The following is a 57,671-nucleotide window of genomic DNA, read 5'->3' on the forward strand; positions in this document are numbered from 1 at the left end:
TACATTCGATAGTTATGCCGTCTGACCCACCGTCATCGCGGGCAAGCCCGCTCCCACAGGGTTTAGGGTGATGCTGAGGGTTGTTCAGCCTAGGTTCAGGTAAATGTCAATGATTGGCATTTGGGAATGAGTGTCATTATGTTACAAATTAGCACCCTATCTAATCCCGCGACGGTGCTGAATGCTTGTTCCTTTTCTGATCATGCTGCGCGAAGGCATCGAGGCCGCATTGATCGTTGGCATCATCGCCAGCTACCTCAAGCAAACCGGTCGCGGCCAGTGGATGCCGGCCGTGTGGATCGGCGTGTTTCTCGCTGCGGCACTGGCTCTGCTGGTGGGCGGCGGTCTGGAACTGGTCAGCGCCGAATTCCCGCAGAAGCAACAGGAACTGTTTGAAGGCGTGGTCGGCGTGGTCGCGGTCGGCATTCTCAGTTCCATGGTGTTCTGGATGCGCAAGGTGGCGCGCTCGATCAAGCATTCGTTGCACGTCTCCCTCGATCACGCGTTGACCGGTTCCAGGCATCAGGTGACAGCGCTGATCGCCATGGTGTTTTTCGCCGTCGCCCGGGAAGGCCTGGAAACGGTGTTCTTCCTGCTCGCGGTGTTCCAGCAAAGCGAAGGCCCGGCGGCACCGATGGGCGCCCTGCTCGGCCTGATCCTGGCGATCATCGTTGGTTTCCTGATCTACACCGGCAGCCTGCGCCTGAACCTTGGCGCGTTTTTCCGCTGGACCGGCCTGTTCATCCTCGTCGTGGCCGCCGGCATTCTCGCCAACTCGGTGCAGGCGCTGCATGAAGCCGGGGTTTGGAATCAGCTGCAAACCGTGCTGTTCGACTTCAGCGCCACGCTGCCAATGGACGGCCCGCTGGGTTCTGTGTTGTCCGGGATGTTCGGCTATCAAGATGCGCCGACCGTCAGCACCCTCGGTGCTTATCTGATTTATCTGGTGGTGGCGCTGGTGATGTTTTTTCTCCCCGCGCCTGCTCCCGCTAAACAAGCTTCTTCCTTGTCCAGTCAATAAGGGCCTTCATGTCAACGCCTACTCCTCCTGTGGCCGCCCCTCCCCGCGCCTTGCGCTGGGCGGTGGCCGGTTCGGTGATCGTGATGATCGCCGCCGGTGGCCTGTTCTACTACGCCTCGAAAATGGCCGCGGCCAAACGCCAGAGCAACCATGACGAAGTATTGGTGACCATTCACCCGCACAGCTGCGAGCCGCATGCGCTGACGGTGCCGGCCGGTCGCGCCAGTTTCCGCATCGTCAACCGCTCGGACCGCGCCGTTGAATGGGAAATCCTCGACGGCGTGCTGGTGGTCGAAGAACGGGAAAACATCGCGCCCGGCCTGAGCCAGGTGATCAACGCCAACCTGCTGCCCGGCGATTACGCGATCACCTGCGGCCTACTGAGCAACCCGCGTGGCACGCTGCACGTGACACCGACCGCGGCGTCCGATGCCGCCGCCAAGGCCAAGCCGTCGATGGTCGCTTTCGTCGGACCGTTATCGGAATTCCGCGTTTACCTGAGCAGCCAAAGCACCGCGCTGATCAAAGCCGTCACCGCCCTTGAGCAAGCCATCGAGGCCGGCGACCTGAGCCAGGCACAAGCCTTGTACGTGCCGGCACGTAGCGCCTATCAACGCATTGCCCCAGCCGCACAGCGTCTTGCCGAACTGGACAATACCCTCAATGCCCGGGCCGATTACTTCGAGAAACGCGAGCAGGACCCAGGCTTCAGCGGCTTCCATCGCCTCGAATATGCGCTGTTCCAGCAACGCACCCTCGGCGGCCTGACACCGGTGGCCCAACAGCTGTTGACCGACGTCACCACGCTCAAGCAACAACTGCTCGCCCAATCGCTGCCGCCGGAACAATTGGTCAGCATTGTGGTGCGCAACCTCAACAACCTCGGCGACGTGCGCGCCAGCAGCGGTGAAGAAGAACGCTACAGCCACACCGACCTGAACGGTTTCGCCGGCAACCTCGAAGCGGCGCGCAAAGTCGTCGACCTGCTGCGTCCGCTGCTGACCAAGTCCGCCGCCGAACTGCTGCCAACCATTGACAACGCCGTCGCCAGCCTCGATGCCGAACTTAACGGCTTCAACGTCGAGAACGGCTACGCGAACTACGACACGGTGAATGCCGAGCAGCGCAAACAGATCGCCGACAAGGCCAAGGCCCTGGCCGCCGCACTCGATGGAATCGATCCCGCCCTTGGCCTTTCCGGCCTGTAAGCAGAAGACGACATTCAGATGAACGATTCAGAGCAATTCAACCTTCAGCGGCGCCGGGTATTGATGGGCATCGGCGCTGCCGGTGTGGCGTTGGCCGGTTCGGCATTGAGCTGCCCGGCCATGGCCGCCAGCCCCGCGCAAGTCACCGAAGCGCCAAGCAGCGACAAGACCGACGACCGCCACGACTTCCACGGCCAGCACCAAAGCGGCATCGTCACCCCGCGCCCGGCGTCGGGCATGTTGGTGTCGTTTGATGTGTTGGCGAGCGACCGCGAAGACCTCGAGCGGCTGTTCCGCACGCTCAATGAGCGCATTGCGTTCCTGATGAAGGGCGGCCCGGTGGCGCAGGTCGATCCGAAACTGCCGCCGGTGGACTCGGGGATTCTCGGCCCGGTAGTCACGCCGGATAACCTGACCATCACCGTCTCGGTGGGTGAATCGTTGTTCGACGAACGCTTTGGCCTGGCCCACGCCAAACCGAAACGCCTGAGCCGCATGGTCGGTTTCCCCAACGATGCACTGGAAGCCGATTGCTGCCACGGCGACCTGAGTTTGCAGTTTTGCGCCAACACCACCGACACCAACATCCACGCCCTGCGCGACATTGTGAAGAACCTGCCGGACTTGCTATGGGTGCGTTGGAAACAGGAAGGCAGCGTGCCGCCCCAGGCACCGGCGAAACCCGGTGTGCTGGCGCAGAGCGCACGTAACTTCCTGGGCTTTCGCGACGGCTCGGCCAACCCCGACTCCAACGACGCCAAGGCCATGGACCGCATCGTCTGGGTCCAGCCCGGCAACGACGAACCGGCGTGGGCCGTCAATGGCAGCTATCAAGCGGTGCGGATCATCCGCAACTTCGTTGAGCGCTGGGACCGCACGCCGTTGCAGGAACAGGAAAGCATTCTCGGCCGGATCAAAAGCTCCGGCGCACCCATGGGCGGTGCCCATGAAACCGAGGTGCCGGACTACGCGAAAGACCCGCAAGGCAAGCTGACCAAGCTCGATGCGCACATCCGTCTGGCCAACCCGCGTACCGCCGCAAGTCAGGCCAATCTGATCCTGCGCCGGCCGTTTAACTACTCCAACGGCGTCAACAAGAACGGTCAGCTGGACATGGGTTTGTTGTTCATCTGCTACCAGGCCGACCTGGAAAAAGGCTTCATCGCCGTACAAACCCGTCTCAACGGCGAACCGCTCGAGGAATACCTCAAGCCGGTCGGCGGTGGGTACTTCTTCACCCTGCCGGGTGTGACGGGCGACCAGGATTTCATTGGTCACTCACTGCTCAACGCGGCACAAACAAAAGCCACCACCTAACCAACCCCAACACGGAACCGCCCCATGAAAAAGTCGCCACTTGCGTTTTTGCTGACCCTTGGTTTGCTCAACTCCCCGCTTTCGGCTTTCGCGGCGACGGCGCCGCTGGAACTGGTGGGGCCGATTTCTGACTACAAGATTTACGTCACTGAACAACTGGACGAACTGGCCAGCCACACTCAGAAGTTCACCGACGCGGTGAAGAAAGGCGACCTCGCCACCGCGCAAAAACTCTACGCGCCGACCCGGGTTTACTACGAGTCGATTGAGCCGATTGCCGAACTGTTCAGTGACCTCGACGCGTCCATCGACTCCCGTGTCGACGACCACGAAAAAGGCGTGAAAGCCGAAGACTTCACCGGTTTCCACCGTATCGAGTATTCGCTGTTCTCCGAGAAGAGCACCAAGGGGCTGGGCGAACTGGCCGATGGTTTGAACAAAGACGTCAAAGACCTGCAAACCCGCGTGGCCGGCCTGACCTTCCCGCCTGAAAAAGTGGTCGGTGGCGCGGCTGCGCTGCTGGAAGAAGTCGCCGCGACCAAGATCTCCGGTGAAGAGGATCGTTACAGCCACACCGACCTGTATGACTTCCAGGGCAACATCGACGGCGCAAAGAAAATCGTCGACCTGTTCCGTCCGCAGATCGCGAAGCAAGACGCGGCGTTCATTGCCAAGGTCGACAAGAACTTTGCCACGGTGAACAAGACGCTGGCGAAGTACAAGACCAAGGAGGGTGGTTTCGAGACTTACGACAAAGTGAAGGAAAGCGACCGTAAGGCGCTGGTTGGGCCGGTGAATACGTTGGCTGAGGATTTGTCGACGTTGCGTGGGAAGCTGGGGTTGAACTGAGTTTTGTCGCGTCTGTACGGGCCTCATCGCGGGCAAGCCAGCTCTTACGGTTGATCGCGTTTCCCCTGTAGGAGCTGGCTTGCCAGCGATGGCATTTTCAGACCCGACACATTCCCCTCCTGCTAACATCCCCCACCAATAACAAAAGCTCACGGAAGACTCACCCATGTCCGCTTCAACCTTCGACCTGCGTCCGCTCATGGTCGCCAACATGGCCTGCAGCATGGCGATGATGGCGTTCGTCTCTTTGATCGGGCCGATTGCCCGGGTATTGGGGCTGGCCACCTGGCAGGCCGGTGCGGCGGTGACGGTGTCGGGGGTGATCTGGATGGTTTTGGCGCGCCCCTGGGGTCAGGCCAGCGACCGCTTCGGACGACGGCGCATTTTGTTGCTCGGCACAGCAGGCTTCACCCTCGCCTATTGGGCCTTGTGCCTGTTCATCGACACCTCTTTACGCTTCCTGCCTTCAGCGGCGCTGGCGTTTATCGGGCTGATGCTCGGACGCGGGCTGATCGGCGTGTTCTATGCGGCGATCCCGGTCGGTTGCAATGCGTTGATTGCCGACAACGTCGAACCGCAACACCGCGCCAAAGCCATGGCCGCGTTGGGCGCGGCCAACGCCTGCGGGCTGGTGATCGGCCCGGCAATCGCCGCCCTGTTGTCACGCTACAGCTTGAGCCTGCCGTTCTACGCCATGGCGGTTCTACCGTTGTTGGCGTTCCTTGTGCTGCGTTACAAACTCAAGGCTCAGGAGCTGCATCTGCGCCAGGCACCGCGCAAGGTTCACTTGAATGATCCACGGCTGCGCCGGCCCATGGCCGTGGCGTTCGTGGCGATGCTCTGTGTGTCCATCGCGCAGATCACCGTAGGGTTTTTTGCCCTCGACCGACTCGGCATGAGCCCGGCCGACGCCGCGCAAACCGCCGGGATCGCCCTGACCATGGTCGGGTTCGCGTTGATCTGTTCGCAGTTGGTGGTGCGGCGACTGGAATGGCCGCCGCTGCGGTTGATCCGGGTCGGCGCGGTGGTGGCTGCACTGGGCTTTTCCGGCAGCATCATTGCCGGCACCGCGTGGGCCTTGTGGTTGTGCTTCTTTGTCTCGGCGGGTGGCATGGGCCTGATTTTCCCGTCCTTCGCCGCGCTTGCCGCCAATGCGGTGGAGGCCTCGGAGCAAGGCGCAACCGCCGGCTCCATCGGTGCCGCCCAAGGGTTTGGCGTAGTGATCGGGCCGTTGACCGCCACGCTGATCTACGACATCGAGCCGCGCTTGCCGTATGTGGTGGCCGCAGCGTTGTTGCTGCTGGTGGCCCTGTGGCCAGGGCCCCGGCAGCATCAGGCTTTATAGAATGCGATAGAGCAAGCGCTCAATGCGCACGCGACTGACGCGTTTGAGGAACTTGGCCACGCCCGCCGGGTAATCCGGCAGGGTTTGCAGGTCCTGATATCGCTCGATGCGCGTGGTGTGCTGGAAGATTTCCGCCAGCTCGCTGCGACGCGGTGCCAACAACTCGCCTTTGGGGTCATCAATCAGCAGCGCGTTTTCCAGATCGAGACGGAATGCGCGCGGATTGAGGTTGTTGCCGGTCAGCAAGGTGTAACGCTGATCGACCCACATGCCTTTGAGGTGGTAGGTGTTGTCGCCGTCCTTCCACAGGTGCAGGTTCAGTTGACCGCTGTCGACGTTGCGATGATGACGCTTGGCGAAACGCCGCAGGCTGATTTCGTAGAGGTACGGCAACGCCGCGATCACTTTGAACGGCTCGCTCGGCGGGATGTAAAAGTCATTGGCGGTCTTGTCGCCGACCACAATGTCGATCTTCACGCCCCGAGCCAACGCCCGGTTGATCTCCCGGGTCACCGCCAACGGCAGGTTGAAGTACGGCGTGCAGATCGTCAGTTGGTGCTGGGCACTGGCGATCAACTCGCAAATTACCCGGCTCAACGGGTTGTTCTTGCCGACACCGAGCAAGGGGCTGACCGACAAACCGTCTTTCGCTGTGCTGCCCGTCGTAGTGTCGTATGCCGCGTGTTTCAGGCGGCTGCGCAGGTCACCGATGTCGTTGCGCAGGCTGCGCGTGGTCGGCAGGTTCGGCAAATCGAGACGATGCACCGCTTTCGAGGCAACCAGACCGTGCTGAACCAGGTGCTGCATCGAATCGGCCAGGGCACCGTTGTGCAGCAGGTGATAACGGTCGTAGCGGTATTTGTCGAACTTGTGCAAATAAACATTATTCAGACTCGCACCGCTGTAGATCACGCAGTCGTCGATCACAAAGCCCTTCAAATGCAGCACGCCGAACAGCTCGCGGGTCTGCACCGGCACGCCGTACACCGGGACCACGCTTTCGTGGGTTCGGGTGGTTTCCTGATACCACGCCGAATTCCCCGGCTGTTTGCCGGCACCGATCAAGCCACGTTGGGCGCGCAGCCAGTCGACGACGACCACGACATCCAGTTCCGGCCGCGCCAGTTTGGCGGCGTGCAAGGCATCGAGAATTTCCTGGCCGGCTTCATCCTGTTGCAGATACAGCGCGACGATGTAGATGCGCCGGGTCGCTGTGGCGATTTTTTCCAGCAGGCAACGACGGAACTCGGCAGCGCCAGAGAGGATGGTGACGGCATCGGCGGTCAGCGGAAAACTGCGCAGTTTGGGCAGCAGAGAGCGTTTGAAAAGCGACGGCATAGGGCTCGCAAATGGGTCGAATCCGAAGAGTTCAAGAGCTTACACCATGGAAGGGTTTGGGTCTTGTTGGTGTCTTTCCTGACGTCATCGCTGGCAAGCCAGCTCCTACAGTAAATCGTATTTAAACCTGTAGGCGCTGGCTTGCCAGCGATGGCGATTTCACATGCGCCGGAAAATAATATTTGACCAAGAAGAACGATCGTTCTACTGTTCGTCACATGAACGAAATCACTAGCAGCAAGACACGCGACATCATTCTGGATGTCACCGAAAAGTTGATCTACAAAAGTGGCATCGCTGCCACGGGCATGGATCTTCTGGTGAAAACCGCCGGCGTCTCCAGAAAAAGCATTTACCGCTACTTCGCCAACAAGGAGGAGTTGACCGTCGCCGCCCTGCAACGCCGCGACGTGCGCTGGATGCTCTGGTACAGAAATGCGGTCGACCAGGCCGAAACTCCGGCCGACCGGTTGCTCAACCTGTTTACCGTGCTCAAGGCCTGGTTTGCCTCCGAAGGCTTCCGTGGCTGCGCTTTCATCAACACCAGCGGCGAAACCGGAAACCCGCAGGATCCGGTTCGGATGGTCGCCAAAGAACACAAACAGAAATTGCTCGACTACCTGCACGAGCTCTGTACCGAACATGGCGCAAACGACCCGGAGACGCTGGCCAAACAGCTGCTGATCCTGATCGACGGCGCCACTACCGTGGCGCTTGTCATGGGTGATCACAGTGCCGCCGATAATGCGCAATGCATGGCGCGAAAGTTATTGGACCTGTAACACATTTACCAAGCCCGACAACTTGCTTGAACTTTTATTTGAGAGGGAGACTTTAAATGTCTAACGCAGAAGTTCGTCCGCCATTGCCGCCGTTTACCCGTGAATCGGCCATCGAAAAAATTCGCCTGGCCGAAGATGGCTGGAACTCCCGTGACCCGGAGCGCGTGTCGCTGGCCTACACGCTGGACACCCAATGGCGCAACCGCGCCGAATTCGCCTACAACCGCGAAGAAGCCAAAGGTTTCCTGACGCGCAAATGGGCCAAGGAACTGGACTATCGACTGATCAAGGAACTCTGGGCGTTCACCGGCAACCGCATCGCGGTGCGTTACGCCTATGAGTGGCACGACGACTCGGGCAACTGGTTCCGTTCCTACGGCAACGAAAACTGGGAGTTCGACGAGAATGGGTTGATGGCCAACCGGTTCGCCTGCATCAACGACCTGCCGATCAAGGAAAGCGAGCGCAAGTTCCACTGGCCGCTGGGTCGTCGCCCGGATGATCATCCGGGCCTGTCCGACTTAGGTCTATAAATACACATCGCACCCTGCAGGAGCTGGCTTGCCAGCGATGGCGTCATCACATTCAACAAATAATGTTGCCTGTGAAATCGCCATCGCCGGCAAGCCGGCTCCTATGCATTTTGTGGGGGTCAGGCGACTGCGGCTTGTTTCACGCCCGCCTCGGCTTCCAGCTCCCGCACCAACGGCAACACCCGCTTGCCGAAATACTCCACCTCTTCTTGAAAGTGCAGAAATCCCGCCAGCACCAGGTCCACGCCCACCGCCTTCAACGCCACAATCCGCTCGGCAATTTGCTGCGGCGTGCCGATCAGATTGGTCTTGAAGCCATCGTTGTACTGCACCAGATCCTCGAACGTCGATTTGGCCCAATTGCCCTCGCCTTCCGGTGACGCCCTGCCCGCCTGCTTGGCCGCATCGCCAAAGGCATTCACCGCCTCGGGGTCGGCCTGATCGATGATCTGCGCCAGCACCGCGCGAGCCTCTTCTTCGGTGTCGCGAGCGATCACAAACGCGTTCACCCCGACCTTCACCGAGTGATTGTTCGCGGCTGCCTTGGTACGGATATCGTCGACTTGCGCCTTGATACCTTCCGGCGTGTTGCCGTTGGTGAAGTACCTGTCCGATACCCGCGCCGCCATGTCCCGCGCCGCACGGGAGCTGCCGCCCTGGAAGACTTCCGGTTGGCCCAGCGGTTTCGGTTTGAGGCTGTAGTTGTCGAAGCGGTAGAAGTCACCACGGAAGGTGAAATTGTCCTGGCTCCAGATGCCTTTGAGCGAGCGGATGAATTCTTCGGAGCGGCGATAACGCTCGTCGTGCTCCAGCCAGTGTTCACCGATGGCCTGGAACTCGCCTTTGAACCAGCCGCTGACGATGTTTACGGCCACCCGGCCATTGGTCAGTTGATCGATCGTCGCCAGTTGCTTGGCGGCCAGCGCCGGCTGCCAGGGACCGGGCAAGATCGCGGCGATCACTTTCAACGTTGTCGTTGCAGCCAGAAGTGCGTGACTGAAGGCGACCGACTCATGCTGGTACTCGGCGCCGTAACCGGCGGTGAAGCGAATCTGCGTCAGGGCATATTCAAACCCCGCGTCCTCGGCCAGTTGCGCCAGTTTGCGGTTGTAGTCGATGCCCCAGTGGGTGCGTTGCTCGATCTTGCTGACCACCAGCCCGCCGCTGACGTTCGGCACCCAGTAGGCAAATTTGACGGCTTGCTGACTCATTGGCGTGTCCTCTGGACGTTAGGAAGTCCTTGGGTGAGAGCAGCAACCGTGCCAGCCGGGTGAAACGACTATCTTGAGCCCGGCGAGACCCCCTGTGGGAGCGGGCTTGCCCGCGATAGCGGAATGTCAGTCAATGGATGTGTTGAAAGTGACGCCGCCATCGCGGGCAAGCCTGCTCCTACAGGGTTCTGGGTGTGTCAGGGCAATTTGCTGTTGCGCTGTTGGTACGGCAACAGTTCAAACGGCATCTGAATCCAAGCCCCTAGCAAAACCCGGCTGTTTCTACCCGGCACGGACCCTGCAATCCCCCTCGGCACTAACTGCCGATCCAAGGAGCTGCCCCCATGACCGAACACCAGGTAATCAATCCACTGTCCATTGGCACTGACTATGAAGCGCTGGCCGCGAGATTCCGCCCGATTTTCCAGCGCATTGCCGCCGGAGCCGTCCAGCGCGAACAGTCGCGCAGCCTGCCCTACGAGCCCATTCAGTGGCTGAAGGAAGCCGGCTTTGGCGCCGTGCGCGTGCCAGTTGAGTACGGTGGCGGCGGCGCGTCCCTGCCGCAACTGTTTGAGTTGCTGATCGAACTGGCCGAAGCCGATTCCAACGTTCCGCAAGCCCTGCGCGGGCATTTCGCGTTTGCCGAGGACCGCTTGAACGCCACTGCGGGGCAGGCCCGGGACCTGTGGTTCAAACGTTTCGTCGACGGTGACATCGTCGGTTGCGCCTGGACGGAAATCGGCAGTGTGGCCATTGGCGATGTGATCACCAAAGTCTCGCCCCATGGCGAAAAGTGGCGCCTCAACGGTGAAAAGTTCTACAGCACCGGCAGCCTGTTTTCCGACTGGATCGACGTCTACGCCCAGCGCAGTGACAGCGGTGGCGACGTGATTGCCGCTGTACGCACACGCCAACCGGGGATCGTGCAAAGTGATGACTGGGACGGTTTCGGCCAGCGCACCACGGGCAGCGGCACGTCGCGGTTCATCGATGCCGAGGTGGACGCAGAAAACATCATCGATTTCGCCACCCGTTTCAAATACCAGACGGCGTTCTATCAGCTCGTGCTGTTGGCCACGCTGGCCGGGATCGGTCGCGCCGCGTTGCGTGATGTGGCGCATCAGGTGCGTGCGCGCAAACGTATTTACAGCCACGGCAATGCCCAGCGTGTCAGCGAGGACTCGCAGGTTCAACAAGTGGTCGGTGAAGTGGCGGCGTGGGTGTATGCCGCTGAAGCCAGTGCCTTGAAGGCGGCGCAACCGGCGCAGCGGGCGTATCTGGCGCGGTTTGCTGGTGATGACGTGCTGGAGCGGGCGGCAAATGTTGCGGCGGAGCTCGAATCGGCGAAAGCGCAGGTGGTGGTGTCGGAGCTGATTCAACGGGCGACCACCGAGCTGTTCAATGCGCTGGGGGCTTCGGATGTTCGTCAGGGAAAATCACTGGATCGGCATTGGCGTAATGCGCGGACCGTGTCTTCGCACAACCCAGTGATCTACAAGGCGCGGATTGTCGGGGATTGGGCGATTAACGGGACGGAGCCGCCGTTTGTGTGGCAGATCGGCAATGGGCCTGCCTCGAAGTGATGTAGCGCCTGAAAGTCAGTCTTCGCGGGCAAGCCCGCTCCCATAGGGGCCTGGGTGAACACAAATGATGTGAGTACCGCATTCCTTGTGGGAGCGCGCTTGCCCGCGAAGAGGCCAGGTGGGTCGCCGCAAAGTCTCGATATAGGTAAGATATCGGCCCTTCCCCGCAGCCACTGGCTGCACCCCGCCGAATAAGCCCAAGTCCATGCCTTTCGAACTCAGCGTTGACCTCACCACCCTGGCCATCCTCGCCGTCGTCGCCTTCATTGCCGGTTTCATCGACGCCATTGCCGGCGGCGGCGGTCTGTTGACCACTCCGGCGCTGCTGACCGCTGGCCTGCCGCCGCACCTGGTACTGGGCACCAACAAACTCAGTTCGACCTTCGGCTCGGCCACCGCCAGTTTCACCTTCTATCGACGCAAACTGTTCCATCCGCGGCAGTGGGTGCACGCCATTGTCGGCACCCTGGTCGGCGCGCTGACCGGTGCCGTGGTCGCGCATTACCTGCCCGCCGAGTGGCTGAACAAGATGCTGCCGGTGATCGTGTTCGCTTGCGGCCTCTACCTGTTGTTCGGTGGTACGCCGAAAGCACCGCTGGACAGCGACGCGCCGATCAAGAAAAAGTGGCAATCGACCCAAGGCTTCAGCCTCGGCTTCTACGATGGCGTGGCCGGCCCCGGCACCGGCGCGTTCTGGACCGTGAGCAGCCTGCTGATGTATCCCATCGACCTGGTGAAGGCCAGTGGCGTGGCGCGCAGTATGAACTTCGTCAGCAACATTGCGGCGCTGTCGGTGTTCATCTTTTCCGGGCAAGTGGACTGGATCATCGGCCTGAGCATGGGCCTGTCGGTGATGGTGGGTGCATTCTTTGGCGCCCGCTCTGCCATCAGCGGCGGCGCCAAATTCATTCGCCCGGTGTTCATCACCGTGGTGCTGGGCCTGACCGTGCGCCTAGCCTGGCAGCACTGGTTCAGCGTGGCCTAAACGCCGCGCCACATAGACGTCGATCAGGTAACGGGCAATCGAGCGTGACGCCGGCAACGGCGGCAGCTCGTGCACGTTGAACCACTGGGCGTCCTCGATCTCGTCTTCCTGGCAGACAATCTCGCCGCCGGCGTACTCGGCGTGGAAGCCGAGCATCATCGAGTGCGGGAACGGCCAGCACTGACTGCCCATGTACTGGATGTTCTTGACCTCGATCTGCACCTCTTCGCGCACTTCGCGAATCAGGCAGTCTTCAGCGGACTCGCCCGGCTCGGCAAACCCAGCCAGCGTGCTGTAGACCCCGGAGACAAACCGTGGCGAGCGCGCCAGCAAAACTTCATCGCCACGGGTGATCAGCACGATCATGCTCGGCGAAATGCGCGGGTAATAGCGCAAATTGCACGGCTCGCAATACATCGCCCGCTCACGCGGCACTTGCAAGGTCGCCTGCCCGCAGTTACCGCAAAAACGGTGCTCGCGGGCCCAGGTGCCGATCTGCGCGGCATAACCCAGCACCTTGTAAACGGCATGATCACCGTCGAGCATGAACGCCCGCAAGCCTTTCCAGTTGCACCCCGGCACGTCGCTGTGACTGCGCAGCTCCAGCAGATAGACCGGTTCGCCATCCAGATGACCGATGCCATGTTCGGCAAGAATCGGCAGGTCCTGGCGCTTGAGCCATTCACGCGGGAACAGCGCGCCATTGTCGTCGAACAGGAAACCTTCAGGGCTGCGCGCGACGGCCCAGCCGCCCGGTTGATCGGTGTCCAGTACTGCGGTGGTCCAGCGTGATGTCATTTTTCAATCAATCCAGAAATTCGGGTTTCTGTTTGCTCATATGGGCGACCATGGCCACGCGCAAGTCAGTGGATTGCAGCATGGCGGCGTTCCACGTGGCGACGTATTCGAGGCCGTCGTCGATGCGATGGTCGCGCATGTAACTGATCATCTCTTTGGTGCCGGCGATGGCAATCGGCGACTTGCTGGCAATCTCGCGCGCCAGGCCCATGACACCGTCGAGCAGGCTGGCGGTGTCGCTGTAGACGCGATTGACCAGGCCGATGCTGCGCGCTTCCTCGGCGCCAAACGAGCGACCAGTGTAAGCCAGTTCACGCAGCATGCCGTCACCGATGATCCGCGGCAAGCGTTGCAAGGTGCCGACGTCGGCCGCCATGCCGATGTCGATTTCCTTGATCGAGAATTGCGCACCTTCGGCGGCGTAACGCATGTCGCAAGCGGCAATCAGGTCGATCGCGCCGCCTAGGCAATAACCCTGAATCGCCGCCAGTACGGGCTTGCGGCAGTTGTCGACGGCGTTGAAGGACGCTTGCAGAGCGAGGATCTTGCGGCGCAGCAGGCGCGCATTGCGGCCAACGTCCTTGCCCAACTCATTGGCCACCCCGGCCAGCATCATAAGGTCGATACCGGAGGAAAAGTGTTTGCCGGCGCCACTGAGCACAACCACCCGCACTTCGTCGGTGTCATCGATCCACTGGAAGATCTCGATGATCTCGCTCCAGAACGCTGCATTCATCGAGTTGATCTTTTCCGGACGATTGATCTGCACGTGAGCAATTTTATCGGCCAGTTCGACGGTGAACGCGGTGTACTGAGACATGGCAGTGATCCTTTACCGGGCAAAAAATGAAGCCCGAACTATAACAAGGCAACCCTCGCCGCAGTAAGGCAGCGGTTCGGCCAAAAGCGGGACCTTCGAGCGCACCACAACAGTGCGCCGATGTAATCGGCTCTGCACATCCATGTGACTGCCACGTTACTTTTTGGGGCCAAATCACAAAAAAACATGCCCTTCGTCGGAGCATTCGACTCTCTATCCGGCACGTCCGTACCGCTTTGAACCGATTGTCTAACAATTTTGCCATCTAGCCTTCAACGCTCTAAGTTCTGGCCTAGACTCATTTTCGCGGGGCAAAACCGGCCGGTCACAAAGTGCCAAAAAAAACGAAACTTTTGCCATTCATGGTCGGTCCTCTGAAAGGTAGGTGCATTGCGACTGGTGCAATCCTTGCAAAGGCCTCTCCAGCCATTCTGCTTTAACGCACGGGCAGCGTTTGCTCACCGATGCGGAGCGCGTTTGCGCCCGGCCACAGGATTTGGCCACGAAATACCGTTTGCCAGACCTAGAATTAGATCAACAACACGGGAGATTCATATGATCAGTGCGGCTTTAGATATTCAGGGAGAACGTGCTCATCAGCAGGTCGGCGAAACGAGCGCTGTAAGCGCCGCAAGTGCCCAATCCATCAGCATCCCGGGCACGAAGACGCTGACACCGATGGCCAAGCAGAATCCCAATCGAAAGAAGGTGTTGTTCGTGACCTCGGAGATTGCCGACCTGGTGAAGACCGGCGGTCTGGGCGACGTTTCCGCAGCGCTGCCCCGGGCCATGGCTTTATTGCACGACGTACGTGTGTTGATCCCCGGTTACCCGCAAGTGCTGCACAGCGAAAACCCGATTCACATTATTGGTGAACTCGGCGGCCATGCCGCACTGCCTCCCTGCAAGATCGGGCGCATGGACATGCCTGACGGTCTGGTTATTTACGTGTTGATCTGCCCTGAACTCTACGAGCGCGAAGGTTCTCCCTACGGCGCCAATAACGGTCGCGACTGGCCGGACAACCATATACGTTTCGCCCGCCTGGGCCTGGCGGCTGCCGATATCGCCGCCAACCTCGCACAAATCCACTGGTGCCCGGACCTGGTGCACGCCCATGACTGGCCTGCCGGTCTGGCCCCAGCCTACATGCACTGGCGCGGTCAGCGCACGCCGACGCTGTTCACCATTCATAACCTCGCTTATCAAGGCGTGACCAGCCTGGGGTCGTGCCCGGAGCTGGGCATTCCCAATCATGCGCTGCAGCAGGAAGGCATGGAGTTTTACGGCAAGATGTCGTTCCTCAAGGCCGGCATGGCTTATTCGAGCCACATCACCACGGTCAGTGCCACCTACGCCCAGGAAATCACCACGCCGGCCTTCGGCTGTGGCCTCGACGGCTTTCTCGCCGCCAAGACCCAGCAAGGCCTGCTCAGCGGCATTCCCAACGGCATCGATGAGAGCTGGGACGCGGCCACCGATCCGCACCTGTTCTGCCCCTTCAGCATCGGTGACTGGGATGGCAAAGCGGTCAACGCGGCGCATGTGCGCGAACTGTTCGGGCTGGACGATTCCGAAGGGCCGCTGTTCGCCGTGGTCTCGCGCCTGGTCTATCAGAAAGGTCTGGACCTGACGGAAGCAGTGTCCGAATACATCGTCGAATCCGGTGGCCAGATCGCCATCATCGGACGCGGCGAGCCGGAAGAAGAACAAGCGATGCGTGAACTGGCCCTGCGGTTTCCGGGACAGATCGGTGTGCGCATCGGCTTCAACGAAACCGACGCCCGCCGCATGTTCGCCGGCAGCGATTTCCTGCTGATGCCCTCGCGTTATGAACCGTGCGGCTTGAGCCAGATGTACGCCCAGCGCTTTGGTTCGTTGCCGGTGGCACGTAATACCGGCGGCCTGGCCGACACCATCGAAAATGGCGTGACCGGTTTCCTGTTCGACGAATCCACGGTCGAGAGCTATCAGGAAGCCCTGAGCCGCGCCTTCAAGGTATTCGCCTTCCCCGGCCTGCTCAATGCCATGCGTTGCCGGGCCATGGCCGCACCGTTCAACTGGTGCAAAGCCGTCGAACCCTACGCCGAACTTTACGAACAACTGGTGGCTAAAGCGCTGGGGAAATCGAACAAACAGTAAGAGGTTTTTGAACAATGCCGTTACGGACCCTTGAGACCTGGCCCCACGGCGCAATCATGCTGGACGCAGAGCACACGCGTTTTGCCTTGTGGGCGCCAGATGCGTTTTTTGTCAGTGTCGAACTGGAAGATGGACAATCCTTGCCGCTGCTGCCTCAGGCCGATGGCTGGTTCGTGATCAACACGCGTTGCCCGGCGGGCACACGCTACCGCTACAACATAGATGGCGAACTTGAGGTGCCCGACCCGGCCTCCCGCGCGCAGGCCGGTGACATTCATCGGCACAGCGTGGTGGTCGATCCCCTCGCCTACACCTGGCGACACCGCGACTGGCTGGGGCGGCCATGGAACGAGGCGGTGATCTACGAGTTGCACGTCGGCGCGCTCGGCGGTTTCGTCGAAGTCGAGCAGCACCTGACGCGGCTCGCCGAGCTGGGTATTACCGCCATCGAACTGATGCCGCTGGCGCAGTTCCCTGGCGATCGCAATTGGGGCTACGACGGGGTTCTGCCCTACGCCCCCCAAGCTTCCTATGGCACGCCCGAACAACTCAAGCACCTGATCGACACTGCCCACGGCCATGGCCTGGCGGTGATGCTCGACGTGGTCTACAACCACTTCGGCCCGGACGGCAATTACCTGCACCGCTACGCCAAGGCGTTCTTCAATGAAGACAAGCACACGCCTTGGGGGGCGGCCATCGACTTCCGGCGGCGCGAGGTGCGCGACTTCTTTATCGACAATGCGTTGATGTGGTTGCTGGAATACCGCTTTGACGGGTTGCGCTTCGACGCGGTACACGCGATCAAAAGCCCGGACTTTCTACAGGAACTGGCGCAACGCATCCGGCAGCAGACCGACCCGTCGCGGCACGTGTGGTTGACGGTCGAAAACGAACACAACCAGGCCAGTTTGTTGCAGGAAGGGTATGACGCGCAGTGGAACGACGACGGCCACAACGCCTTGCACGTGCTGCTGACCGGTGAAACCGATGCCTATTACGCCGACTATGCCGACAATCCCACCGAACAATTGGCCCGCTGCCTGAGCCAGGGTTTCGTGTTCCAGGGCCACACCGATCGCCACGGCGAAGCCCGCGGTGAGCCCAGCGGTCACCTGCCGCCCACGGCGTTCGTGCTGTTCTTGCAGAATCATGACCAGATCGGCAATCGCGCCTTCGGCGAACGGCTGCACCAACTCACCCATCCCGATGCGTTGAAAGCCGCGACAGCGTTGTTGCTGTTGTCGCCGATGATTCCGTTGATGTTCATGGGTGACGAGTTTGCCGCCGAGCAACCGTTCCTGTTCTTCACCAGCCATCACGGCGAACTGGCGGAACTCGTTCGCGAAGGTCGACGCAACGAGTTTCGCGCGTTCGACGCCTTTGCCGATCCGGACAAGCGCGAACAGATTCCCGACCCCAACGCGCAGCGGACTTTCGAAGACTCCCGGCCAAACCTTACGGCGAGCGGGCAATCGGACATTTACGCGCTGTATCGGCAACTGTTGCAAATCCGCCATGAGCAGATCATCTCGCGCCTGCCCGGTGCGCACCCGTTGGGGGCCGAGGTATTGGCGCCGGGCGCGGTGACCGCGCGCTGGCAGTTGGGCGATGGCAGTCTGCTGCGCATTGACCTGAACCTCAGCGACACGCCGGTGGTCCACTCCCCACAGGCCGGCACTTCGTTGTTGTTCGAACACCCGCCGAAGTCCGCCGACCTGCTGAATCAGGGCACCCTTGCCCCGTATTGCGCGCTAGTCAGCCTCACGGCCGCAGCCCCTTTGCTACCCCCGGATGGAGAGCGCCAATGAGTGATGCGCAATTGGAAATACTGGCCAGCCGCGCTGGCTTGGCCGTCGACTGGATCGATGCCAACGGCCGCCCACAGAAAGTCACGCCATCGGTGTTACGCAATGTCCTGACCGGCCTCGGCCATCCGGCCGGCAGCGCCCAGGAAATCGATGCCAGCCTGCTCGAATTGCAGCAGGTGCAACAAACCCGGCATCTGCCGCCGCTGCTGACCGCGGACTTTGGCGTGGGCCTCAGCCTCGCGCATTATTTCCAGCCGCAAACACCCTGCGAGATCCATCTTGAAGACGGCTCGCGGCTCAACCTGAAACTGGATGCCGAAGCGATGTTGCCCGGCCTGATCCCGGTCGGTTATCAGCACGTCAGTATCGACGGCCAATCATTTACGCTGGCGGTGGCACCGACACGCTGCTACAGCGTCGGCGATGCGGTCGACAGCCCGATCCCCCGCGCCTGGGGGCTGAGCGTGCAGTTGTACTCGCTACGCCGTCCCGGCGATGGTGGTTTCGGCGACACTCAAGCGCTGGAAGATCTCGCCCGCGTGGCCGGTGAGCGCGGCGCCGAAGCACTGGCGATCAGCCCGTTGCATGCGATGTTCAGCAGCGACACCCAGCGCTACAGTCCGTATTCGCCCTCCAGCCGTCTGTTCCTCAACAGCCTGTACGCAGCGCCCGGTGCGATCCTTGGCGAACGCGCGATGCGCACGGCGATTGACGTCACCGGGCTCGCCGCCGAACTCAAGCATCTGGAACAACAGCCGCTGGTTGACTGGCCCGTTGCAGCCGAAGCCAAGCACCGTCTGTTGCAGGCGTTGTACGAAGGCTTTGTCCAGGGCGAACACCCGTTGCACGCCGACTTCAGCAGTTTTCGCCATGCGGCCGGCGAAGCGCTGGAAAATCACTGTCGTTTCGAAGCGATTCAGGAAGCCCGCGCCGCCAAGGGTGAGAACCTTAACTGGCGCGAATGGCCCGAACAATGGCGCGACCCACGTAGCGCTGCGCTGGCTGAATTCGCCGAAGAGAACGCCGGACGCATCGGCTTCTTCGCCTTCTGTCAGTGGCTGATCACCCGTTGCCTGGAGCGCGCGCAATCCGCCGCCCGCAGCAGCGGCATGAGCATTGGCCTGATCGCCGATCTGGCGGTCGGTGCCGACGGTGGTGGCAGTCAGGCCTGGAGTCGCCAGGACGAATTGCTCGCCTCGCTGACGGTGGGCGCGCCGCCGGACATTCTCAATCGCACCGGCCAGGGCTGGGGCATTTCCGCGTTCTCGCCCGAAGGCCTGGTGCGCCACGGCTTTCGTGCATTCATCGAGATGCTACGGGCCAACTTCGCCCATGCCGGCGGCCTGCGCATCGATCACGTCATGGGCCTGCAACGGCTGTGGGTGATCCCCAACGGCGCGTCACCCGCCGATGGCGCGTATCTGTATTACCCGGTGGACGATCTGCTGCGCCTGCTGACCCTGGAATCCCATCGGCATCAGGCCATCGTCCTCGGCGAAGACCTCGGCACGGTGCCGGACGGGCTGCGGGACAAACTCATCGCCCGCTCGATTCTCGGCATGCGCGTGTTGCTGTTCGAGCAGGACAATGCGCACTTCAAGCCGATCCTCGACTGGCCGGACAATGCGCTGGCCACCACCAGCACCCACGATTTACCGACGCTCAATGGCTGGTGGCATGGCCGCGATATCGACTGGAACGCCCGACTGGGCATGGTCGACGCCACTGGAGAAATCGAGTGGCGCCGTCACCGCGAGCGCGAGCGCGAAGGCCTGCGCCGGGTGTTGAGCGAGGACCCGCAGAACTTCCGCGAAGAGTCCCATGAGACCGATCAGATACTCGACGCAGCCATCCGTTTCCTCGGCCATACCCGTGCGCCGCTGGTGTTGCTGCCGCTCGAGGATGCCCTGGGTATCGAACAGCAGGCCAACCTGCCCGGCACCATCGACACCCATCCGAATTGGTCGCGCCGTTTGACCGTTGCCAGCGAAGCCTTGCTCGATGATCCGGACGCTGCCCGGCGCCTGGAGTTGCTTGCCTGCGCGCGGCTTCAGGCGGCCGAGCGTGACCGATGAATCAACCACCCATTCGCCCCCTGCGGGCAACCCTGCGCTTGCAGTTTCATAAAGACTTCACGCTCGACGATGCGGTGCCGCTGGTGGCGTATTTCGCCCGCCTCGGCATCAGCCATGTCTACGCCTCGCCGCTGCTGAGCGCCCGCGCCGGTTCGATGCACGGCTATGACGTGGTGGACCCGACCACGGTCAATCCGGAACTGGGCGGCGAAGCGGCATTGCGCCGTTTGGTCAGTGCGTTGCGCGAACAGAACATGGGGCTGATCCTCGACATTGTCTCCAACCACATGGCCGTGGGCGGCAGCGACAATCCCTGGTGGCTGGACTTGCTGGAATGGGGGCGCTTGAGCCCATACGGCGAATTTTTCGACATCCAATGGCATTCACCCGATCCGTTGATGGAGGGGCAGCTATTGCTGCCGTTTCTGGGCAGTGATTACGGGGTTGCGTTGCAGGACGGCACCCTGCCCTTGCGCTTCGATGCGCAGCACGGCGCTTTTTACGTCGAGCACTATGACCATCACTTCCCGATTTGCCCGATGAACTACGGCGAATTGCTCAAAAACGATACCGAGCGATTTAAATCACTGGCCGACCGTTTCAGCACCTTGAGTTACCAGACAGACGCGCACCGCCTGGCGAAGCCATTGAAAGACGAGCTGCGCGAGTTGGCCAGCGACCCGGCCCTGCTTCACATCATTGAGCAGAACCTGCAAGCCTACGATTCGCTCACGCCGGAAGGTTTTCAGCGCCTGCACCAGCTGCTGGAACGTCAAAGCTATCGCCTGGCCAGTTGGCGCACGGCGGCGGATGACATTAACTGGCGGCGCTTTTTCGATGTCAACGAATTGGGCGGCCTGCGCGTGGAGCGCCCGGCCGTGTTCGAAGCGACTCACGCAAAGATCTTTGAACTGATCGCTGAGGGCCTGATCGACGGCCTGCGTGTCGACCACATCGATGGCCTCGCCGATCCGCGCGGTTACTGCCGCAAACTGCGGCGTCGGGTCGATAGCCTGGCGCCGGGGCGACACCTGCCGATCTACGTCGAGAAAATTCTTGGTGAAGGTGAAACCCTGCACCGTGACTGGTCGGTGGATGGCACCACCGGTTATGAATTCATGAATCAGTTGTCGTTGCTGCAGCATGATCCCGCCGGCGCGCAAACCCTCGGCAAATTATGGAACCGCTACAGCGAACGGCCTGCCGACTTCCGTCAGGAAGCACAACTGGCCCGTCAGCAAATTCTCAACGGCTCGCTGGCCGGTGACTTCGAAAGTGTCGCCCAGGCGCTGCTGCAAGTGGCGCGGGATGATCTGATGACCCGCGACCTGACCCTCGGCGCGATTCGTCGGGCATTGCAGGAACTGATCGTGCACTTCCCGGTGTATCGCACCTATATCAGCCCTCAGGGGCGCTCCGCTGAAGACGATGTGTTTTTTCAGCAGGCCATGGACGGAGCGCGGCAAACCCTCGGCGAAGCGGATTGGCCGGTGCTTGATTGCCTGGCCCGCTGGCTCGGCGGCGAACCCTGGCGCAAACGCCCGGTGGGCCGCCCGCGCAAGATGCTCAAGCATGCTTGCGTGCGTTTTCAGCAATTGACCTCACCGGCAGCGGCGAAGGCGGTCGAGGACACCGCGTTTTATCGCTCGGCGGTTTTGCTGTCGCGCAATGACGTGGGGTTCAGCACCGAACAATTCAGCGCGCCGGTGGCCGACTTTCATGCGGCGTGCCTCAATCGGCGCGAAGAGTTCCCCGACAACCTGCTGGCCACCGCGACCCACGACCACAAACGCGGCGAAGACAGCCGCGCTCGGCTGGCAGTGTTGAGTGAGCGCAGTGCGTGGTTTGCGCAGCAGGTGCCACTCTGGCAGACGCTGGCCCGACCATTGCGCGACGACGACGTGATGCCGTCGGCGGGCGATGAATTGATTCTGTATCAGGCGATTCTCGGCAGTTGGCCGCTGGAGCTGCGTCACGACGATCAGCCCGCGCTCGAGGACTACGTCAAACGTCTCTGGCAGTGGCAGCAGAAAGCCTTGCGAGAAGCCAAGCTGCAAAGTAGCTGGAGCGCACCGAACGATGCGTATGAACGGGCGACCCAGACGTTTATCGAACGCCTGCTGTTGAGCCCTGACGGTGAATTGCTGCGCGCCGCACTGGGCAAAGCGGAGCAGGCCATTGCCGTTGCCGGCGCACTGAACGGATTGGCGCAAACCTTGCTGCGCATGACTGTGCCGGGCATTCCGGACCTTTACCAAGGCAACGAATACTGGGACTTCTCGCTGGTCGATCCGGACAACCGGCGACCGGTGGATTACGCGAGTCGCCAACACGCCCTGCAACGTCCGCCGGAACTGCCTGACCTGCTGGCCAACTGGCGTGACGGACGCATCAAACAAACCTTGATCGCACGCACATTGAACCTGCGTGCCGAACAGGCCGAGTTGTTTCAGCGCGGGACGTATCAAGCGCTGGAGGTGGTCGGCAGCGAGGCACATCGGGTGCTGGCATTTGCGCGCTCGTACAACCAAAAGCGGGCCATCGTGATCGTCCCGATACGCTGTGCAGACCTGCTGGAAAACAGTGCCCAACCCCATGTCGGCGCGCCGCAGTGGGGCGATACGCGAGTCAAATTACCGTTCACCACCCCTGCCGAACATCTGAAGGGACTTTTTTCCAGCGTCACAGTCACAGAACACAAGGAGCTGATGATTGGCGCCGCGCTGGGGGACTTCCCGGTCAATCTCTTTATCCAAAACTTTGAGTTCAGTTCAGGAGCATAGCGATGAGTACCGACGATAAACGCATCCGCGAATTTGCCTATCAGATCTGGGAATCGGAAGGAAAACCCGAGGGCCATGAAGCCCGGCACTGGGAGATGGCACGGAAACTGGCGGAAGCCGAAGCCTTGGCCCCCAGCAAATCGCCCAAGGCGGCCTGCAGTAAAACGGCTGCCACCAAACCTGCCGTCAGCAAAACCGCCAACGGCAAGGCTGGCGAACCGAAAACCAAAGCCAAGGCGAAACCCGCCGCTGCGGCAAAGGTGATCCCGCCTGGCGAGAAATCCACCGAGAAGAAGCCTCGCGCAGCGCGTAAACCGCCTGCGTCCTGACGCTTCCCGGCATTGTCCTGACTGACCTTGTGGCGATTCCTTTCTCGCCACCGTGGGTACGCTCGCCCACGATAATCTGCTCTTGTGGCAGCGAACCTGCTCGCGATGGACGCTTATGAAAACGCGATTTTTACTGAACGAACGCGTCGCTCTTGAGTCCATCCGAGCAGGCTCGCTCCCACAAAGTGCGACGCAGCTATCGCATGACTGACTGGCCTTGGCCAAGCAGTGTTCTCCCCTATTTGCAGGAGCATCTATGACCAGTGCAAAAAAAGCCGCGCCAGAACCTCACGTCGAGGCCTCGCGAATCCGTGAAGGTCTGCCCTTCCCGCTGGGCGCCACCTGGGATGGCCTGGGGGTCAACTTCGCTTTGTTTTCCGCCAACGCCACCAAGGTCGAACTGTGCATTTTCGACGATGCCGGCGAAGTCGAACTGGAACGCATCGAGCTTCCGGAATACACCGACGAGATCTACCACGGCTACCTGCCCGACGCCCATCCGGGGATGATTTACGGCTATCGCGTCTATGGCGCCTATGATCCAAAAAACGGACACCGCTTCAACCACAACAAGCTGCTGATCGACCCCTACGCCAAACAACTGGTCGGCCAGTTGAAATGGTCCGAAGCGCTGTTCGGCTACACCATCGGCCACCCCGACGCCGACCTCAGTTTCGACGAGCGCGACAGCGCGCCGTTCGTGCCCAAATGCAAAGTCATCGACCCGGCGCACACCTGGGGCCATGACCATCGCGTCAGCGTGCCGTGGGACAAGACGATCATTTACGAAACCCACGTGCGCGGCATTAGCATGCGTCACCCGTCCGTCCCCGAGAACGTGCGTGGCACCTTCGCCGGGTTGATGGTCGATGACGTGCTGGAACACATCCGCAAGCTCGGTGTGTCGAGCGTGGAGTTGCTGCCGATTCACGCCTTCGTCAACGACCAGCACTTGCTGCACAAAGGCATGACCAATTATTGGGGTTACAACAGCATCGCGTTTTTCGCCCCGGACCCGCGCTACCTGGCCAGCGGCAAGATCGCCGAGTTCAAGGAGATGGTCGCGCACCTGCACGAGGCCAATCTGGAGGTGATCCTCGACGTGGTCTACAACCACACCGCCGAGGGCAACGAGCAGGGCCCGACCCTGTCCATGCGTGGCATCGACAACGCCTCCTACTACCGCTTGATGCCCGACGACAAGCGCTTCTACATCAACGATTCCGGCACCGGCAACACCCTGGACCTGAGCCACCCGTGCGTGTTGCAAATGGTCACCGACTCCCTGCGCTACTGGGCGTCGGAAATGCACGTGGACGGTTTCCGCTTCGATCTGGCGACCATTCTCGGGCGCTACCACGACGGATTCGACGAACGTCACAGTTTCCTCGTCGCCTGCCGCCAGGACCCGGTGCTGCGCCAGGTGAAAATGATTGCCGAGCCGTGGGACTGCGGCCCCGGTGGTTATCAGGTCGGTGGCTTTCCGCCGGGTTGGGTCGAGTGGAACGACAAGTTCCGCGACACGGTGCGCGCGTTCTGGAAAGGCGATGACGGCCAACTCGCCGATTTCGCCAGCCGCATGACCGCTTCCGGCGAGATGTTCAACCAGCGCGGTCGGCGGCCTTATGCGTCGATGAACTTCATCACCGCCCACGACGGTTTCACCCTCAATGACCTGGTATCGTACAACGACAAACACAACGAAGCCAACGACGAGAACAACCAGGACGGCAGTAACAACAACCTGTCCTGGAACCACGGCGTCGAAGGCCCGACCGACGACCCTGAGATCAACGCGCTACGCCAGCGGCAGATGCGCAACTTCTTCGCCACGCTGCTGCTGTCCCAAGGCACGCCAATGCTGGTAGCCGGTGACGAGTTTGCCCGCACTCAGGAGGGCAACAACAACGCCTATTGCCAGGACAGCGAGATCGGCTGGGTCAATTGGGACCTGAGCGAGGACGGCAAGGCCTTGCTGAAGTTCGTCAAACGCCTGATCAAGTTGCGCCTGGCCTACCCGATCCTGCGTCGCGGACGCTTTCTGGTAGGCAATTACAACGAGGACATCGGGGTCAAGGACGTCACCTGGCTGGCGCCGGATGGCAGCGAAATGAGCACCGAACAATGGGAGGAAGCGCACGGCAAATGCCTTGGCATGTTGCTCGATGGCCGCGCCCAGGAAACCGGAATTCGCCGCAAGGGCGGTGACGCCACCTTGTTACTGGTGGTCAACGCGCACCACGACATCGTCAACTTTACCCTGCCGGAAGTACCGGACGGCGGATTCTGGACGTGCATGATCGACACCAATCAACCGTCGATCCGCGGCCAGGAACGTTTTGAGTTCGGCCACGAATATTCGGTCACAGGCCGGTCGCTGTTGCTGTTCGAACTGCAGCATGAGGAAGAAGAGTGAAATGGACCTCGAGGCGTTTCTTCATCACCAGGCACCGGACTACGCCGACACTCAGGCATTAGGTCGATGCCTGCGGGCGTTGGTTGAGGCAGGTCTCGATCAGCTGCCACTGCCTGGCAGCGGTCGGACGCTGGAACGGTTCCAGCGATTGGCCGACGTCGGCGGGCATGATCTGGGGTTATGCAAGTTGTACGAAGGGCATACCGATGCCTTGGCGATCATTCAGCAACTTGGCGGTTCGCCCACGCCTTCCAGCACGTGGGGGATGTGGGCCGCCGAACCGCCGGATGCGCGGGTGCGGGTCAGTTCTCAAGGTCAGAGGATTGAACTCAATGGCCGCAAGGCCTGGTGCTCCGGCGCGGCGGTGCTGAGCCACGCCTTGCTCACCGCATGGGATGACCGGGATCGTCAGCAATTGGTGGCAGTGGCGCTGGATCAGCCGGGCGTGATCGTCACTGGTCACGGTTGGCAAGCCGTGGGTATGGGCGCGACCGGCAGCGTCGAGGTGTTGTTTGAAGGCGCCAAAGCGCAGGCCATCGGCAATCCCGGCGACTACCTGCACCGCCCCGGTTTCTGGCAAGGCGGGATCGGCATTGCAGCGTGCTGGTATGGCGCCGCACAAAGCCTCGCGGAACGATTGCGCAGTCACTGCGCGCATCACCAGGAACCGCATGCCCTCGCCCACTTGGGCGCCGTTGACAGCGCGTTACAGGCCGCTGCGGCAGTTTTGCGCATCAGCGCGTTGACCCTTGATGCCGCGCCACTCGACGATGCCGAACTGCTGGCTCGCCGCGCCCGCGCGGTGGTCGAGAACAACGTCGAACAGGTGATTCAGCATGTGGGCCACGCTCTCGGTGCCGGCGCTTATTGCAAAGATCGGCAGTTCGCCCGACTGATCGCCGACCTGCCGGTGTTTCTGCGCCAGAGCCACGCCGAACGCGACCTCGCGGCCCTCGGCGAACAAGTCATCAACGGAACATGGACGTTATGAAAACCAACCCAATCGTCGGCCAGGGCACGCCGTTGCATCTGTGGCAAACCTCCAGGCATCTGGCGCAGTTACCGGCGATCGCCATTCTGGATCTGGTGCCTGAGGGCTCCCGTGCGGTGATCATCGCCCCTCACCCGGACGATGAAGTGCTCGGCTGCGGCGGTTTTCTGCAATTGCTCGCCGCTGCTGGCCGCCCGCTGCAACTGATCTCGGTCACCGACGGCAGCGCCAGCCATCCCGGCTCTCGACGCTGGCCGGTCGAGCGCCTGAGCGCGGTCCGTCCACAGGAGTCGGTCGAAGCGCTGCGTCGCCTCGGTATGCCCTTGCACAGCCTGAAATGGCTGCGCGGCGGGTTCGCCGACAGTCGCGTCGCGGCGCGGGAAAGCGCATTGATCGAATTCATAGAAAGTCATCTGCGCGCCAACGATGTGGTCTTCACCACCTGGCGCGAAGACGGTCATTGCGACCATGAGGCGGTCGGTCGTGCCAGCGCCGAGGCGGCGAAACGCGTCGGCGCGCGCGTGCATGAGCTACCGGTCTGGACGTGGCACTGGGCAACCCCTGAAGACAGTTTCGTGCCCTGGCACCGGGCGCGGAAGATTCTGTTGAGTCCGGCGCTGGTTGCGCGCAAGCGGCACGCGATTCACGCCTTCGCCAGCCAGTTGGAAGGCGACCCGCGCATTGGCTTGCCGCCGGTGCTGGCGCCGTATGTGCTGGAACGTTTGCTGCAACCCTTCGAAGTGGTGTTTCTATGAGTGTCGAGGATCGTTACTTCGACGGATTGTTTGCCGGGAATGATGACCCCTGGGCCTTTCGTCAGCGCTGGTACGAACAACGCAAACGCGCAATCACCCTCGCCGCGTTACCCCGGCCTCGCTATCGTGCGATCTTCGAGCCCGGTTGCGCCAACGGCGAGCTCAGCGCCGACCTGGCCACCCGCTGCGATCGTCTGTTGTGTTGCGACACCGCAATGGCTGCCGTATCGCTGGCGCGCACGCGCCTGAGCCTGTTCGAGCACGCAGAAGTCCGCCAAAGCCGCTTGCCGGACGATTGGCCAAACGAACAGTTCGACCTGATTGTGCTCAGCGAGGTCGGCTATTACCTGGATGCCGACGACCTCAAACACCTAATCGAGCACATCACACAATCACTGACCGCTGACGGCCAATTGCTCGCCTGCCACTGGCGCCCGCCGATCGAAGGCTGTCCGCTGAATGCCCGTCAGGTCCATGACTTGCTCCACGAGCATTTGCACCTGCCGCGCCTGGTCCTGCATCAGGAAGCCGATTTTCTGCTGGAACTGTGGAGCCGCGAACCGCGCTCCGTGGCGGCTCTAGAGGGTTTGCGATGATTGGCATTCTGATCCCGGCGCACAACGAAGAAGCCTTGCTCGAAGACTGCCTGCAATCCGCCCTGCGCGCCGCGCAACATGAGCTGTTGGGCGGTGAAACGGTCGAGGTGCTGGTGGTGCTCGACAGTTGCACCGATCGATCGTCAGACATCGTTGGCCGTTACCCGGTGCACTGTCTGCACATTGACGCGCGCAATGTCGGTCAGGCCCGTGCCGCCGGTGCGCGATTTCTGCTGGATCGCGGGGTGCGCTGGATATCCTGCTCCGACGCCGACAGCCGGGTGGCCCACGATTGGCTGGTGGCGCAACTGTCGCTCGATGCCGACGCGGTGTGCGGCACGGTCACCGTGGACGCGTGGCATGAGTCGTTCGATGAGTCGGCGCAGATCCGCTATCACCAACACTATCAGGCCCGTGACGGCCATCGGCATGTGCACGGCGCCAATCTGGGCATCAGCGCCGACGCTTATCGGCGTGCCGGTGGTTTTGAACCGTTGGCGTGCAATGAAGACGTGCAACTGGTGCGGCAACTGGAACGTTGCGGCGCGACGATCGCCTGGAGTCACCGACCACAGGTGCTGACCAGCGCCAGGCTCGACAGTCGGGCGCGAGGCGGTTTCGGTGACTATTTGCGCGATTTGGCTCAACCTGGATAAAAATGCGCACCGGTGGGAACATCGACGCGACGAATAGCGTGACTTGAGCAATACTTTGTTCGCGGCAATCCAGGGTTCGGAGAGCGGCACATTGCTATCAATCAGAACAAGGACGTAGCCCGATGAAACCTGTTTCCATCAGCGACAGCAGCCTGCCTGCACAGATCTGGAACAACGCGCCTCAGCTCGACAATATTCCCGTGATCAACACCCAGACCCTGGTCCCGCCCGGCGCGCGCGCCGTGGTGATCGCGCCGCATCCCGGCGATGAAGTCGTGACTTGCGGCGGACTCCTGCAATTACTCAGCACTCTGGGCCATCCCCTGCAATTGATTTCGATCACCGACGGCAGCGCCAGCCATCCGGGGTCGCAGCAGTGGTCGGAGAAACGTCTCAGCGTGTTTCGTCCCCAGGAAAGCGTCGAAGCCTTGCGCCGCCTCGGTTTGCCGATGCACAGCCTGAAATGGATTCGCGGTGGTTTCACCGACAACGCACTGGCCGAGCGCGAGTTGCAGTTGACTCAATTCATTGCGCGGTACTTGCGGCCCGGTGATGTGGTGTTCAGCACCTGGCGCGAGGACGGTAATGTCGACCACGACGCCGTCGGTCGCGCCAGTGCCAAAGCCGCCGCCTCGGTCGGCGTGGCGTTCAACGAAGTCCCCGTCTGGGCATGGCACTGGCTCGCGCGTGATAGAGGACTGATCCCGTGGCATCGCGCCCGCAAGGTCCGCCTCGACACCTGGACCGTCGCTCGCAAAAGCCACGCCACCCACGCCTACGCCAGCCAGCTCGACGGCGAACCGGCCATCGGACTCGCCCCGCTGCTGCCCCGGGTGCTGCTGGAGCGCATGCGGTTGCCGTATGAAATCGTCTTCGTCTGAACCAACACTCCCCTGCAAGAGCCCGGCTTGCCGGCGATGAGGCCATTGAACCTTGAGCTATGCTTGAGGACGCCATCGCTCCAACTGAACTGCCCGCCCCCGCATCAGTCGCATACATAAGCAAGCCTGATTCAGAGGAGTGAAAGTGACCAGTGATTCCAAGCACCAGACCGTCGAATCGACACCATTGGACCCACCGCCGGCGATTCATCGACTCAGAGTGCTGACGGTTAACACCCACAAGGGTTTCACCGCGCTCAACCGACGTTTCATTCTCCCGGAACTGCGTGAAGCGGTGCGCAGTACGTCCGCCGATCTGGTGTTCCTGCAGGAAGTCGTCGGCGAACACGACCGTCATTCTTCCCGCCTCAACAACTGGCCGCAGACTTCGCAATACGAATTTCTGGCCGACAGCATGTGGAGCGATTTTGCCTACGGCCGCAATGCGGTCTATCCCGACGGTCACCACGGTAACGCGCTGCTGTCGAAATACCCGATTCGCGAATACCGAAACCTTGACGTTTCGATTACCGGTCCTGAACGCCGCGGTCTGCTGCATTGCCTGCTGGACGTACCGGGCCACGCCGAAGTTCATGCAATCTGCGTGCACCTGAGCCTGCTGGAAAGTCATCGCCAGTTGCAGCTCCAGTTACTCGGCCAACTGCTCGAATCCCTGCCCGACGATGCACCGGTAATCATTGCCGGCGACTTCAACGACTGGCAGCTACTGGGCAACGCCGCCCTCGCCCGTCACGACTACCTGCACGAAGCCTTCGAGCGCCACCATGGTCGTCCCGCGAAAACTTATCCGGCACGGTTTCCGTTATTGCGTCTGGACCGGATTTACCTGCGCAATGCCAGCAGCCATGAACCAAGGATATTGGCCAGCAGGCCGTGGACGCATCTGTCGGATCATTTGCCGTTAGCGGTGGAAGTGCATCTTTAGTGTTTCCGGCGCGATCCGATAAGCATCATTGATATTGACAGTAATGTACGACGGGACGTGGCGAGCAATCTCGCCGTTCACAGCGGCTTTTGTACCGACTGTCGGTTGCTCGAACACCTCTGGAACAGCGCTTCCACGATGATTTTTTGTACAAACAAGAACTTAGATAACCGCCAAAAAACAATCAGTTGCATAGGCTAAATTAACCATACCGCTCATCGTTCATTTTCTTGACGCCACGCCATCAGTCTTCTTAGCTTCACGTTACTACCCCCGGAAGTACCACCCGGAGCAACCCCCAGGCACCCGTCAGAACGGGCTGCCAGCGGTTTGCCCCAATCCATTCGGTCGCCCCTCAATCAGGGGTAGGAGAGACGCCAGAGCGAGATACCGCATGCGACTGCAAGGTAGACCTCCATGAGAACTTCACTCACCCCACTAGAGATCAAAGTTACTTTTTGCACGGTTTCGAGTTCGCTCCTGCTGTGCTCATCCATGGAAGTGCAGGCCTCGCCTGCCGAGGAAGATACTACCCCCTGGTATGACCAGGAGGTCCCGGTGCTTACCTTGCCCGCGCTCGCCACCACCTACCCCGGTCGATTCAGCCCCAACCCTGATCTGCGAAGTTCACACCTGACCATCGAAGACGCTGCGCCCTCGGCCTGGGATCAGCTTTACGGACAGGCGTCGCGGCAGGCTCAAACCGATTACCTGGCCCAAGGATCCAGCATTCCTGGCGCCAACGAATTCAAAGGCCCGGCGATCCTCACTCTGCAAAGCGGCAACGGCCATACCCAGCAGGTCGGGCTGATCGGCGGCATGAGCCAGTTTAAAGGCAACAGTGACGGCCTGCTGACCAGCCGTGCCCTTGCCGATCCCAACACCGACACCCTCAACCTGCAAGGGCAGAGCCTCGGCGCCTACTACAGCCTGACCGGCCCCCAAGGCTGGCACGTGGATTTGACTGCCAGCGGCGGGCGGGTCAACGGCTTCAGTCGCAATGAACAGGGCGCCCGACAAGCCACCGAAGGCAGCGCGGTCACCTTCTCGGTGGAAGGTGGCTTCCCGATTGGTCTGGGCGCCAACTGGGTGGTCGAACCCCAGGCGCAGTTGATCAATCAGCGCATCACACTGGACACCCCGTACGCGGGTTCCGGCAATGCCTCGTCCAGCGACCTGACGTCCTGGAGCGGCCGGGTCGGTGCGCGATTGAAAGGTAGTTACGACATCAACGGCCTCGCGGTTGAACCGTATGTGCGGACCAACTTGTGGCACACGGTGTACACCGGCAATACCGTGACCCTCGATCAGGTCGACAAGATCAGCAGCAGCCGCAATTCCTCTACCGTTGAAGTGGGTTTGGGCCTGGTGGCCAGAGTGACTCCCGTCGTGAGTCTGTACGTCAGCGCCGATTACAGCAGCGATGTGGATGACAATGATTTGAATGGCTTGATTGGCAGTCTGGGTGTGCGGATGCGCTGGTGAAAATACCGGACTCACCTGTTACTTCTTACAGTAGGCAGGCTTGCGAGGGTCGTGCATTGTGATGAGCAATTCATCTTGATCAAGGCCCACAAGGATGTCTGCAGCGGCGTCGATACACGCGCATACCGGCACACCGACTCTTCAGGTGTCGGATGCGCGTGGACTGCCGGTCAGAACGGTGCAGTTTCATCGGCGGGAGACTGGCGATCCGATTGACACGCGGGTGACCGAGCAACGCTTTGATGCACCAGGTCGATTGGCGGGCAGTCGTGATCCGTATTTGTTCGATCTGGCGCGGGGCGACGGGTCTGTTCCGTTTAACCTGAGCCAGATCATGAGCCTGTCCGGCGTAGCGTTGATGACTTGCAGCGTCGATGCCGGGTGGCGCATTGTGTTGCCGGGTGAAGCCGGGCAATCGGTGGAACATTGGGACGGCTGCGGCAGCCATTCGCTGACGGAGTACGATGAACTGCTGCGCCCGGTGGCCGTGCGTGAATCCGGTCATGAAGTCGCCGAACACACGCTGGAGCGCTTCACCTATGGCGATGCCGGCGCCGAGTTTGCCGCGCGCAACCTGTGCGGCCAACGGGTCCGTCATGATGACCCGGCCGGCACCGTTCATGTCCGTGCCCTGAGTATCAACGGCAATGTGCTGAGTCACTCGCGGAAATTTTTGACCGCAACCGATGCGCCCGATTGGGCGGTCGACGATTTCGTTCGGGATGCGCTGCTCGAACCGGGTGCCGGCGCGACCACTGCTTACACATTTGCACCCAGTAGCGAACTGCTCAGCCAGACTGACGCCTTCGGCAATGTTCAGGCTTTCGCCTATACCGTCGACGGGCAACTGAAAAACACCCGGCTGACCCTGGCGGGTAACGGACAAACCGAAAAACTACTGGTCAGCGCCCTTCACTACACCGCCACCGGCCAGATCGAAGCGGAAACCGCCGGCAACGGTGTCATCACCCGCCACCACTACGACGAAGCCACTGGCCGACTGACCGAACTCAGCGCCCACAAGGTCGATGGCACGCCGCTGCAAACGCTGAAGTACTGCTACGACGCCGTGGGCAATGTGCTGAGCATCGAGGATGCCGCGCAACCGATCCGCTATTTCAACAACCAGCGCATCAGGCCAATCAAAACCTACCGCTACGACACGCTCTACCAATTAATCCACGCCACCGGTTGCGAAGCCAAAACCGGTTCCGGCGGCCCTGCCCTGCCCGACTTGCAGCCGCTGCCTTCGGATCCTGGTCAGCTCGCGAACTACACGCAGACCTTTTACTACGACGCGGGCGGCAATCTGCTAGACCTTGTGCATGTCGGCCCGCAGGCCCATGGCCGCACCCTGACTCGCGCCCGCTACAGCAACCGTTGCTTGCCCGAACGCGACAACCGGCCACCGACCGAGGACGAATTGGTAGCCGGTTTCGATGCCAACGGCAATCTGCGTGAACTTCAGGTCGGCCAGTCCCTGACCTGGGATTTGCGTAACCAGTTGCGCGAGGTGCGTCCCGTTGTGCGCGAAGACGCCGAGGACGACCGCGAGCGCTACATCTACGACGGCGGCGGCCAACGGGTGCGCAAAGTGCATTCGGGACTGACCAAGGCGCGCACGGTTATCCGTGAAGTGCGCTACCTGTCCGGTGTGGAAATCCGCAGTCACAGCGGCACTGGCGAAATCCTTCACGTCATCACCGTCAGTGCCGGCAGCAACAGCGTGCAAGTGCTGCATTGGGTGGCCGGACAACCGCAGGAAATTGCTCAGAACCAGGTCCGCTACAGCCTCGGCGACCACCTGAAATCCAGCACGCTGGAGCTGGACCAAAATGCCGGCCTGATCAGCCAGGAATGGTATTACCCGTTCGGTGGCACCGCGTATTGGGCGGGACGAAATGCGACGGAAGCCAAATACAAAACCGTGCGTTATTCCGGCAAAGAGCGAGATACGACCGGGCTTCTTTACTACGGTTTTCGTTTTTACGCGCCGTGGTTGCAACGGTGGCTTAATCCGGACCCAGCGGGGACAGCAGGCGGAATGAATTTGTTCTCAATGGTAGCCAACAACCCTATTGTTCATTTTGATGAAAGAGGGAATATCCCAGAGAACTTTAATCCGCAACAGTATCTGGTTACTTTCAAGCTGCAGTTTGAAACACTCTACCCAGACCCCTTAGTGACTTTAAATAAGGACAAGGCGAGACATTACGAAAGAAAAATCAATTCAATTACAAGTATTTCAAGTGAAAAAGAACGCCAATACTTTACACGCCAACTTTATAAGTATGGTCGTGTATTATTAAGTCAACGCAGCATGCTAAACAGTTCAGAGTGGTCACAGCAAACCAGGCATCACAACGCAGTTTTTGCTGAGTTTATACTTGCCGCTATGGTTTTTGACGATCTGGATTTTTATGATGTTAAATTTGAATTTCAACAAGGCGCCCCAAGGTTCGGCGCAGAATCTAACGCAGGCAGATTTGGAGGAGGCACAGCTAACCAAGGATATGCTGGCGCAAGCAGTTCACGTCAATCCTCTGGAGCCCAAGCCCCCAGTGGTTCCAATGATCAAAGACAACAATCAAGACCATCCAGCGGACAACGCCCCCCTCCTCAACCCAGCAGTTCCGGTCACGCGCATAGTAGCCGAAGAACTGGTAATGCTGGCGCTGGAAATGGTCGAAGTTTAGCAGCGCCACAATTTAACGTGCCAGTCAACGCCGCGTATCCGCCTTCTCTTCCGCAGGGAGCTGGCGCAAGAACTATAGAAGGATACAATTTGGCCATGCACATTTTGAATAACGAAACCAATGAAAGAGCGGTGTTTCCTGGTGGTTTTAACCTTAGGGAGTTTAGAAAAATTTCATTACTTGTTCACCCGGATAAACTCAAGCTAGATGGAGCACCTCATGTGCAAAGGGCGGCTAATGATGCCTTTCAAATTATCAGCAGATGGAAGGATCGCGCATCATGATAAGCCATCGTCGGCGACGACCTGATAATTCTCAACGTATCGGCGAGCTTTCAGGTGACGCATTGTATTGAATACCAATCGGTACCTACTAATGCTGGAAAAAAAACCAGGCTGTGCAGATACTTGCACACCGTCCTTTCAGGTGTCGGATGCGCGTGGACTGCCAGTCAGGACGGTGCAGTTTCATCGGCGGGAGGCAGGCGATCCGTTTGATACGCGGGTTACCGAGCAACGCTTTGATGCGGCGGGTCGGTTACTGGCCAGTCGTGATCCGTATCTGTTCAATCTGGCTCATACCGATGCCTCTGCACCTTTTAACCTGCGCCAAGTGACGAGTCTGTCAGGTGTCGCATTGATGACCGACAGCGTGGATGCCGGATGGCGTGCTGTGTTGCCGGGTCAAGCAGGGCAATCGGTAGAACATTGGGATGGCCGCCGCAGCCATTCGTTGACCGAGTACGATGAACTGCTGCGCCCGGTGGCCGTGCGTGAATACGGTCATAAAGTGGCCGAACACGCGCTGGAGCGTTTTACCTATGCCGATGCTGGAACGGGGTCTGCCGCGCATAACCTGTGCGGTCAATTGAATCGCCATGACGACTCGGCCGGGACCCTGCATGTCCATGACCTTAGTCTCGTCGGTAACGAGCTGAAGCATACTCGACAGTTCTTGATCAGCACTGATCCGCCCAACTGGCCTGTCGATATTGACGGAAGAAACGCGCTGCTCGAGCCGGGTGACGGCGCGACCACTGCTTACACATTTGCACCCAGTAGCGAACTGCTCAGCCAGACTGACGCCTTCGGCAATGTTCAGGCTTTCGCCTACACCGTCGACGGACTGCTGAAGAACACGAAACTGACCTTGGCGGGTGCCGGGCAAACCGAAAAACTACTGGTCAGCAACCTGCACTACACCGCCACCGGCCAGATCGAATCTGAAACCGCCGGCAACGGCGTCATCACCCGTCATCACTACGACGAGGCCGATGGCCGGCTGACGCAACTCAGCGCCCACAAAGCCGATGGCACGCCGCTGCAAGACCTGAACTATCTCTATGACCCCGTGGGCAATGTGCTGAGCATCGAAGATGCCGCACAACCGATCCGCTACTTCAACAACCAGCGCATCGAGCCCATCAAAACGTATCAGTACGACACGCTCAATCAGTTGATCCGCACCACCGGTTGCGAGGCCCAAAGCGGCCGCGGCGGCCCCACCCCGCCCGACTTTCAATCCCTGCCACTCGACCCCAACCAGATCGCCAACTACACGCAAACCTACCATTACGACGCCGGTGCCAATCTATTGGATCTGTTGCATGTCGGCCCGCAAGCCCACAGCCGCACCCTGACTCGCGCCCGCTACAGCAACCGCTGTTTGCCCGAGCGTGACAATCGACCACCGACCGAAGAAGAACTGGCCGACGGCTTTGACGCCAACGGCAATCTGCGTGGACTGCAGGTTGGCCAGCTACTTGTCTGGGATTTGCGTAACCAACTGCGGGAAGTGCGACCCGTCGTGCGCGAGGACGAAGAGGACGATTGCGAATGCTACATCTACGACGGCGGCGGTCAACGCGTGCGCAAACTGCACTCAAGCCAGACCAATGCCCGCAAGGTTATCCGTGAAGCGCGCTACCTGCCCGGCGTGGAAATCCGCAGTCACAGCGGCACTGGCGAAATCCTTCACGTCATCACCGTCAGTGCCGGCAACAACAGCGTGCAGGTGCTGCATTGGGCGTCGAAACCACCCGATGAGGCTGCTCAGAACCAAGTCCGCTACAGCCTTGGCGATCTCCTGAAATCCAGCACGCTGGAACTGGACCAAAACGCCGACCTGATCAGTCAGGAATGGTATTACCCGTTTGGGGGCACGGCGTACTGGGCAGGTCGAAACGCGACTGAGGCCAAATACAAAACCGTGCGATATTCCGGCAAGGAGCGGGATGCGACAGGGCTCTATTATTATGGCTTTCGCTATTACGTCCCGTGGTTGCAGCGGTGGATCAATCCGGACCCGGCAGGGTATGTAGATGGACTAAACCTGTATCGAATGACAAAGAACAATCCTGTTCGCTTTGAAGATAGCGACGGTTGCCTTTCAAAAGAGGAACGTGCCACAAGGCGTAGAATAGAAAAAAGCTTGCCGATAATAGCAAGAGGCATGACTGCAATCACAAAAAACAACCCCGATTTAGGCAATAAAATCAAAGCCGCCATGGACATCGCGAAAGCCGATCTTTCCAATGCCATCATAGCGGTAGAAACTATAATAAAAGGCGAGGACGATGGGACTTACGAAGGAATTATAAGCGATTATATGGGTGACGTTCTTACACCAGAAGATATGCTTTCAGCGCTAACCAGTCTCGACAATACACGCAAGCAATACGGCTACAACTCCCAACGAATTACATTTGTAAAAAGCGACGATCCAACGAATTTAGCACTCGTTTATTCAGACCAGAACATAAAAAATATATATATCACGGATGAAATCACACAGCATACCAGCGAGCAAATTGCTACCATTATAACTCACGAGTATACACATATCACTGACGAGCTGGGGACCCGAGATTTTTACTATCTAGGAATTCGTGGACACCCTTTCGACGCCCAACTACAAGCCACAAAATGGTTGGACAACTCATATCAACTTAACGAAGTAGACGCTAGAGATCAATCGGATTTTATTGAAGTTTCCGGCGAGTCAGACATGGCCTCGGCATTATCAAAATACGAGACTGACAAACAGTTCCGCGCAAAAGTTGCAACTGGCACCGCGGACGTCTGGGCACATATGATTAAATCTCTTAGCAATAGACTAATAACACAAGATCAGCACGTTTACGTATAAAACTATTTATTAATCGAATGCAAAACGCCTCGACCGCCTTGCGGTGCGGAGAAAAATGCATTGACCTGTCTCACCTGGTACTTCTTACAGTAGGCAGGCTTGTTGGGGGCGTGCATTGTAGACGCCACCTGATCAAGGCCCGCAGAGATGCCTACAGTGGCTGCTTCAAACTTGCATACCGGCACACCGACTCTGGTGGTGTCGGATGCGCGTGGGTTGGCGATTCGTACGGTGCAGTTTCATCGGAGTGAAGCGAACGATCCTGTCGAGACACGGGTAACACATCAGCGCTTTGACGCGATGGGTCGGTTGGCGGGAAGCCATGATCCGTATTTGTTTAAGCTGGCGCAAGCCGACGAGCGCGTTCCCGAGAATCTGACCCAACGTTTCGGTTTGTCGGGTGTCACGCTGTTGACCGACAGTGTGGATGCCGGATGGCGCCTGACATTACCAGGTGCTGCCAGGCAAAGTGTCGAACGTTGGGACGGTCGCAACAGCCATTCGCTGACCGAATACGATCCGTTGCTGCGTCCCGTGGTCGTGCGTGAAAGTGGTCGTGACATCGCCGAGCATGTGCTGGAGCGCTTTACGTATGCCGGTGCAGACGCTGCCGACCATAATCTATGTGGACAGATTGATCGTATTGACGACTCGGCCGGCACCGTCCGCGTCCACGATCTGAGTCTTTTCGGCAGCGTGCTGAAACAGACTCGGCAGTTTCTGATCAGCACCGATCCACCCGACTGGCCGGCCGGTGTTGCCGAGCGAGACGCCCTGCTCGAACCTGGGGAGGGTGCGACCACCTCATACGAATTTGCACCCACCTCCGAGCAGCTCCTGCAGATCGATGCACTCGGCAACATTCAGGCTTTCGCCTACACCGTCGCCGGCCAACTGAAAAACACCCGGCTGACCCTGGCCGGCGATGGCCAGACCGAAAAACTACTGGTCAGCAACCTGCACTACACCGCCACCAGCCAGATCGAATCGGAAACCGCCGGCAACGGTGTCATCACCCGCCACCACTACGACGAGGCCGATGGCCGGCTGATAGAACTCAGCGCCCACAAAGCCAATGGCAACCCGTTGCAACAGTTGAAATACCAGTACGACTCCGTAGGCAATGTAAGGAGCATCGAGGATGCCGCGCAACCGATCCGCTATTTCAACAACCAGCGCCTCGAGCCGATCAAGACCTACCGCTACGACACGCTCTACCAATTAATCCACGCCACCGGTTGCGAAGCCAAAACCGCTTCCGGCGGCCCCGCCCTCCCCGACTTGCATCCGCTGCCGCTCGATCCCGGCCAGCTCGCCAACTACACACAAACCTTCCATTACGACGCGGGCGGCAATCTGCTGGACCTGGCGCACGTCGGTCCGCAGGCCCACGGCCGCACCCTGACTCGCGCCCGCTACAGCAACCGTTGTCTGCCCGAACGCGACAACCGGCCACCGACCGAGGAAGAATTGACGGCCGGTTTCGATGCCAACGGCAATCTGCGTGAACTTCAGGTTGGCCGGTCCCTGACCTGGGATTTGCGAAATCAATTGTGCGAGGTGCGTCCCGTTGTGCGCGAAGATGCCGACGACGACCGCGAGCGCTACATCTACGACGGCGGCGGCCAACGCGTGCGCAAACTGCACTCAAGCCAGACCAATGCCCGCACGGTTATCCGTGAAGTGCGCTACCTGCCCGGCGTCGAAATCCGCAGCCACAGCGGCACTGGCGAAATCCTCCACGTCATCACCGCCAGCGCTGGCAGCAACAGCGTGCAAGTGTTGCATTGGGTGGCCGGACAACCGCAGGAAATTGCTCAGAACCAGGTGCGCTACAGCCTCGGCGATCACCTGAAATCCAGCACGCTGGAACTGGACCAAAACGCCGGCCTGATCAGCCAGGAATGGTATTACCCGTTCGGCGGCACCGCGTATTGGGCGGGCCGAAACGCGACCGAGGCCAACTACAAGACTGTGCGTTATTCGGGCAAAGAGCGCGATACGACCGGGCTTCTTTACTACGAATTTCGTTTTTACGCGCCGTGGCTGCAGCGATGGATCAATCCGGATCCGGCAGGGTCTGTGGACGGAATGAACTTGTTCTCGATGGTTGGCAATAGTCCTATTGTTTTTTTTGATGAGTCCGGACACATCCGAGATAACTTCAACCCAACACAGTACTTGCAAAATTTTAAATTTTTACTTAATGAGGCGCCTGACCCGCCCATCATGTCCTTTCAAGAGTCACGAAGGGTAATCCATCAAATCAAAAATACTCTGCTCAACTTTGAACGCCTATCAACCCCGGAAGAACGAGCGGAATTTAAAAAGTACGTTATCCAATTAAATGAACAATTGAACACTTTTCCACCGTCATTCATGCAAGATAAATGGGGTTCCTACTTTCTCGAGAGGAATCGTTTTTTGTTATCTGCCGCCTCTAAGTTCGAGCCGCTCGACCATACCCCTCGCCCAAAATACATCTATACCGAGAGAGACGGAAAAACCGATAGCCGAGGCCAAACCTACCGGAACGAGGGGCCTGCCAGCCCAGGTGAATCACGCCGACCTGATTATGGAACAGCGCGCTCAGGCGTTGGTCGTTTGGGCACCATTAATACCGCTCAACACGTGCCTTTTGTCCCCCTCCCTCGGGGCACTAGCAGCCACATTTCAAGGGGGTACGAATTTTCCGTCAGACTAATTAACGGTCAAAACATAAACACTATATTCCCGGATGCAAAAAGCCCCAACAGCCGATACAAACGCATTGCGGTGCTCATTCACCCGGACAAACTCTTTCATGAGAGCAGACCGGATGTTCAGCAAAGAGCCACGCAAGCGTTTCAAATACTGGGTCGATGGAGGGATCTTCAAAACGCTACCCCTCAGCCAAACTCACCTCATCACCGCGATCAACCACATCAGGAGTTTTAACGGCGTGTAAGAACAGATAATGAACAATGCCAACTGTGGCGCCATTGTTCATTTCTGCTCCTGAAGAAAGCCGCAACCTCAACCCTCCGGCCGCAACATCAACACCGCCAACGGCGGCAAATTCAACACCAGTGAAAGCGCCTGCCCATGGCTCGCCTCTTCCTCGGTAAACACCCCGCCACTATTTCCGTAATTCGACCCGGCATACGTCGCCGCGTCACTGTTGATCACTTCAGTCCAGCGCCCCGCAAACGGCACGCCAATGCGATAAGCCTGACGTGGCACCGGCGTGAAATTCGCCACCACCAACACCGGCCGTCCATCCCTGCTCCAGCGCAGGAACGCGTAAACGCTGTTAATCGCGTCATCGCCGATCAGCCACTGGAAACCTTGCGGTGCGTCGTCCTGGTCATGCAGCGCCGGTTCTTCGCGGTATAGCCGATTCAGGTCGCCGACCAACGCTTTCACACCCTGGTGTTCCGAATATTGCAGCAAGTACCAATCCAGCTGCTGATCGTGATTCCACTCGCGCCACTGGCCAAACTCGCAGCCCATAAACAACAGTTTCTTGCCCGGGTGCGCCCACATGAAGCTCAGGTACGCCCGCAGATTGGCGAATTTTTGCCAGCGGTCGCCGGGCATCTTGTCGATCAGCGAGTGTTTGCCGTGGACCACTTCGTCGTGGGAGATCGGCAGGATGAAACGCTCGGACCAGGCATACACCAGGCCGAAACTCAGTTCATTGTGGTGATGCGCGCGGTACACCGGATCCTGCTGGATGTAGTGCAGCGAATCGTGCATCCAGCCCATGTTCCATTTGTAATCGAAACCCAGACCGCCCTGTTGCGTGCTCTGGCTCACGCCTGGCCACGCCGTGGATTCTTCAGCGATCACCAGCGCGCCGGGGGCTTCGAGGTTGACCACATCGTTGAGGTGACGCAGGAAGTCGATTGCTTCAAGGTTTTCCCGGCCGCCGTGCCGGTTCGGTATCCATTCGCCCGCCTTGCGCGAGTAATCGCGATACAGCATCGACGCCACCGCATCGACGCGCAGGCCATCGACATGGAAATGTTTGAGCCAGTGCAATCCCGACGCCAGCATGTAGCCGTGCACTTCGGTGCGGCCGAGGTTGTAGATCAGCGTGTCCCAATCCTGATGAAAACCTTCCAGCGGGTTGCCATATTCGTACAGTGCCGTGCCGTCGAATTGCGCCAGACCATGAGTATCGGTCGGGAAATGCGCAGGCACCCAATCAAGGATCACGCCGATGTCGGCCAGGTGACAGGCGTTGACGAACGCGGCGAAATCATCCGGCGAACCGTAGCGTGCGCTCGGGGCGAATTGCGAAAGCAGTTGATAGCCCCACGAACCGCCGAACGGGTGTTCCATGATCGGCATCAGTTCGATGTGGGTGAAGCCCAGCTCTTTGACGTACGGGATCAACCGTTCACCCAGTTCGTGCCAATTGTACTGGCGTGCAACTTCGCCCAGATCGTCCAGCTCGCACTGCCAGGAGCCGGCGTGCAATTCATAGATCGACAGCGGCGCGCTAGGTTGTGAACGCTCGACCCGGGCCTGCATCCACTCGTGGTCCTGCCACTCGATGCTCAGCGGCGAGGCGACTTTCGACGCGGTGTCCGGCGGCAGTGAGGTGGCCAGGGCCATCGGATCGGCCTTCAGCGGCAGAATGCCGTGGGTGCCGAGGATCTCGTACTTGTAGGCCTCCCCTGCCTGCATCCGCGGGATGAACAATTCCCAGACGCCGGTCGGGTGGCGCAGGCGCATCGGGTGCCGACGGCCATCCCAGTTATTGAAGTCGCCGACCACCGACACCCGCTTAGCGTTGGGTGCCCACACCGCAAATCGCACACCGTCGACGCCTTCGACGTTTTTCAACTGCGCACCGAGGCAACTGCTCAAGTCGCGGTGATTGCCTTCGGCGAACAGGTACAAGTCCATCTCACCCAGCAACGCACCAAAGCTGTAGGGGTCTTCGGAAACCTGTTCGCCGCCGGCCCAACGGGTGCGCAGCATATACGGCTGCGCGCGCTCGAAATGCCCGACAAACAACCCCGGCGTCTGGGTGGCTTCAAGGCTGCCGAGTTCTTCGCCGGAGTCCTTGGCCAGCACCTGCACGCTCAGCGCGTCTGGCAGATAAGCCCGAATGAATTGCCCGCCAGCGCCATCGCCATGGGGGCCGAGGATTGCAAAGGGGTCGTGATGTTCGGCGCGTACCAGCGCGTCGATGTCCCGCGATCCGGGCAGTAACGCCTCTTTAGCGTGACCCTGTTCCTTGTTCGAGAAACTCATGACTACTCTCCACCAAGATCGGAAAAGGGTTTAAGCCCACTCAATAATCCATATAAACCGTGCAACGGCACGGGCAGCCAAGTGGGCCGATTCTCTGCCTCATAGGCCACCTCATACGCCGCTTTCTCCAGACCGAACAACGCCAGCGCAGCGTCCTCGCCTTCCGGATCTTGCCACGCATGAGCAAGACTAGCTGCCGCCAGCCGATAAGCGTCGACAAATGCCTGTCGCGCTTCACTTAAATAGCGTTCGGCGACGCGCTGACGAGCGGCCTGCGCATCTGCGGTTTGATCGACGTTGTGCACGTTGATTGCCATCGCCGCAGCGTAATCAAAGGAACGCAACACACCGCTGACGTCTTTGTACGGACTGTGCTTGCCGCGCCGTTCGGCCAATGGCCGCGCCGGTTCGCCTTCGAAGTCGATCAGATACGCATCACCCTTGATCACCAGCACCTGCCCGAGGTGCAAGTCGCCATGGACGCGAATCCGCAGACCACCGGTTGCTTTTTTACCCAGGTCCTGGACGTGGCCGAGGATGGCTTTTTTGTTGTCCAGCAAACGGCTGACCAGGGTTTTGTCCGCCGGGTTCAATTCGCGTTGATGCTGTTTGAGCAACTTCAGCGCGCGCTCCAACTGCGCCGCGACATCCTTGGCCGAGGCCAGGGCATCTTTTTGCGTGGTGACTTGCGGGGCGAAGTCCGGATCGTCGGTGGGCGCCGCCAGCACTTGGTGCATCTCACCCAGGCGCTGGCCGAGCATGCCGGCGAAATCTTTCATCTCGCCGAGGGCGTTGTAATGTTGCTCCTGCTCGGACATGGCGTCGGCTAGCTCGTCGCGTAGCGCACGTTCGAGGTTGTTTTGCGTCCATTCCCACGCATCCCCCTGATTGCTCAGGTAACCCTGGGCGATCATCAACAGATTGTCTTCGCCGCTGGCGTCGCGGCGCACCACCGAACCGAGCAGCGGCGAGATGTTGGCAAAGCCTGCGTTGGTCAGGTACGCACTCATTTCCAGTTCCGGGTGCACGCCCGAGGCGATCTTGCGGATCAGCTTCAGCACCATGGTTTTGCCTACCACCACCGAACTGTTGGATTGCTCGGCGGACAGGTAACGCACTTCCGACTCGGCCGTCAGGCCCAGGTTCGCCAGCTCGGCGGTCGGCTCGAAACGAATCTCGCCGCCATCCGAAGGCAATACCGTGCTGTCCTGTATGCCTTGCAACACGGCGCGAATGAAGTTTTCCAGGCTGAACGCATCGGTGATCAAGCCCACCTGCGGACCGCGCCGGACCCTCGACAACGCCAGTTGCTGCGGCAACGCCGGCCCGACCTGATCGTCCGCAATGAAGCCGAACGGCAACTGATAACGACTGGTTTGGCCGCCGCTGGTGACTTCGATTTCACTCAGCAGCACCGGATGCTGCGCATCACCGAAACGCACGCCATAGGCCAGGTTGACCTTCTCAATGGCCGCGTCCTTGCCGGCAAACCAACGCCGGTTCTGCAACCAGCTCGGCAAGATGCCTTGCTCCAGCGTGCCCCGGGACGGCGCTTCGAGCAGCTCCTCCATGCGCTTTTTCAACACCAGCGTGGTGAAATCCGGCAGGCTTTGCGCCGGCTCCACGTGCCAGCTCGGCATCTGGTTTTCTGCCGCCAGTACGAACCAATAGAAGCCGTAAGGCGCCAGAGTCAGGAGGAAATTCAACTGACCAATCGGTGGAAACGCATTACCGCCAAGCATTTCCACCGGCACCATGCCGACGAAGGCCGAGAGGTCGAGTTCTGCCGCTTGCGCGCTACGGGACACGTTGGCCACGCACAGAATGATTTCGTGCTTGCCATCGGCCCCTGTGAATTCACGGGTGTAGGCCAGAATCCGCCGGTTGCTCGGCGACAGCATCTTCAGCGTGCCACGGCCGAAGGCCTTGGACTGCTTGCGCACCGCAAGCATGCGGCGGGTCCAGTTCAGCAGCGAATGCGGGTCGCCGGCCTGGGTTTCAACGTTGACCGACAGGTAACCGTATTGCGGGTCCATGATCGGTGGCAGCACCAGACTCGCCGGGTCGGCGCGAGAAAAACCGCCGTTACGGTCGATTGACCATTGCATCGGCGTACGTACGCCATCGCGGTCGCCGAGGTAGATGTTGTCGCCCATGCCGATTTCATCACCGTAATACAGCGTCGGTGTGCCTGGCATCGACAGCAGCAGGCTGTTAAGCAATTCGACGCGACGACGATCACGCTCCATCAGAGGCGCGAGGCGACGGCGAATTCCCAGGTTGATCCGCGCACGACGGTCGGCGGCGTAGTAATTCCACAGGTAATCGCGCTCCTTGTCGGTGACCATTTCCAGGGTCAACTCATCGTGGTTGCGCAGGAAAATCGCCCACTGACAGTTGGCCGGGATTTCCGGGGTCTGACGCAGAATGTCGGTGATCGGGAAGCGGTCTTCCTGGGCCAGCGCCATGTACATCCGCGGCATCAGCGGGAAGTGAAAGGCCATGTGGCATTCGTCGCCGTTCAGGCCTTGTTTATCGGTGTCACCGAAGTACAGTTGCGTGTCCTCCGGCCACTGGTTGGCCTCGGCGAGCAGCATGCGGTCGGGGTAATTGGCGTCGATTTCGGCGCGTATCTGCTTGAGGACGTCGTGGGTCTCGGGCAGGTTTTCGTTGTTGGTGCCGTCGCGTTCGATGAGGTAGGGAATCGCATCCAGACGCAAACCGTCGATGCCCATGTCGAGCCAATAGCGCATCACCGAGAGCACGGCTTTCATGACTTGCGGGTTATCGAAGTTCAGGTCCGGCTGATGGGAATAGAAGCGATGCCAGAAGTACTGGCCGGCGACCGGGTCCCAGGTCCAGTTGGACTTTTCGGTGTCGAGAAAGATGATGCGAGTGCCGTCGTACTTTTGATCGTCATCGGACCACACGTAAAAATCCCGCGCCGCCGAGCCGGGCTTGGCTTTGCGGGCACGCTGGAACCACGCGTGCTGGTCCGAGGTGTGGTTGATGACCAGTTCGGTAATCACCCGCAAGCCGCGTTTGTGCGCTTCAGAGATAAAGCGCTTGGCGTCGGCCATGGTGCCGTAATCGGGGTGCACTCCGCGGTATTCGGCAATGTCGTAACCATCATCGCGCCGTGGCGACGGGTAAAACGGCAATAGCCAGATGGTGTTGACACCGAGGTCGGCAATGTAATCGAGTTTGGCGATAAGGCCCGGAAAGTCGCCGATCCCGTCATTGTTGGAGTCGAAAAAAGACTTAACGTGAACCTGGTAGATCACCGCATCCTTGTACCAGAGCGGGTCCTTGATGAAGGTGGCTGCCTTGGGTTTCTTCGCCATTTGAAACTCCTGTTGATGATCGTTCTAGACAGTGATCCGCCAAATCCCGAACGGCTGATGCACCGGGTCGATCCGCATGAACTGGTACTTGCCGTGCCAGGTCCAGCGATGACCACTCATCAAATCTTCGCCCTGGGTGCTGGCGTCGTCAGGCAACCCCATTTCCCACAACGGCAATTCGAAATTCGCTTCCTGAACGTTGTGCGGATCGAGGCTGACGGCCACCAGAATGAAATTGCTGCCATCGGCGCTGCGTTTGCCGAAATACAGAATGTTGTCATTCCAGGCGTTGTACACCGTGAGCCCCAAATGCGTGTGCAAGGCCGGGTTTTGCCGCCGAATGCGATTGAGCTGCGCGATCTCGGCAATGATGTTGCCGGGCGCATTGAAGTCCCTTGGGCGAATCTCGTACTTCTCGGAATTGAGGTATTCCTCCTTCCCCGGCACGGGCGCGGCTTCGCAGAGTTCAAACCCGGAATACATGCCCCACAGGCCCGAGCCCATGGTCGCCAACGCCGCGCGAATAAGGAAACCGGCACGCCCGGACTCATGCAGAAACGCCGGGTTGATGTCTGGCGTATTGACGAAGAAATTCGGCCGGTAGCATTCTCGCCACGGCGATTCATTCAACTCGGTGAGATAAGTCGACAGTTCGTACTTGGTGTTACGCCAGGTGAAATAGGTGTAGCTCTGGGAGTAACCGACCTTGCCCAGTCGCGCCATCATCGCCGGCGTGGTAAAGGCTTCGGCGAGGAAGATCACCTCCGGGTACAGCGCCCGCACATCGGCGATCAGCCACTGCCAGAATGGCAACGGTTTTGTGTGCGGGTTATCGACGCGAAAGATCTTCACGCCCTCCTCGACCCAGCCGACCACAATGTCGCGCAACTCGACCCAGAGGCTGGGAATCGCATCGGCGGCATAGAAGTCGACGTTGACGATGTCCTGATACTTTTTCGGCGGGTTCTCGGCGTATTTGATCGTGCCGTCCGGGCGCCAGTTGAACCAGCCAGGGTGCTGTTTGAGCCACGGATGATCCTGGGAACACTGGATGGCGAAGTCGAGCGCGATTTCCAGGCCATGGTCAGCCGCCGCTGCCACCAGTCGACGGAAGTCTTCGCGGGTGCCCAGTTCCGAGTGGATCGCCTCATGCCCGCCCTCTTCGCTGCCAATGGCATACGGGCTGCCCGGATCGTCGGGGCCGGCAGTGAGGGAGTTGTTCGGGCCTTTGCGGTAGCTGCGCCCGATCGGGTGGATCGGCGGAAAGTACAGCACGTCGAAACCCATGTCCTGGATCATCGGCAGCCGCGAATGCACGTCGTTAAACGTACCGTGACGGGCCGGATCGTCGGTGATCGAGCGCGGAAACAACTCATACCAACTGGCGAACTGAGCGAGCTCGCGTTCGACGTCCAACGGATACTCGGGGCTGAGGCTCAAATAGGCGCGGTGATCGGCCTGAGCCATCAGATCGGCGCTGCGCTGGTGCAGAAACAGCGCCACCTGCTCGATTTCGAGCAACCCGGCCAGTTCGTGGTGCAGCGCTGCCAACGCTTCACTCAGTGGGCCTTCGGAGCGTGCGGCTGCCTGTTGAACCAAGGTGCGACCTTCTTGCAACTCAAGACTGACGGGCACACGGGCCGAGTGCTTCTTCTCCAGCTCATAGCAGAAGCTGGCGAACTGATCGATCCAGGCCTCGATGCAGAACACATAACGGCCCTGACGCGCGACGCGAAATTGGCCTTGATACCCGTTATTGCCCAGCTCACCCATGACTGCGCTTTGCCAAGTGTCATCATCGGCAGCGCGCCAGCGAACCCTGACCGCCAGCTTGTCGTGCCCGTCGGCGAAGACTTTACTGGTCACCACCACGTCTTGCCCCACCACCGCTTTCACGGCGAATTGCCCGCCATCAAGGGTCGGCATGGTGTTTTCAATGGCGATGCGCGGCAGCAACAAGGCCTGCGACAGCGGCATATGAGGGTTGTAGTTGAGCTCTGTCGGTTTTTCAGCAGTCATCGAGCATCTCTCCTTTACGCCCCATGGACGCTCTTGTACCTGATCGTCGTTCGCGCAAGGCCAGCGGCCCCGGAATGAACTCACTTAGGTTCCGAGCGACAGGCCTCGGTAAAGTTCACGTGGATGTGCCCGGACCTTTGGTGGAATCAATTCCTGTGCGCGGTGGTCAATCCACTTAAGCACGACTTGCGCCATCTGCCACTGGAGGCTTCAACGATGAGTATCCCAATCCCGGCTGAAACGCCTGATCCGAATATCGACAGCCCGACGATTCCACCGACAGAGCCTACGCCGGTGCCCGAGCAGGAGCCGCCGGGGACAACACCGCCAGCGCGGGAAGATCCGCCGGAGACCATGCCGCCGGTGATCGTTGTGCCGGCGTGATGACGGCTCTAATACGCCCTCGCCACGTTGTAGGAGCTAGCTTGCTCGCGAAGATCGTCAACGTTAACGCCGCAAGCTTGAACCCCAAGGCGAGGTCGGGCGTTTCGCGAGCAAGCACGTTCCTACAAGGTTTTTTCCCAGAACGGTGTAGTACCGATCCTGTAGTGACTTTTCCCACTATCGAATGCTTTACGAAATCCCCTTGCATGCTCTTAGATACCCCAGTCCCTTAAGTCAGAGCATCCAGCCATGTCATCAATATTTTTCAGTGTCAGCAGCTTTACAGAAAGCGTGAGCGCACCACGATCTGCGCTCAACCGTGAATCACTGAACGACGGCTGGCCTGAAAGTGAAACTATTCAACTACGAGCTACTTTATTTCATGATCGATCGCGAGCAACCGGAAAAGGCCGTCAAGAGCTCACTCGCTCACGACATTGACCTGCGTTATCGGAGCTTCGATTTCTCCCAAAACGAGTTGGTAAATGAAAACCATTGGGACGTCCAATCGGCATTGAATATGGCCGAACCTGAACCGGCATCTGAACGGGCACCTAATAGTCGCTAAGGTTTATCTTCCGAATCGCTTTTTTCGAGCATCCTCACAATCCTCGGCATCACACTAAAGATCACCAACGCCAGCAACGTACTGAATACCGCCGTCGCCTCACGCCCCAACCCGGCGGAAACACCAATGGCTGCGGTCATCCACAACCCGGCGGCAGTGGTCAGGCCTTTCACGTGGCCCTCATCGCCTTCCTGGTTTTTCAGGATGGTCCCGGCGCCGAGAAAACCGATCCCGGCGATCACCCCCTGCACCACACGACTCATGGCATCGGCCTGAGCGCCGGACATTTGCGGCACCAGCACGAACAATGCGGCACCCAGTGCGACCAGCATATGTGTTCGCACTCCGGCGGCTTTGCCCTTGTGTTCACGCTCGAAGCCCAAAATTCCGCCCAAAATCGCCGCTATCAGCAATCTGACGGTAATTCTTGTCAGTTGTGCGGCGTCGCCGATGTCGGCGAACTCCGCTTGCAGCGTCACCCAAACCTCATGCCACCAGGCGTTCATGGTGCGATCCTTGTCAATGCTCGATAGAGGATGGACCGCGCCGACCATTAATCGGTTGCACAGAACGATGGCGGCGGGATGTGCCCTAACAGTTAAGAATCCGCAGAAAAAAGGACCTCTCCATGACTGTGCGCATCGAAAATCAGACTTGCTTCTTTTCCACGGAGAACGGCGAAGAAATTCGTCTGTGTCCCGACGTCACCATCGTCACCGACGGCGCCAAAGCCATGTCAGCGGTGGACATCAACGGCCAGCGCATCTACATCACCGAAGCAGAAGCCGATGCATTGACCGTAGCAGGTGCCGTTGACGGTCGCCGGCATTTGAAGGCCACCGACAGTGATTCGGTGATTTGACTGACCCGGATCAACATCGCGCGCGGGTGCCTGATATAGGCGCCCGCGCCCCGTTCTGACGGGTGCATCAACTTGTCGCAGGGTGTCACTCAACGCCCATCTGATCCGCTTTTTATTGCGATACCTGAGTCTGTTATGCAAACAGATCGCCGCTCATAGTGCTCGTGCCTGATGGAGGCTGATGAGCGAAAGACCATGAGCGAGAGAATCCCCGTCCGAACCGTAGAACCCGACTCATTTATAAAAAATGAGCCTTCGCGTCCAAAAACGAAGGCCAAATCCAGCGACAACCTGATCCACACCCGCAGCTTCACCGGCCTGTTCCGCACCTTGCGTTTGAGCGGGGCAGGATTTCTGTTTCTGCTGTTTTTCGGCACCGTATGGTTGAACTGGGGCGGCCGTCAGGCAGTGCTCTGGGACCTTTCCGAGAGCAAATTCCACATCTTCGGTGCGACCTTCTGGCCACAGGACTTCATCCTCCTGTCGGCGCTGTTGATCATTGCCGCGTTCGGTCTGTTTGCAATCACCGTGTTTGCTGGCCGAGTCTGGTGCGGCTACACCTGCCCGCAGAGCTCCTGGACCTGGATCTTCATGTGGTGCGAGAAGATCACCGAAGGCGAGCGCAACCAGCGAATCAAGCTGCAAGCCGCGCCTTGGAGCTTGAATAAACTGATGCGCCGCTCGGCCAAGCACACCTTGTGGCTGGCGATCAGTGTGCTGACGGGGCTGACATTTGTCGGTTACTTCACGCCGATCCGGCCGCTGGCCGAAGAACTGCTGACCTTGCAGATGAGCGGTGTCAGCCTGTTCTGGGTGCTGTTCTTCACCGGCGCCACATACATCAACGCCGGTTGGCTGCGCGAAGCGGTGTGCATGCACATGTGCCCGTATGCGCGGTTCCAGAGTGTGATGTTCGACAAAGACACCCTGACCATTTCCTACGATGTCGCCCGCGGTGAAAACCGTGGCCCGCGCAAACGTGACGTGAAACCTGTCGACGCCGGCCTCGGTGACTGCATTGATTGCCAACTGTGTGTGCAGGTCTGCCCGACCGGCATCGACATTCGCGATGGCTTGCAGATGGAATGCATCGGGTGCGCCGCGTGTATCGACGCCTGTGATTCGATCATGGACAAAATGGGCTATGCCCGCGGGCTGATCAGCTACACCTCGGAGCATGAGTTGCAGGGTGGCAAGACGCATCTGCTGCGGCCACGGCTGATCGGCTACACCGCGGTGTTGCTGGTGATGATCGGCGCCCTCGCCCTCGCGCTGGTGGAACGGCCGATGGTGTCGCTGGACGTCAGCAAGGACCGTGGCCTGTTCCGCGAGAACAGCCAGGGGCAGATCGAAAACATCTACAGCTTGAAAGTCATCAACAAGACCCAGCAACGTCAAGACTACCGATTGACCCTGGTCGATGGCGACGGCTTCCAGCTGCAAGGCAGGACCGAGCTGAGCCTGGCCCCGGGCGAAATTGTTGACGTGCCGGTGTCCGTGGCGATGACCACCGAACGCCCGAGCAGCAGTTCGCAGAGCATCAGTTTCAAGATCGTCGACAGCGATGAACCTGATGTTTATAGCGTGGCCAACAGCCGGTTTGTTGCGCCGATGAACCGTTGATCCCTTAGACTGCATCGCCAGCAAGCCGGCGCCTACAGATTGCGCAGACCTGCAGGAGCCGACTTGCTGGCGATGAAGCCCCCCCCAATTTCTCTGCATACCGCAACGCCAGGGCACTCGATGAAACGCTACGAAAAATTCGCCGACGACATCGCTGAACTGATCCGCTCCGGCGTCCTCGGCCCCGGCCAGCGCGTGCCCTCGGTGCGCTACGCCAGCCAGACCTACGGCGTCAGCCCGTCCACGGTGTTTCAGGCCTATTACCTGCTGGAACGCCGCGGCCTGATCCGCGCCCGCCCGCGTTCCGGCTACTTCGTCAACACCCACGCACCGAGCCCGTTTTCAGAACCAGTGATCAGCAGCCAGGTCAACGAATCCACCGAAGTCGACGTTAGCGAACTGGTGTTCTCGGTCCTCGACTCGATCAAAGACCCCAACACCGTCCCCTTCGGCTCGGCGTTCCCCAGCCCGTCCCTGTTTCCCTTGCAACGGCTGTCCCGTTCCCTGGCCAGCGCCGCCCGGGAGATGGACCCGCGCATGGTCGTCACCGACATGTCGCCGGGCAACCCGCAACTGCGCCGGCAAATCGCCCTGCGCTACATGGTCGGCGGGCTGATGTTACCCATGGAAGAACTGCTGATCACCAACGGCGCGCTGGAAGCGCTGAACCTGTGCCTGCAAGCCGTCACTGAACCCGGCGATCTGGTGGCAATCGAAGCCCCGGCGTTCTACGCCTGCCTGCAAATCCTCGAACGGCTGAAACTCAAAGCCGTGGAAATCCCCGTACACCCCCGCGACGGCATCGACCTTGGCGTGCTCGCGCAAACCCTGGAACGCCACCCGATCAAGGCCTGCTGGTGCATGACCAGTTTTCAGAACCCCATGGGCGCCACCATGCCCGAGGCAAAGAAACAGGAACTCGTGGAGTTGTTGCGCAGCCATCAGGTGCCCCTGATCGAGGATGACGTTTACGCCGAACTGTATTACGGGCAACAAGCGCCGAAACCGGCGAAAGCGTTCGACACCGAAGGATTGGTGATGCATTGCGGCTCATTCGCCAAAAGCCTCGCCCCTGGCTATCGCATTGGCTGGGTGGCCGCCGGGCGCTTTGCGCAGAAGATTGAGCGACTGAAACTCATGACCTCGCTGTGCGCGTCGATGCCGGCTCAAGCGGCGATTGCCGATTACTTGCAACACGGTGGCTATGACCGGCATCTGCGCAAATTGCGTTACGCCCTGGAAGAACAGCAGAGTGCGATGCTGGCGGCGATCGCTCGCTACTTCCCGGCGCAGACTCGTGTGAGCCAACCGGCGGGCGGGTATTTTTTGTGGCTGGAATTGCCAGCGCAGATGGATTCGTTGAAGTTATTTCAGATGGCGTTGGCGCAAGGGATCAGCATTGCGCCGGGGCCGATATTTTCGCCGGCGCAGCGGTTCCGGAACTGTATTCGGCTGAACTATGGCAGCCCTTGGGATGAGGCTGCGGAGAAGGCGATGGAGACGTTGGGGCGGATTGTAAGGTCGTTTTGAACGTGACGAGCTTCCCATATCGGTGCCTCAACCGAAATCAAGGTTGAGCTGTTCGAAGTTGCCTTGCTCTACTCATCGCCCCCGCGAAGGCAGCTAGCGTATCGGCATTTTCCAACGCCGCGTCCCCTCTAAACGTAAGAGAAGTTTCGAACTTCTTTAAGGCCTCATCAAAATTATCGACCCCTGCTTTAAAAATAAGATGCGTCCGATTCCCCTCGACAAAGAAAGCTGGATCAAAGCTTGAACTTTCCATCATATGTTTCGAATCGCCCTCCATGAAAGAATACAGACAACTATCAATGTCGGCGTGCGGGATGTTATTTTCCGCTGCTTCTTTCCATTCCTGATCATTCATCCCCAAATACCAATAATCCATAGAGCGAAATATTCCACCGCCATGACTTAATTCGTGAATTATTGTGTGAGCATTGTCTTTCGTCGTGCGTTTTAAAATAACTTCCGAATTAAAATAGATTTTCTTTCTTTTGGCAGAAACAAATGTAAAAGCCGAGGTATCTGAATAGTCCCCTTCGCCTGAGAAAACCACAAATCTGTCTTGCTCGCTCTCTAAGCTTTCAATATCTGCAAGTAACTCACGATAACCATCAATCAAATAATTAACATCATCAACGCCGACGTCTCCAAAGTACAACCTGACAACCTCCACATCAAAATGACCGCCCTCCAATTCACTTACTGTATCCTTTAGTATTCCTTTCGCCGTGCCCAGCGCCGTAATCAGTGCATCAGCCACTTCGGGCAAATGCTGCCTGATATTATTCAGGCTGCGCTGGCGAATCATATGACTCACGTCGCCACGCTGTTCAACCAAAGAGTCATTAATAATTGCAGATATGGAAATACGCCCTTGCTGATCCATAAAACCAATCGGGTTATTCCGAACAAACCGGTAAAAATTCATCCCATCCACATCCCCCGCCGGATCTGGATTCAACCAGTGCAACAACCAAGTTGCGTAATAACGCGCACCGTAATAATAAAGCCCCGTTGCATCTCGCTCCTTGCCTGAATAACGAATGGTCTTGTAGCTGGTTTCCACCTCACACCGCCCCGCCAGCCACGCTGTGCCACCAAACGGGTAAAACACTTCCTGGCTGATCGGTTTTGCTTCGGCATCCACTTCAACCGCACTCGACCCCAGGTGATCGTCGAAGCAGTAGCGCAACTGATCGTTGGCCACGCCTTCAGGTGGCGGGCTGTCCCAATGCAGCAGCCGCACTGAACAGTGCCCGGCCTGAACACTGACGACCTGCAACTGCTCACCCGACGCGGTGTGGCTGTGCAATTCGATGCCCGGCAGGTAGCGCACTTCTGAGGTATGGCTGACGGATTTCGCCGCAGCACTTCGCCATTTACGCAGGCGCATGCCTTCGCTGTCGTAGACGTAGCGCTCCAGATCAGCGGCGGCATCGAGCCGCGCCACCTGGATGACCTGGGCCAATTCATTACGGCCGTTCCACTGCAACGCCTGACCGGGTTGCAGCTCCAGCAGGTTGCCGCGAACATCGAACAGCGTCGCCGGATCCGTACCCGGTCGCTGTTTGATACTGCGATTGCTGTTCGCGGCCACCTGCATGCTCAAGGTGTCGTTCTCGGCACCGAGGTGAAGGCGTTTCAACAGATTGCCCGCGGCATCGTAGTGATAGGTTTCGCTGTAGTTGCGCCAGCGGCTGGCGTCGGGTGGACCGAAGCCTTGCCACTCGGGCAATGCCGGGCCGAATGAGGGTTTCGCGGTTTCCCAACCGGTGGCTTTGATCAATTGATACAGCGTGTCGTAGCTGAACCGTCGGACCGGTTCGATGCGCTGATTGGCGAAATACTGGATCGGTAACGCCGCGTCGGCGATTTCAGTGATGTTGCCTGACGGGTCATAGCGGTAACTCAGGTGCTGCAAAAACACACCGTCCGGGTCCTGATTGGCCAGCGACAGCAGACGGCCATCGGCCGGGTCATAAGTGCAAAAGGTGCGCATGCCGTTGCCGGCCCGTTCCTGTTGCACCTGGCCGAAGGCGTTGTACTCGATGTCGTTGACCAGCGTTTCGACAGCGGTGTTTCCAGCGCGTTGCAGACAAACTTCGCGCAATTGACCGACCCGATCCTGCGCGAAGTGGCGGACATGACCCTTGGCATCGGTCTGGCTCAGCGCCTCGCCGGTCGCCGCAAAACGCCAGGCAGAATGCGCACCATCACCGGGCTCCAAGAGCTGGTTGCGTCCAGCTTCGGTGACGGGCCAGTCGGGCGAATCGAGATTGTCGAGAAAGTGCCTAACCTCAGCCAGGACCACACCCGACAGCCCATACTCGGGCAACAGCCGGCTGCCCGCCGGATCATCGTGGCGCACCGCTTGGCCGCAGCGATTGTGCAGCGCATCGTCGGGCGAAGAACTGCCCCAGGTGATCCGCTCGGCACAGCGTTCGGCTTCGGCGACGCAATGCTCAAAGATCGCCACCGGCCGCAACAACGCATCAAGTTCGCTGCGACGATGCCAGCCTCGCTGGTCCCACGCCTCAAGCGCCTGCCCCGCTGCGCCGCACAAACTCAGCTGCCAGCCCGCATCGACACTGTCGCTGCAAAGGCTCTGGCCTGAGAGGCTATACAAAGTAGACAGGTTGGGCGGCACCGAAACACCCGACTGCATCAACGCAAACAACCGGGGATCACGCTGTTGCGTGAGTCGCCCAACAGCATCGTGGAGCTGGTGCGTGACCCACGTATCAAGCGGTTCATTAACGGCGCGTCGATGATAAGCCACCGCACGAACGGCTAAACCGCGTGGCCCAATGACGCTGATTGACGGCGTGTGGCTGTGCAAATCGTGGCACTCATCTGTCAGGAGGCCACTCGCAATCTAGGTGCAGGAGCAATCAGCGTCTACTGTCAACAATGACAGTAGACAGCCATTCAACGGCCGCCACCGAGATCAACAAACGTCCCGGTCGCATACGACGCCTTATCCGACAACAACCACACAATCGCCTCCGCCACTTCATCCGGCCGGCCACCGCGCGCCATCGGTATCGCCGATTCCAGTTTGCTGACCCGGTCCGGATCGCCACTCAGCGCGTGGAAATCGGTGTAGATGTAGCCAGGCCGCACGGCGTTGACGCGGATACCTTCGCCGGCCACTTCCTTGGACAGGCCGACGGTGAAGGTGTCGAGTGCACCTTTGGAGGCCGCGTAGTCGACGTATTCGCCGGGGGCGCCCAAGCGTGCGGCCACCGAGGAGACGTTGACGATGCTGCCACCCTGGCCGCCATGTTTGGGCGACATGCGCAGGATTGCGTGCTTGGCGCAAAGGATCGGCGCGAGGACGTTGGTTTTGAGGATTTTGAGAATGCGGAATTCGGACATTTCGTCGACCCGGGACTTGTGTCCCACGGTGCCGGCGTTGTTGACCAGTGCGGTGACCCGGCCCAGTTCCGTGTCGACCCGGTGAAACAGAGCGATCACTTCGTCTTCGATGCTGACGTCGGCACGGACCGTGATCGCTTGGGCACCGAGGGCGCGGACTTGCGCGAGCACACGGTGCGCGGCTTCTTCATCGGATTGATAGTTGATGCAGATCCGATAGCCCTGTTCCGCGGCCAACAAGGCAGTAGCGGCGCCGATGCCGCGGCTGCCGCCGGTGATGACGATGACTTTGTCCATGCTGGCTGTTCCCCGTTCGAGCGTAAGCAATCGGGGGCAAGAATAACCGTCATCGGCGTTTTTTGCATGAGGTGTTGTGATGTCAGGGCGGACGCCATCACTGGCAAGCCAGCACCTACATCGGACTACGCGGTCTCGCTTCAAGCCAGCGCCAGTTTCTCCGCCCGAACAATATCGACCATGAAGCGCTCCGGCGGTTGCGGGTGCCCCAGCAAGTAACCCTGCAACGAGTCACAGCCCAGTTGGGTCAGGAAATCCTGCTGCACGTCGGTTTCCACCCCTTCGGCAACGATCCGCAAACCCAGTGCCTGGCCCAGCGCGACGATCGCAGAAACGATGGCGGCGTCGTCGCTGTCGCGTTCCAGATCGCGGACAAAACCACGGTCGATCTTCAATTCGTTGGCCGGCAAGCGCTTGAGGTACATCAAACTCGAGTAGCCGGTGCCAAAGTCATCGATGGACAGGTCGACGCCCATCGCCGAGAGTTCATTGAGCACCGTCATGCTCGCATCGGCGTCGCTCATGGCGGTGGTTTCGGTGATTTCCAGGGTCAGGCTGTTGGCCGGCAAATGGTGCGTGGCCAGGGCTTTGGCGACACTCTGAACCAGGCCTGCATGGCAGAACTGCAGGGCCGAGAGGTTCACCGCGATGCGCCAGTCGGTGTAGCCGAGCACGTACCACTCGCGCATCTGGCGGCAGGCTTCGTTGAGCACCCAGTCGCCAATCGGAATGATCAGTCCGGTTTTCTCCGCCAGCTCAATGAACTTGTCCGGCAGCAGCATGCCTTGGGTCGGGTGCACCCAACGCAACAGCGCTTCGGCGCCGACCGGCCGGCCATTGCTGGCGTCGAACTTGGGCTGGTAATAGAGGCTGAACTGTTGCTGGTCCACGGCATTACGCAGGTCTTGCAGCAATTGCAGTTGTTT

40 protein-coding genes (1 of these 40 only partly in view) are annotated in these 57,671 nt (G+C 59.5%); 29 read left to right on the forward strand and 11 right to left on the reverse strand.

The genetic code is table 11. The features are described 5' to 3' along the window. Positions 1-181 precede the first annotated feature (181 nt). The 5 genes from efeU to ACI77H_RS20155 all read left to right on the forward strand — a co-directional run bounded on the left by efeU (position 182) and on the right by ACI77H_RS20155 (position 5,740). Entirely contained in the window at positions 182-1,021 is an 840-nt protein-coding gene (gene efeU / locus ACI77H_RS20135; protein ID WP_407013469.1) for an iron uptake transporter permease EfeU, read from the forward strand. An 8-nt stretch (positions 1,022-1,029) separates the two neighbouring features. After that, positions 1,030-2,229: an iron uptake system protein EfeO gene (gene efeO, locus ACI77H_RS20140; protein WP_407013471.1), complete on the forward strand. Its 1,200-nt coding sequence runs from the start codon at positions 1,030-1,032 to the stop codon at positions 2,227-2,229. Positions 2,230-2,247: 18 nt separating this feature from the next. Then, positions 2,248-3,546: an iron uptake transporter deferrochelatase/peroxidase subunit gene (gene efeB / locus ACI77H_RS20145; protein WP_407013473.1), complete on the forward strand. Its 1,299-nt coding sequence runs from the start codon at positions 2,248-2,250 to the stop codon at positions 3,544-3,546. A gap of 24 nt (positions 3,547-3,570) precedes the next feature. Further along, positions 3,571-4,395: an iron uptake system protein EfeO gene (gene efeO, locus ACI77H_RS20150; RefSeq protein ID WP_407013474.1), complete on the forward strand. Its 825-nt coding sequence runs from the start codon at positions 3,571-3,573 to the stop codon at positions 4,393-4,395. A gap of 166 nt (positions 4,396-4,561) precedes the next feature. Next, on the forward strand, positions 4,562-5,740 hold the full coding sequence (locus ACI77H_RS20155) for an MFS transporter (protein WP_407013476.1): 1,179 nt from the start codon (positions 4,562-4,564) through the stop codon (positions 5,738-5,740). Here the strand turns inward: ACI77H_RS20155 and pssA are convergent. Continuing rightward, positions 5,735-7,078, reverse strand: coding sequence for a CDP-diacylglycerol--serine O-phosphatidyltransferase (gene pssA / locus ACI77H_RS20160; protein WP_407013477.1), 1,344 nt, complete (start codon positions 7,076-7,078; stop codon positions 5,735-5,737). The two genes, ACI77H_RS20155 and pssA, sit on opposite strands and share 6 nt — an antisense overlap. 218 nt (positions 7,079-7,296) lie before the next feature. Between pssA and ACI77H_RS20165 the strand changes: the two genes are divergently transcribed. Further along, entirely contained in the window at positions 7,297-7,860 is a 564-nt protein-coding gene (locus ACI77H_RS20165; RefSeq protein ID WP_407013478.1) for a TetR/AcrR family transcriptional regulator, read from the forward strand. 56 nt (positions 7,861-7,916) lie between these two features. Beyond that, positions 7,917-8,393, forward strand: a complete 477-nt coding sequence (locus ACI77H_RS20170) for a DUF1348 family protein (RefSeq protein ID WP_407013479.1) — start codon at positions 7,917-7,919, stop codon at positions 8,391-8,393. A gap of 119 nt (positions 8,394-8,512) precedes the next feature. Here the strand turns inward: ACI77H_RS20170 and sfnG are convergent, their stop codons facing one another. Further along, positions 8,513-9,604 carry a dimethylsulfone monooxygenase SfnG gene (gene sfnG / locus ACI77H_RS20175; RefSeq protein ID WP_407013480.1) on the reverse strand — a complete coding sequence of 364 codons (1,092 nt, stop codon included), beginning with the start codon at positions 9,602-9,604 and terminating at the stop codon, positions 8,513-8,515. A gap of 344 nt (positions 9,605-9,948) precedes the next feature. On the opposite strand from sfnG, the gene ACI77H_RS20180 reads away from it, so the two are divergent. Both ACI77H_RS20180 and ACI77H_RS20185 read left to right on the forward strand, forming a co-directional pair. Beyond that, complete coding sequence (locus ACI77H_RS20180; RefSeq protein ID WP_407013481.1) at positions 9,949-11,187, forward strand: acyl-CoA dehydrogenase family protein; 1,239 nt, start codon at positions 9,949-9,951, stop codon at positions 11,185-11,187. A gap of 205 nt (positions 11,188-11,392) precedes the next feature. Next, the gene (locus tag ACI77H_RS20185; protein WP_407013482.1) at positions 11,393-12,172 is read left to right on the forward strand and encodes a TSUP family transporter; all 780 of its coding nucleotides are present in this window, start codon (positions 11,393-11,395) and stop codon (positions 12,170-12,172) included. Here the strand turns inward: ACI77H_RS20185 and nudC are convergent. Both nudC and ACI77H_RS20195 read right to left on the reverse strand, forming a co-directional pair. Next, complete coding sequence (gene nudC, locus ACI77H_RS20190) at positions 12,140-12,970, reverse strand: NAD(+) diphosphatase (RefSeq protein WP_407013483.1); 831 nt, start codon at positions 12,968-12,970, stop codon at positions 12,140-12,142. The two genes, ACI77H_RS20185 and nudC, sit on opposite strands and share 33 nt — an antisense overlap. 7 nt (positions 12,971-12,977) lie before the next feature. Beyond that, a complete protein-coding gene (locus tag ACI77H_RS20195; protein ID WP_407013484.1) occupies positions 12,978-13,790 on the reverse strand; it encodes a crotonase/enoyl-CoA hydratase family protein in 813 nt (270 codons plus the stop codon). A 555-nt stretch (positions 13,791-14,345) separates the two neighbouring features. Here ACI77H_RS20195 and glgA point away from each other — a divergent pair. The 16 genes from glgA to ACI77H_RS20275 all read left to right on the forward strand — a co-directional run bounded on the left by glgA (position 14,346) and on the right by ACI77H_RS20275 (position 40,436). After that, positions 14,346-15,932 carry a glycogen synthase GlgA gene (gene glgA / locus ACI77H_RS20200; RefSeq protein WP_407013485.1) on the forward strand — a complete coding sequence of 529 codons (1,587 nt, stop codon included), beginning with the start codon at positions 14,346-14,348 and terminating at the stop codon, positions 15,930-15,932. 14 nt (positions 15,933-15,946) lie between these two features. Next, complete coding sequence (treZ, locus tag ACI77H_RS20205; RefSeq protein WP_407013486.1) at positions 15,947-17,743, forward strand: malto-oligosyltrehalose trehalohydrolase; 1,797 nt, start codon at positions 15,947-15,949, stop codon at positions 17,741-17,743. After that, on the forward strand, positions 17,740-19,818 hold the full coding sequence (malQ, locus tag ACI77H_RS20210) for a 4-alpha-glucanotransferase (RefSeq protein WP_407013487.1): 2,079 nt from the start codon (positions 17,740-17,742) through the stop codon (positions 19,816-19,818). Before treZ ends, malQ begins: the two co-directional genes overlap by 4 nt. Further along, on the forward strand, positions 19,815-22,601 hold the full coding sequence (locus ACI77H_RS20215) for a malto-oligosyltrehalose synthase (protein ID WP_407013488.1): 2,787 nt from the start codon (positions 19,815-19,817) through the stop codon (positions 22,599-22,601). The genes malQ and ACI77H_RS20215 overlap by 4 nt, the downstream gene beginning before the upstream one ends. A gap of 2 nt (positions 22,602-22,603) precedes the next feature. Continuing rightward, positions 22,604-22,930: a DUF2934 domain-containing protein gene (locus ACI77H_RS20220; RefSeq protein ID WP_407013489.1), complete on the forward strand. Its 327-nt coding sequence runs from the start codon at positions 22,604-22,606 to the stop codon at positions 22,928-22,930. A gap of 256 nt (positions 22,931-23,186) precedes the next feature. Next, positions 23,187-25,346: a glycogen debranching protein GlgX gene (gene glgX / locus ACI77H_RS20225; protein ID WP_407013490.1), complete on the forward strand. Its 2,160-nt coding sequence runs from the start codon at positions 23,187-23,189 to the stop codon at positions 25,344-25,346. Between the two features lies 1 nt (position 25,347). Beyond that, on the forward strand, positions 25,348-26,337 hold the full coding sequence (locus tag ACI77H_RS20230) for an acyl-CoA dehydrogenase (protein ID WP_407013724.1): 990 nt from the start codon (positions 25,348-25,350) through the stop codon (positions 26,335-26,337). Beyond that, entirely contained in the window at positions 26,334-27,092 is a 759-nt protein-coding gene (locus ACI77H_RS20235; RefSeq protein WP_407013491.1) for a PIG-L deacetylase family protein, read from the forward strand. The genes ACI77H_RS20230 and ACI77H_RS20235 overlap by 4 nt, the downstream gene beginning before the upstream one ends. Beyond that, complete coding sequence (locus ACI77H_RS20240) at positions 27,089-27,688, forward strand: SAM-dependent methyltransferase (RefSeq protein ID WP_407013492.1); 600 nt, start codon at positions 27,089-27,091, stop codon at positions 27,686-27,688. The genes ACI77H_RS20235 and ACI77H_RS20240 overlap by 4 nt, the downstream gene beginning before the upstream one ends. Continuing rightward, positions 27,685-28,344, forward strand: a complete 660-nt coding sequence (locus ACI77H_RS20245) for a glycosyltransferase (RefSeq protein WP_407013493.1) — start codon at positions 27,685-27,687, stop codon at positions 28,342-28,344. Before ACI77H_RS20240 ends, ACI77H_RS20245 begins: the two co-directional genes overlap by 4 nt. 122 nt (positions 28,345-28,466) lie before the next feature. After that, a complete protein-coding gene (locus tag ACI77H_RS20250) occupies positions 28,467-29,225 on the forward strand; it encodes a PIG-L deacetylase family protein (protein WP_407013494.1) in 759 nt (252 codons plus the stop codon). A gap of 145 nt (positions 29,226-29,370) precedes the next feature. Continuing rightward, positions 29,371-30,171 (forward strand): endonuclease/exonuclease/phosphatase family protein, encoded by an 801-nt coding sequence (locus ACI77H_RS20255; RefSeq protein ID WP_407013495.1) that lies wholly within the window; start codon positions 29,371-29,373, stop codon positions 30,169-30,171. Between the two features lie 417 nt (positions 30,172-30,588). Then, positions 30,589-31,656, forward strand: a complete 1,068-nt coding sequence (locus tag ACI77H_RS20260; RefSeq protein ID WP_407013496.1) for an autotransporter outer membrane beta-barrel domain-containing protein — start codon at positions 30,589-30,591, stop codon at positions 31,654-31,656. Positions 31,657-31,750: 94 nt separating this feature from the next. After that, positions 31,751-34,636, forward strand: a complete 2,886-nt coding sequence (locus ACI77H_RS20265) for an RHS repeat domain-containing protein (protein WP_407013497.1) — start codon at positions 31,751-31,753, stop codon at positions 34,634-34,636. A 91-nt stretch (positions 34,637-34,727) separates the two neighbouring features. Further along, complete coding sequence (locus tag ACI77H_RS20270) at positions 34,728-37,499, forward strand: RHS repeat-associated core domain-containing protein (protein ID WP_407013499.1); 2,772 nt, start codon at positions 34,728-34,730, stop codon at positions 37,497-37,499. 156 nt (positions 37,500-37,655) lie between these two features. Further along, complete coding sequence (locus ACI77H_RS20275; protein WP_407013501.1) at positions 37,656-40,436, forward strand: RHS repeat domain-containing protein; 2,781 nt, start codon at positions 37,656-37,658, stop codon at positions 40,434-40,436. Positions 40,437-40,514: 78 nt separating this feature from the next. Here the strand turns inward: ACI77H_RS20275 and glgB are convergent, their stop codons facing one another. The 3 genes from glgB to ACI77H_RS20290 are packed head-to-tail and all read right to left on the reverse strand — an operon-like array spanning position 40,515 to position 48,109. Continuing rightward, on the reverse strand, positions 40,515-42,746 hold the full coding sequence (gene glgB / locus ACI77H_RS20280; protein ID WP_407013503.1) for a 1,4-alpha-glucan branching protein GlgB: 2,232 nt from the start codon (positions 42,744-42,746) through the stop codon (positions 40,515-40,517). 2 nt (positions 42,747-42,748) lie between these two features. Continuing rightward, positions 42,749-46,090, reverse strand: a complete 3,342-nt coding sequence (gene treS, locus ACI77H_RS20285; protein ID WP_407013504.1) for a maltose alpha-D-glucosyltransferase — start codon at positions 46,088-46,090, stop codon at positions 42,749-42,751. A gap of 24 nt (positions 46,091-46,114) precedes the next feature. Beyond that, complete coding sequence (locus ACI77H_RS20290) at positions 46,115-48,109, reverse strand: alpha-1,4-glucan--maltose-1-phosphate maltosyltransferase (RefSeq protein ID WP_407013505.1); 1,995 nt, start codon at positions 48,107-48,109, stop codon at positions 46,115-46,117. Between the two features lie 216 nt (positions 48,110-48,325). On the opposite strand from ACI77H_RS20290, the gene ACI77H_RS20295 reads away from it, so the two are divergent. Continuing rightward, positions 48,326-48,493, forward strand: a complete 168-nt coding sequence (locus ACI77H_RS20295) for a hypothetical protein (RefSeq protein ID WP_407013506.1) — start codon at positions 48,326-48,328, stop codon at positions 48,491-48,493. A gap of 564 nt (positions 48,494-49,057) precedes the next feature. Here ACI77H_RS20295 and ACI77H_RS20300 read toward each other — a convergent pair. Continuing rightward, on the reverse strand, positions 49,058-49,567 hold the full coding sequence (locus tag ACI77H_RS20300) for an MgtC/SapB family protein (protein WP_407013508.1): 510 nt from the start codon (positions 49,565-49,567) through the stop codon (positions 49,058-49,060). Between the two features lie 122 nt (positions 49,568-49,689). Here ACI77H_RS20300 and ACI77H_RS20305 point away from each other — a divergent pair, with 122 nt between their 5' ends. From ACI77H_RS20305 to mapR, 3 genes are all read left to right on the forward strand, one after another. After that, positions 49,690-49,923: a DUF3203 family protein gene (locus tag ACI77H_RS20305; RefSeq protein ID WP_407013509.1), complete on the forward strand. Its 234-nt coding sequence runs from the start codon at positions 49,690-49,692 to the stop codon at positions 49,921-49,923. Between the two features lie 195 nt (positions 49,924-50,118). Continuing rightward, a complete protein-coding gene (ccoG, locus tag ACI77H_RS20310; protein ID WP_407013511.1) occupies positions 50,119-51,546 on the forward strand; it encodes a cytochrome c oxidase accessory protein CcoG in 1,428 nt (475 codons plus the stop codon). A gap of 120 nt (positions 51,547-51,666) precedes the next feature. Then, complete coding sequence (gene mapR / locus ACI77H_RS20315) at positions 51,667-53,076, forward strand: GntR family transcriptional regulator MpaR (RefSeq protein ID WP_407013513.1); 1,410 nt, start codon at positions 51,667-51,669, stop codon at positions 53,074-53,076. Between the two features lie 37 nt (positions 53,077-53,113). Here mapR and ACI77H_RS20320 read toward each other — a convergent pair whose 3' ends face one another. The 3 genes from ACI77H_RS20320 to ACI77H_RS20330 all read right to left on the reverse strand — a co-directional run. Next, positions 53,114-55,909, reverse strand: a complete 2,796-nt coding sequence (locus tag ACI77H_RS20320) for an RHS repeat-associated core domain-containing protein (protein ID WP_407013515.1) — start codon at positions 55,907-55,909, stop codon at positions 53,114-53,116. A gap of 89 nt (positions 55,910-55,998) precedes the next feature. Next, positions 55,999-56,745, reverse strand: a complete 747-nt coding sequence (locus ACI77H_RS20325) for an SDR family oxidoreductase (RefSeq protein ID WP_407013517.1) — start codon at positions 56,743-56,745, stop codon at positions 55,999-56,001. Positions 56,746-56,885: 140 nt separating this feature from the next. After that, positions 56,886-57,671: the end of a putative bifunctional diguanylate cyclase/phosphodiesterase gene (locus tag ACI77H_RS20330; RefSeq protein WP_407013519.1), read on the reverse strand. Its footprint extends 1,296 nt past the window's final position; the window shows 786 of its 2,082 coding nt (coding positions 1,297-2,082); its start codon lies beyond the right edge, outside the window; it ends in the stop codon at positions 56,886-56,888.

It is taken from the genome of Pseudomonas sp. O230 (genome assembly GCF_045447035.1).
Classification (GTDB): Bacteria; Pseudomonadota; Gammaproteobacteria; order Pseudomonadales; family Pseudomonadaceae; genus Aquipseudomonas.

What these genes read in the sequence shown, in the direction of transcription:
- efeU (WP_407013469.1), top strand. Translation starts at nt 182, where the DNA reads ATGCTTGTTCCTTTTCTGATCATGCTGCGCGAAGGCATCGAGGCCGCA.
- efeO (WP_407013471.1), top strand. Translation starts at nt 1,030, where the DNA reads ATGTCAACGCCTACTCCTCCTGTGGCCGCCCCTCCCCGCGCCTTGCGC.
- efeB (WP_407013473.1), top strand. Translation starts at nt 2,248, where the DNA reads ATGAACGATTCAGAGCAATTCAACCTTCAGCGGCGCCGGGTATTGATG.
- efeO (WP_407013474.1), top strand. Translation starts at nt 3,571, where the DNA reads ATGAAAAAGTCGCCACTTGCGTTTTTGCTGACCCTTGGTTTGCTCAAC.
- ACI77H_RS20155 (WP_407013476.1), top strand. Translation starts at nt 4,562, where the DNA reads ATGTCCGCTTCAACCTTCGACCTGCGTCCGCTCATGGTCGCCAACATG.
- pssA (WP_407013477.1), bottom strand. Translation starts at nt 7,078, where the DNA reads ATGCCGTCGCTTTTCAAACGCTCTCTGCTGCCCAAACTGCGCAGTTTT.
- ACI77H_RS20165 (WP_407013478.1), top strand. Translation starts at nt 7,297, where the DNA reads ATGAACGAAATCACTAGCAGCAAGACACGCGACATCATTCTGGATGTC.
- ACI77H_RS20170 (WP_407013479.1), top strand. Translation starts at nt 7,917, where the DNA reads ATGTCTAACGCAGAAGTTCGTCCGCCATTGCCGCCGTTTACCCGTGAA.
- sfnG (WP_407013480.1), bottom strand. Translation starts at nt 9,604, where the DNA reads ATGAGTCAGCAAGCCGTCAAATTTGCCTACTGGGTGCCGAACGTCAGC.
- ACI77H_RS20180 (WP_407013481.1), top strand. Translation starts at nt 9,949, where the DNA reads ATGACCGAACACCAGGTAATCAATCCACTGTCCATTGGCACTGACTAT.
- ACI77H_RS20185 (WP_407013482.1), top strand. Translation starts at nt 11,393, where the DNA reads ATGCCTTTCGAACTCAGCGTTGACCTCACCACCCTGGCCATCCTCGCC.
- nudC (WP_407013483.1), bottom strand. Translation starts at nt 12,970, where the DNA reads ATGACATCACGCTGGACCACCGCAGTACTGGACACCGATCAACCGGGC.
- ACI77H_RS20195 (WP_407013484.1), bottom strand. Translation starts at nt 13,790, where the DNA reads ATGTCTCAGTACACCGCGTTCACCGTCGAACTGGCCGATAAAATTGCT.
- glgA (WP_407013485.1), top strand. Translation starts at nt 14,346, where the DNA reads ATGATCAGTGCGGCTTTAGATATTCAGGGAGAACGTGCTCATCAGCAG.
- treZ (WP_407013486.1), top strand. Translation starts at nt 15,947, where the DNA reads ATGCCGTTACGGACCCTTGAGACCTGGCCCCACGGCGCAATCATGCTG.
- malQ (WP_407013487.1), top strand. Translation starts at nt 17,740, where the DNA reads ATGAGTGATGCGCAATTGGAAATACTGGCCAGCCGCGCTGGCTTGGCC.
- ACI77H_RS20215 (WP_407013488.1), top strand. Translation starts at nt 19,815, where the DNA reads ATGAATCAACCACCCATTCGCCCCCTGCGGGCAACCCTGCGCTTGCAG.
- ACI77H_RS20220 (WP_407013489.1), top strand. Translation starts at nt 22,604, where the DNA reads ATGAGTACCGACGATAAACGCATCCGCGAATTTGCCTATCAGATCTGG.
- glgX (WP_407013490.1), top strand. Translation starts at nt 23,187, where the DNA reads ATGACCAGTGCAAAAAAAGCCGCGCCAGAACCTCACGTCGAGGCCTCG.
- ACI77H_RS20230 (WP_407013724.1), top strand. Translation starts at nt 25,348, where the DNA reads ATGGACCTCGAGGCGTTTCTTCATCACCAGGCACCGGACTACGCCGAC.
- ACI77H_RS20235 (WP_407013491.1), top strand. Translation starts at nt 26,334, where the DNA reads ATGAAAACCAACCCAATCGTCGGCCAGGGCACGCCGTTGCATCTGTGG.
- ACI77H_RS20240 (WP_407013492.1), top strand. Translation starts at nt 27,089, where the DNA reads ATGAGTGTCGAGGATCGTTACTTCGACGGATTGTTTGCCGGGAATGAT.
- ACI77H_RS20245 (WP_407013493.1), top strand. Translation starts at nt 27,685, where the DNA reads ATGATTGGCATTCTGATCCCGGCGCACAACGAAGAAGCCTTGCTCGAA.
- ACI77H_RS20250 (WP_407013494.1), top strand. Translation starts at nt 28,467, where the DNA reads ATGAAACCTGTTTCCATCAGCGACAGCAGCCTGCCTGCACAGATCTGG.
- ACI77H_RS20260 (WP_407013496.1), top strand. Translation starts at nt 30,589, where the DNA reads ATGAGAACTTCACTCACCCCACTAGAGATCAAAGTTACTTTTTGCACG.
- ACI77H_RS20265 (WP_407013497.1), top strand. Translation starts at nt 31,751, where the DNA reads ATGTCTGCAGCGGCGTCGATACACGCGCATACCGGCACACCGACTCTT.
- ACI77H_RS20270 (WP_407013499.1), top strand. Translation starts at nt 34,728, where the DNA reads ATGCTGGAAAAAAAACCAGGCTGTGCAGATACTTGCACACCGTCCTTT.
- glgB (WP_407013503.1), bottom strand. Translation starts at nt 42,746, where the DNA reads ATGAGTTTCTCGAACAAGGAACAGGGTCACGCTAAAGAGGCGTTACTG.
- treS (WP_407013504.1), bottom strand. Translation starts at nt 46,090, where the DNA reads ATGGCGAAGAAACCCAAGGCAGCCACCTTCATCAAGGACCCGCTCTGG.
- ACI77H_RS20290 (WP_407013505.1), bottom strand. Translation starts at nt 48,109, where the DNA reads ATGACTGCTGAAAAACCGACAGAGCTCAACTACAACCCTCATATGCCG.
- ACI77H_RS20295 (WP_407013506.1), top strand. Translation starts at nt 48,326, where the DNA reads ATGAGTATCCCAATCCCGGCTGAAACGCCTGATCCGAATATCGACAGC.
- ACI77H_RS20300 (WP_407013508.1), bottom strand. Translation starts at nt 49,567, where the DNA reads ATGAACGCCTGGTGGCATGAGGTTTGGGTGACGCTGCAAGCGGAGTTC.
- ACI77H_RS20305 (WP_407013509.1), top strand. Translation starts at nt 49,690, where the DNA reads ATGACTGTGCGCATCGAAAATCAGACTTGCTTCTTTTCCACGGAGAAC.
- ccoG (WP_407013511.1), top strand. Translation starts at nt 50,119, where the DNA reads ATGAGCGAGAGAATCCCCGTCCGAACCGTAGAACCCGACTCATTTATA.
- mapR (WP_407013513.1), top strand. Translation starts at nt 51,667, where the DNA reads ATGAAACGCTACGAAAAATTCGCCGACGACATCGCTGAACTGATCCGC.
- ACI77H_RS20325 (WP_407013517.1), bottom strand. Translation starts at nt 56,745, where the DNA reads ATGGACAAAGTCATCGTCATCACCGGCGGCAGCCGCGGCATCGGCGCC.